The 57,671-nt window shown below is 72.1% G+C and carries 45 protein-coding genes, 1 tRNA gene and 2 pseudogenes (1 of these 48 running past the window's edge); 22 read left to right on the forward strand and 26 right to left on the reverse strand.

Annotated elements, in window-relative coordinates; translation table 11 throughout:
- Positions 1–407 precede the first annotated feature (407 nt).
- Positions 408–1,421 carry a cation diffusion facilitator family transporter gene (locus V2J85_RS24475; RefSeq protein WP_419836830.1) on the forward strand — a complete coding sequence of 338 codons (1,014 nt, stop codon included), beginning with the start codon at positions 408–410 and terminating at the stop codon, positions 1,419–1,421.
- Between the two features lie 151 nt (positions 1,422–1,572).
- Here V2J85_RS24475 and V2J85_RS24480 read toward each other — a convergent pair whose 3' ends face one another.
- Positions 1,573–3,366 carry a S9 family peptidase gene (locus V2J85_RS24480; RefSeq protein ID WP_261957512.1) on the reverse strand — a complete coding sequence of 598 codons (1,794 nt, stop codon included), beginning with the start codon at positions 3,364–3,366 and terminating at the stop codon, positions 1,573–1,575.
- A gap of 246 nt (positions 3,367–3,612) precedes the next feature.
- Between V2J85_RS24480 and V2J85_RS24485 the strand changes: the two genes are divergently transcribed.
- Both V2J85_RS24485 and V2J85_RS24490 read left to right on the forward strand, forming a co-directional pair.
- Entirely contained in the window at positions 3,613–4,446 is an 834-nt protein-coding gene (locus V2J85_RS24485) for a class I SAM-dependent methyltransferase (protein ID WP_330822735.1), read from the forward strand.
- A gap of 206 nt (positions 4,447–4,652) precedes the next feature.
- Positions 4,653–5,735, forward strand: coding sequence for a hypothetical protein (locus tag V2J85_RS24490; RefSeq protein WP_330822736.1), 1,083 nt, complete (start codon positions 4,653–4,655; stop codon positions 5,733–5,735).
- A gap of 106 nt (positions 5,736–5,841) precedes the next feature.
- Here the strand turns inward: V2J85_RS24490 and V2J85_RS24495 are convergent, their stop codons facing one another.
- The 3 genes from V2J85_RS24495 to V2J85_RS24505 all read right to left on the reverse strand — a co-directional run bounded on the left by V2J85_RS24495 (position 5,842) and on the right by V2J85_RS24505 (position 8,602).
- The gene (locus tag V2J85_RS24495; protein WP_330822737.1) at positions 5,842–7,134 is read right to left on the reverse strand and encodes a cytochrome P450 family protein; all 1,293 of its coding nucleotides are present in this window, start codon (positions 7,132–7,134) and stop codon (positions 5,842–5,844) included.
- 108 nt (positions 7,135–7,242) lie between these two features.
- Entirely contained in the window at positions 7,243–7,944 is a 702-nt protein-coding gene (locus V2J85_RS24500) for a TetR/AcrR family transcriptional regulator (RefSeq protein ID WP_261956512.1), read from the reverse strand.
- 208 nt (positions 7,945–8,152) lie between these two features.
- Positions 8,153–8,602, reverse strand: coding sequence for a DoxX family protein (locus tag V2J85_RS24505; protein WP_261957511.1), 450 nt, complete (start codon positions 8,600–8,602; stop codon positions 8,153–8,155).
- A gap of 264 nt (positions 8,603–8,866) precedes the next feature.
- On the opposite strand from V2J85_RS24505, the gene V2J85_RS24510 reads away from it, so the two are divergent.
- Entirely contained in the window at positions 8,867–10,084 is a 1,218-nt protein-coding gene (locus V2J85_RS24510; RefSeq protein WP_261956511.1) for an amidohydrolase family protein, read from the forward strand.
- Between the two features lie 102 nt (positions 10,085–10,186).
- Here V2J85_RS24510 and V2J85_RS24515 read toward each other — a convergent pair whose 3' ends face one another.
- The 5 genes from V2J85_RS24515 to V2J85_RS24535 form a co-directional block, all read right to left on the reverse strand.
- Positions 10,187–10,675, reverse strand: coding sequence for a hypothetical protein (locus tag V2J85_RS24515; RefSeq protein WP_261956510.1), 489 nt, complete (start codon positions 10,673–10,675; stop codon positions 10,187–10,189).
- A gap of 175 nt (positions 10,676–10,850) precedes the next feature.
- On the reverse strand, positions 10,851–11,612 hold the full coding sequence (locus V2J85_RS24520) for a glycosyltransferase family 2 protein (protein ID WP_261956509.1): 762 nt from the start codon (positions 11,610–11,612) through the stop codon (positions 10,851–10,853).
- A gap of 5 nt (positions 11,613–11,617) precedes the next feature.
- The gene (locus V2J85_RS24525) at positions 11,618–12,406 is read right to left on the reverse strand and encodes a GntR family transcriptional regulator (RefSeq protein WP_330822778.1); all 789 of its coding nucleotides are present in this window, start codon (positions 12,404–12,406) and stop codon (positions 11,618–11,620) included.
- 305 nt (positions 12,407–12,711) lie between these two features.
- Entirely contained in the window at positions 12,712–16,935 is a 4,224-nt protein-coding gene (locus V2J85_RS24530) for an nSTAND1 domain-containing NTPase (protein WP_330822738.1), read from the reverse strand.
- A 684-nt stretch (positions 16,936–17,619) separates the two neighbouring features.
- Entirely contained in the window at positions 17,620–19,995 is a 2,376-nt protein-coding gene (locus V2J85_RS24535) for an LAETG motif-containing sortase-dependent surface protein (protein WP_330822739.1), read from the reverse strand.
- Positions 19,996–20,184: 189 nt separating this feature from the next.
- On the opposite strand from V2J85_RS24535, the gene V2J85_RS24540 reads away from it, so the two are divergent.
- Positions 20,185–20,904: a DUF6333 family protein gene (locus V2J85_RS24540; protein ID WP_330822740.1), complete on the forward strand. Its 720-nt coding sequence runs from the start codon at positions 20,185–20,187 to the stop codon at positions 20,902–20,904.
- Between the two features lie 739 nt (positions 20,905–21,643).
- Here the strand turns inward: V2J85_RS24540 and V2J85_RS24545 are convergent.
- The 3 genes from V2J85_RS24545 to V2J85_RS24555 form a co-directional block, all read right to left on the reverse strand.
- Positions 21,644–21,717: transfer RNA gene (locus V2J85_RS24545), tRNA-Pro, on the reverse strand.
- A gap of 12 nt (positions 21,718–21,729) precedes the next feature.
- The gene (locus tag V2J85_RS24550) at positions 21,730–22,458 is read right to left on the reverse strand and encodes an integral membrane regulator (protein WP_330822741.1); all 729 of its coding nucleotides are present in this window, start codon (positions 22,456–22,458) and stop codon (positions 21,730–21,732) included.
- A gap of 307 nt (positions 22,459–22,765) precedes the next feature.
- On the reverse strand, positions 22,766–23,692 hold the full coding sequence (locus tag V2J85_RS24555) for a metallophosphoesterase (RefSeq protein ID WP_261956504.1): 927 nt from the start codon (positions 23,690–23,692) through the stop codon (positions 22,766–22,768).
- 217 nt (positions 23,693–23,909) lie between these two features.
- On the opposite strand from V2J85_RS24555, the gene V2J85_RS24560 reads away from it, so the two are divergent.
- Positions 23,910–24,374 (forward strand): GatB/YqeY domain-containing protein, encoded by a 465-nt coding sequence (locus tag V2J85_RS24560; protein ID WP_330822742.1) that lies wholly within the window; start codon positions 23,910–23,912, stop codon positions 24,372–24,374.
- Positions 24,375–24,631: 257 nt separating this feature from the next.
- Here the strand turns inward: V2J85_RS24560 and V2J85_RS24565 are convergent, their stop codons facing one another.
- Positions 24,632–26,827: a transglycosylase domain-containing protein gene (locus V2J85_RS24565; protein WP_261956502.1), complete on the reverse strand. Its 2,196-nt coding sequence runs from the start codon at positions 26,825–26,827 to the stop codon at positions 24,632–24,634.
- 640 nt (positions 26,828–27,467) lie between these two features.
- Here V2J85_RS24565 and V2J85_RS24570 point away from each other — a divergent pair.
- On the forward strand, positions 27,468–27,809 hold the full coding sequence (locus V2J85_RS24570) for a WhiB family transcriptional regulator (protein WP_030412585.1): 342 nt from the start codon (positions 27,468–27,470) through the stop codon (positions 27,807–27,809).
- A 146-nt stretch (positions 27,810–27,955) separates the two neighbouring features.
- Here V2J85_RS24570 and bagB read toward each other — a convergent pair whose 3' ends face one another.
- On the reverse strand, positions 27,956–29,296 hold the full coding sequence (gene bagB / locus V2J85_RS24575) for an ATPase BagB (protein WP_330822743.1): 1,341 nt from the start codon (positions 29,294–29,296) through the stop codon (positions 27,956–27,958).
- Positions 29,293–30,324: an ATPase BagA gene (gene bagA / locus V2J85_RS24580; RefSeq protein WP_261956500.1), complete on the reverse strand. Its 1,032-nt coding sequence runs from the start codon at positions 30,322–30,324 to the stop codon at positions 29,293–29,295. The genes bagB and bagA overlap by 4 nt, the downstream gene beginning before the upstream one ends.
- Positions 30,325–30,511: 187 nt before the next feature.
- Here bagA and V2J85_RS24585 point away from each other — a divergent pair, with 187 nt between their 5' ends.
- From V2J85_RS24585 to V2J85_RS24600, 4 genes and pseudogenes are all read left to right on the forward strand, one after another.
- Complete coding sequence (locus tag V2J85_RS24585) at positions 30,512–30,682, forward strand: Sp36 family protein (protein WP_261956499.1); 171 nt, start codon at positions 30,512–30,514, stop codon at positions 30,680–30,682.
- Positions 30,679–31,149: a RidA family protein gene (locus tag V2J85_RS24590; RefSeq protein WP_261956498.1), complete on the forward strand. Its 471-nt coding sequence runs from the start codon at positions 30,679–30,681 to the stop codon at positions 31,147–31,149. The genes V2J85_RS24585 and V2J85_RS24590 overlap by 4 nt, the downstream gene beginning before the upstream one ends.
- A gap of 203 nt (positions 31,150–31,352) precedes the next feature.
- Positions 31,353–32,276: pseudogene (locus V2J85_RS24595) on the forward strand (NUDIX hydrolase); the annotation flags it as partial.
- Positions 32,277–32,428: 152 nt separating this feature from the next.
- Positions 32,429–33,265: an MBL fold metallo-hydrolase gene (locus V2J85_RS24600; protein WP_261956496.1), complete on the forward strand. Its 837-nt coding sequence runs from the start codon at positions 32,429–32,431 to the stop codon at positions 33,263–33,265.
- Between the two features lie 49 nt (positions 33,266–33,314).
- On the opposite strand, the gene V2J85_RS24605 is transcribed toward V2J85_RS24600, so the two are convergent.
- Entirely contained in the window at positions 33,315–34,166 is an 852-nt protein-coding gene (locus V2J85_RS24605; RefSeq protein ID WP_261956495.1) for a nucleotidyltransferase domain-containing protein, read from the reverse strand.
- A 203-nt stretch (positions 34,167–34,369) separates the two neighbouring features.
- Positions 34,370–35,044 carry a Crp/Fnr family transcriptional regulator gene (locus tag V2J85_RS24610; RefSeq protein WP_006604164.1) on the reverse strand — a complete coding sequence of 225 codons (675 nt, stop codon included), beginning with the start codon at positions 35,042–35,044 and terminating at the stop codon, positions 34,370–34,372.
- Positions 35,045–35,357: 313 nt separating this feature from the next.
- On the opposite strand from V2J85_RS24610, the gene nth reads away from it, so the two are divergent.
- Genes nth through V2J85_RS24625 form a run of 3 tightly spaced genes read left to right on the forward strand, consistent with a single transcriptional unit; the run spans position 35,358 to position 38,568 of the window.
- The gene (gene nth / locus V2J85_RS24615) at positions 35,358–36,566 is read left to right on the forward strand and encodes an endonuclease III (protein WP_330822745.1); all 1,209 of its coding nucleotides are present in this window, start codon (positions 35,358–35,360) and stop codon (positions 36,564–36,566) included.
- A gap of 60 nt (positions 36,567–36,626) precedes the next feature.
- Positions 36,627–37,355 (forward strand): NUDIX hydrolase, encoded by a 729-nt coding sequence (locus V2J85_RS24620; RefSeq protein ID WP_330822746.1) that lies wholly within the window; start codon positions 36,627–36,629, stop codon positions 37,353–37,355.
- A gap of 13 nt (positions 37,356–37,368) precedes the next feature.
- On the forward strand, positions 37,369–38,568 hold the full coding sequence (locus V2J85_RS24625) for a MarP family serine protease (RefSeq protein WP_261956492.1): 1,200 nt from the start codon (positions 37,369–37,371) through the stop codon (positions 38,566–38,568).
- A gap of 149 nt (positions 38,569–38,717) precedes the next feature.
- On the opposite strand, the gene V2J85_RS24630 is transcribed toward V2J85_RS24625, so the two are convergent.
- The 7 genes from V2J85_RS24630 to V2J85_RS24660 form a co-directional block, all read right to left on the reverse strand.
- Positions 38,718–38,915 carry a hypothetical protein gene (locus V2J85_RS24630; protein ID WP_261956491.1) on the reverse strand — a complete coding sequence of 66 codons (198 nt, stop codon included), beginning with the start codon at positions 38,913–38,915 and terminating at the stop codon, positions 38,718–38,720.
- Positions 38,916–39,059: 144 nt separating this feature from the next.
- Positions 39,060–39,998: an alpha/beta fold hydrolase gene (locus V2J85_RS24635; RefSeq protein ID WP_261956490.1), complete on the reverse strand. Its 939-nt coding sequence runs from the start codon at positions 39,996–39,998 to the stop codon at positions 39,060–39,062.
- Positions 39,995–40,453: a phage holin family protein gene (locus V2J85_RS24640; protein WP_261956489.1), complete on the reverse strand. Its 459-nt coding sequence runs from the start codon at positions 40,451–40,453 to the stop codon at positions 39,995–39,997. The genes V2J85_RS24635 and V2J85_RS24640 overlap by 4 nt, the downstream gene beginning before the upstream one ends.
- Before the next feature lie 44 nt (positions 40,454–40,497).
- Positions 40,498–41,895 (reverse strand): Na+/H+ antiporter NhaA, encoded by a 1,398-nt coding sequence (gene nhaA, locus V2J85_RS24645; RefSeq protein ID WP_261956488.1) that lies wholly within the window; start codon positions 41,893–41,895, stop codon positions 40,498–40,500.
- 278 nt (positions 41,896–42,173) lie between these two features.
- Positions 42,174–44,138 (reverse strand): acetate--CoA ligase, encoded by a 1,965-nt coding sequence (gene acs, locus V2J85_RS24650; RefSeq protein WP_330822747.1) that lies wholly within the window; start codon positions 44,136–44,138, stop codon positions 42,174–42,176.
- Between the two features lie 149 nt (positions 44,139–44,287).
- A complete protein-coding gene (locus V2J85_RS24655; protein WP_330822748.1) occupies positions 44,288–46,615 on the reverse strand; it encodes a SulP family inorganic anion transporter in 2,328 nt (775 codons plus the stop codon).
- Positions 46,616–46,914: 299 nt separating this feature from the next.
- Entirely contained in the window at positions 46,915–47,901 is a 987-nt protein-coding gene (locus tag V2J85_RS24660; RefSeq protein ID WP_261956485.1) for an ATP-binding protein, read from the reverse strand.
- A 101-nt stretch (positions 47,902–48,002) separates the two neighbouring features.
- Between V2J85_RS24660 and V2J85_RS24665 the strand changes: the two genes are divergently transcribed.
- On the forward strand, positions 48,003–48,860 hold the full coding sequence (locus tag V2J85_RS24665) for a Fic family protein (protein WP_330822749.1): 858 nt from the start codon (positions 48,003–48,005) through the stop codon (positions 48,858–48,860).
- Between the two features lie 390 nt (positions 48,861–49,250).
- Here V2J85_RS24665 and V2J85_RS24670 read toward each other — a convergent pair whose 3' ends face one another.
- Positions 49,251–50,135, reverse strand: a complete 885-nt coding sequence (locus V2J85_RS24670) for an HAD family hydrolase (RefSeq protein ID WP_261956483.1) — start codon at positions 50,133–50,135, stop codon at positions 49,251–49,253.
- A gap of 524 nt (positions 50,136–50,659) precedes the next feature.
- On the opposite strand from V2J85_RS24670, the gene ssd reads away from it, so the two are divergent.
- The 7 genes and pseudogenes from ssd to V2J85_RS24705 all read left to right on the forward strand — a co-directional run.
- On the forward strand, positions 50,660–51,859 hold the full coding sequence (gene ssd, locus V2J85_RS24675; protein WP_330822750.1) for a septum site-determining protein Ssd: 1,200 nt from the start codon (positions 50,660–50,662) through the stop codon (positions 51,857–51,859).
- 14 nt (positions 51,860–51,873) lie between these two features.
- Entirely contained in the window at positions 51,874–53,022 is a 1,149-nt protein-coding gene (locus V2J85_RS24680; RefSeq protein ID WP_330822779.1) for a TadA family conjugal transfer-associated ATPase, read from the forward strand.
- Positions 53,019–54,095 carry a type II secretion system F family protein gene (locus V2J85_RS24685; RefSeq protein ID WP_330822751.1) on the forward strand — a complete coding sequence of 359 codons (1,077 nt, stop codon included), beginning with the start codon at positions 53,019–53,021 and terminating at the stop codon, positions 54,093–54,095. The genes V2J85_RS24680 and V2J85_RS24685 overlap by 4 nt, the downstream gene beginning before the upstream one ends.
- A gap of 356 nt (positions 54,096–54,451) precedes the next feature.
- Complete coding sequence (locus tag V2J85_RS24690; RefSeq protein ID WP_315975461.1) at positions 54,452–55,012, forward strand: type II secretion system F family protein; 561 nt, start codon at positions 54,452–54,454, stop codon at positions 55,010–55,012.
- Positions 55,013–55,267: 255 nt separating this feature from the next.
- Positions 55,268–55,459: a DUF4244 domain-containing protein gene (locus tag V2J85_RS24695; protein ID WP_261956479.1), complete on the forward strand. Its 192-nt coding sequence runs from the start codon at positions 55,268–55,270 to the stop codon at positions 55,457–55,459.
- Entirely contained in the window at positions 55,446–55,844 is a 399-nt protein-coding gene (locus V2J85_RS24700; RefSeq protein WP_330822752.1) for a TadE family type IV pilus minor pilin, read from the forward strand. Before V2J85_RS24695 ends, V2J85_RS24700 begins: the two co-directional genes overlap by 14 nt.
- Positions 55,819–56,091: pseudogene (locus V2J85_RS24705) on the forward strand (Rv3654c family TadE-like protein); the annotation flags it as partial. The gene V2J85_RS24700 and the pseudogene V2J85_RS24705, both read left to right, overlap by 26 nt.
- Positions 56,092–56,559: 468 nt before the next feature.
- Here V2J85_RS24705 and V2J85_RS24710 read toward each other — a convergent pair.
- Positions 56,560–57,671, reverse strand: the 3' end of a protein-coding gene (locus V2J85_RS24710; RefSeq protein WP_261956477.1) for a DEAD/DEAH box helicase. It continues 1,255 nt past the right edge of the window; the window shows 1,112 of its 2,367 coding nt (coding positions 1,256–2,367); its start codon lies beyond the right edge, outside the window — the gene reads right to left on this strand; the stop codon is at positions 56,560–56,562.

Consider the following 57,671-nt stretch of genomic DNA (forward strand, 5'->3'; position numbering starts at 1 on the left):
ACCTGGAACAGGTAACTGCAAGGCCGTCGCACCTGGTCGGAGGGTGTACGACCGTTGTAGCCGCAATGGAATCGGTGTGCCACGGTAGCCCCATGGCAGGCAACCGCACCCCCTCGCACCGCCCTGACCAAGCCCACCCGCACAGCCACGACCGCGCCGACCTGGCGCACCCCCGTGACGGCCATGGCGACAGCCCCGCCCACCCTGGTGACGGCCATGGCGACGGCCCCCACGGTCAGGGCCCCGGCCACTCCCACCCCGGCCACCACGGTCAGGGCCCCAGCCACTCCGATCCCGACCCCCACGGGCAGGGCCCCAGCCACTCCCACCCCGACCCCCACGGGCAGGGCGCCAGCCACTCCCATCCCGGTGCCCACGGCCACGCCCACGGCCACTCCCACCCCGGGCTGCCGGCGCAGGCCGGGCGTTGGGGGCGGGTGCGGCATCAGCTTGGTCATCTGCTCACCCCGCACAGCCACGAGGCCGCGGACAAGGTCGATGCCGCGATGGAGACCTCCCGGGAGGGCATGCGCACGCTGTGGCTCTCGCTCGGGATCCTCGGGGGGACCGGGCTGGTCCAGGCGGTCGTCGTCGCGATGTCGGGCTCGGTGGCACTGCTCGGTGACACCCTCCACAACGCCGCGGACGCCCTGACCGCTGTGCCGCTCGGCATCGCCTTCGTACTCGGCCGCCGTGCGGCGAACCGCCGCTACACCTACGGCTACGGACGCGCCGAGGACCTCGCCGGTATCGCCATCGTCCTCACCATCGCCGCCTCCTCTCTCCTGGCCGCTTACGAGGCCGTTGACCGCCTGCTGCATCCCCGTGACGTGACCCACCTGGGGGCGGTGGCCGTGGCCGCCGTCGTCGGGTTCCTCGGTAACGAGTGGGTGGCCCGCTACCGCATCCGCACCGGCCGCAAGATCGGTTCCGCGGCCCTGGTCGCCGACGGGCTGCACGCCCGCACCGACGGTTTCACCTCCCTCGCCGTCCTCCTCGGTGCCGGCGGCGCAGCTCTCGGCTGGCGCCTCGCCGACCCCCTCATCGGTCTGCTGATCACCGCCGCCATCCTCGTCGTCCTCCGCGACGCGGCCCGCGAGGTCTACCGGCGGCTGATGGACTCCGTCGACCCCGAGCTCCTCGACACCGCGGAGACCGCCCTGCGCACAGTGGCCGGGGTCCGTGACGTGGGCCAGGTCCGCATGCGCTGGATCGGTCACACGCTGCGTGCCGAGGCCGACATCGTCGTCGACGCCCAACTGACCGTGGTGCAGGCCCACGCGCTCGCCGTCGCCGCCGAGCACGCACTGATCCACGCCGTCCCCCGGCTCACCGCCGCGACCGTCCACACGGATCACACGACCGAGGGCACCGGGATCACCGACCCGCACGCCGCCCTCTCCCACCACGCGGCGGCCTGAGAGGGAGCCGCGTTACGGGGCCGCGTTACGGGATCGTGTTGCGGGGCCGCGTCCGCGAGGGCACTGCTCTGCTGTTCTCTTGCTCTCTCGCTCTCCTTCCGGGGCGGTCGCCCCTTTTCTTGCGTCCGTGCTTGTGCTGCCTTGCTGCTGGTCAGGCGTTCTGGTGCCTGGCGGCCAAGTAGCGCTGGGTGAAGTCGAGTTCCAGGCGGACCTGCTTGATGCGTTCCTCGACGACGAGGGAGCCGTGGCCCGCGTCGTAGCGGTAGACCTCGTGCGGGTGGCTGCGCTGTTCCAGGCGCTGGACGTAGTTCTCCACCTGCTGGATCGGGCAGCGCGGGTCGTTGACGCCGGCGGAGATGTAGACCGGGGCCCGCACCGCGTCCACGTAGGTCAGCGGGGACGAGGCCTCGAAGCGCTCCGGGACCTCCTCGGGGGTGCCGCCCAGGAGGGTGCGGTCCATGGCCTTGAGGGCTTCCATCTCGTCGTTGTAGGCGGTGACGTAGTCCGCCACCGGTACCGCCGCGAGGCCCAGTGCCCAGGCGTCCGGCTGGGTGCCGACCCCGAGCAGCGTGAGGTAGCCGCCCCAGGAGCCGCCGGCCAGGACCAGCTGCTCCGGGTCCGCCAGGCCGGAGCCGACCGCCCACTCGCGCACCGCGGCGATGTCTTCGAGCTCGATCAGCCCGACGCGGTGCTTGAGGGCGTCCGTCCAGGCGCGGCCGTAGCCCGTCGAGCCGCGGTAGTTGACGCGTACGACCGCGAAGCCGTGGTCGACCCACGCCGCCGGGGACGAGGCGAAGGCGTCGCTGTCGTGCCAGGTCGGGCCGCCGTGGATGTCGAACACCGTCGGGAAGGGGCCGTCACCCGCAGGCTGCTGCACCAGGGCGTGGATACGGCCGCCCGGGCCGTCCACCCAGACGTCCCGCACCGGCACCGACCCCGGCGCCTTCATACCGGGCGGGTCCAGCACGACGGCACCGCTCGTCGAGCGCACCTCCGGGGGCTGCGCGGCCGACGACCACAGGAACTCGACCGTTCCGTCCGGCCGTGCCGTCGCGCCCGAGACCGTCCCGGCCGGGGTCTCGACCCGGGTCAGCGCCGTGCCCGCCGGCTCCGCTCCGAGGTCGTACCGCCACAGCTCGCTGCGGGCCTGGTACTCGTGCTCCACGAGCAGTGCCGAGCCGTCCGGGTACCAGTCGGCGCCGACGTCTCCCGGGAGGTCGATCTCCAGGGCCGTCTCCTTGCCGGTCAGCGGGTCCCAGATCATCGGCTCCCAGCGGCCCCGGCGCTGGTGCCCGACCAGCAGCCGGGAGTCACCGTCCACCGGTGCGAAGCCCAGCACCGACAGGCCCAGCTCCTCGGTGCCGCCGTCGGTGTCGTCCAGCTCGGCGACCGTGGAGCCGTCGGGCCGGACGACGCGGATCGCGGAGTGCATCGCGTCGCCGTGCTCGGTGTGCTCGATGGCGATCAGTGAGCCGTCGTGCGAGAGATCGCCGACGCCCGCCGACTCGCGGTGCCGGTAGATCTCCACCGGGGACTGTCCCGGGCGTACGACGTGGATGGTCGAGCCGTCGTCGTCCGTGGAGCGGCCGACGATCGCGGTGCCGTCGCGGCCGATGGCCAGACCTCCCGGATAGGAGGGGGCGAGTCCGGGGGTGGCCGGCTCGTCCGGGCCGCCGGCGAACGGCTGCCGCATCCAGATGCCGAACTCGTCCCCGTCGGTGTCCGAGAACCACCACACCCATTCGCCGTCCGGCGAGAGCGTCCCGTCCGTCGTGCCGTTCGGCCGGTCCGTGGCCTGCCGCTGGGCGCCGGTCGCCCGGTCCCAGGTGTACAGCTCGAAGGTGCCGGTGGCGTTCGAGACGAACAGCGAGCGGTCCGGGGCGTCCTCGGCCCAGTCCGGCAGCCCGATCCGCGGGGCCCGGAAGCGCTTCTCCCAGTCGGGCATGTCCGTGATGTCCGTCTTCGGCGAGCCGGCCGGGTCAGGTGTCGACGCGCCCGGGCCCGTTATGGGGTCGGCCGAGTCCGTCAGCGTCCCGGAGGAGCGGGCGGAGCGGTCGGGGTCGGCCGAGGAAGGGGTCGGGTCGGGCGTGCGGTCGGGGCCTGCGGTCGTCTCGTCAGTCATGCGCCCATTCTGCGCCCGGCGCTCGAAATGCGTTGGCGAGGGCCACAACCCTGTGGATAACTTCGCGGTATGCGAAAACACACCGGCCCCGACGACTGGCGGGAGACCAATCGCGCGAGGTGGGACGAGCGGGTGGCCATCCACACCGCGAGCGATTTTTATGACCAGGAGCGCTTCCGCCGGGTCCGGGACGTGATCCGCGACTTCGAGACCGCGGAGGTCGGGGACGTCACCGGCCGGTCCCTGCTCCATCTCCAGTGCCACTTCGGGCAGGACACGCTTTCCTGGGCGCACCGCGGCGCCGCCCGCGTCGTCGGCCTGGACTTCTCCGAACCGGCCGTGGAGGCCGCCCGCGAGCTCGCCGCCGGACTCGGCTACGGCCCGGACCGTGCGGCCTTCGTCGCCGCCGACGTCTACGACGCCGCCGAAGCCGTCCCCGACGCCTCGTACGACATCGTCTACACCGGTATCGGTGCCCTGAACTGGCTCCCGGATCTGGAGCGCTGGGCCGACGCCGCCGCCTCGCTCGTCGCGCCCGGCGGCTTCCTCTACCTCGCCGAATTCCACCCGCTGGGCGACGCGCTCGACGACGAGACCGGCGCGCGGATCGTCCACGACTACTTCAATCAGGACGCCTGGGTCGACGAAGTGCCCGGTACCTACACGGACTTCGAGGCGCCGACGGTCAACAACCGCAGTGTCGAATGGCAGCATCCGCTGGGCGATGTCGTCTCCGCCGTCGCCGGCGCCGGTCTGCGCATCGACTTCCTGCACGAGCACGACATGACCATGTTCCAGCGGTTCGCCGCACTTCGGCGGGGCGACGACGGGTACTACCGCTTTCCCGGCGACCGTCCCCGTGTTCCCCTTATGTACTCGCTGCGGGCCAGTCGTCCTCGTTGAGGCGCGTTTCTCCGCGCCCATTGCCTCCGGGTCCCGGGGGCAATGCCGTTCGCCTGTACCGCCCCGGCTAGTGTGTCCGACCGGTCCCGGCCGGTCGGACGGCAACGACGGACACCGGCCGGCGCAGATCATCGCGGAAACAACGCAGAACAACGCAGAACATTGCAGAACAACGCGGAAACACCGCAGAACAACGGGGGATTGCCGTGCGGAAGCCGATACGTATCGCGGGTGCCGCGGGTCTCAGCGCGCTCATGCTGCTGGCCGTGGGATGTGGCGGGCCCGGTAACGGCAAGGCGGCGCCCGGGCCGTCGGAGGCCGTGACGCCCGCCAAGCCGCTGCCGATGAAGGCCACGCCCCGCCAGGCCACCTGGACCGACTCCGACGACAAGGCGCATCCGCTGCGGATCACCCCGACGCGGCTGGCCCGCGGCTCGGACTCCGACCTCTCGCACATCCGGCTGGACGACGACCTGAAGGGGAAGGTGCCGTACTACCTCACCTTCTCGTACACGAACACCGGCAAGAAGACGGTGAAGAACCTGTCCCCGGAGCGGAACTTCTCCGTCACCGGGGCGGACGGCCAGCCCGCCCAGCCGGTGTCGCTGTTCCAGTCCAACCCGTTGGCCACGAGCTCCGGACTGCCGCCCGAGTGCCGTGAGGGCGGCGCGTCGCAGCTGGCGGCCGGCGCCACCGCCGCGCTCTGCCAGATCTACATGCTCCCCAAGGGGCAGCCGCCGGCGACCGTCTCCTACAAGGACGACGGGGGAGACACCCTCATCTGGAAGGTGGGCGAGGGCGGTGCCGAAGGCGGTGCGTCCGACGGGATCCTGCCTGCGGGCAAGCCGGCCGACGGCGTCACGGAGGACACCGACAAGCGGCCCGTCTCGCTGCGGATCACCCCGAAGAGCGTGCGCGCCGGCTCCATCGCCGACCTGGGCCGTTTCGACCTGAACGCGGACCAGAAGAAGATGGTCCCGTACTACGTCACCATGCAGTACCGGAACAGCGGCAAGTACGACCTGCTGCCCAGCATGAGCGACGGGGTGACGCTGCAGACCGCGGCCGGACAGACCGTGCAGAAGATGGTGCTGATCGACATCGGCGGCCCCGGTGTCAGCCAGTGCCCCGAGGCCGTCCCCGACAAGATGGTGAAGCCGAACGGCGTGGTGACCGAGTGCTCCATCCACCTGCTGCCGAAGGGCGACGCGCCGACAGCGGTGATCTTCAACGGTGAGGGAGAGGGCTCGCACCAGGTCACCTGGCGCGCCTCGGTGGCCGGCAAGTAGCGCTCCGCACCGGAGAAGTGGCAAGGCGGCCGGCCGGTCGATGATCGGCCGGCCGCCCTGTCCCTCCAGGGCGAGGCTCCGCCGCCCCGCCCCGGAGCGCGGGTTCTCAGCTCAACCGCAGCGGCAGGGACACCAGCCGCCAACTGCCCGGGACCTGCGCGCGTTCCAGGCGTTCCGGTGGGACGGCGAGCGCGACGCCGGGGAAGCGTGCGAGCAGCTTCCCGAGAGCGACCTCGCCCTCCTGTTTGGCCAGCGTCGCTCCGAGGCAGTAATGCGGACCGTGGCCGAACCCCACGTGGTTCTCGGCGTGGCCCGCGGGATGGCGGGTCAGATCGAGGCGTTCCGGATCGGTGTAGTGGCGGGGATCGTGGTTCGCCGACACCAGGATGAGCTGCACGGCGTCGCCCTTGCGGATCAGGGTGCCGGCGAGCTCGACGTCCTCGGTGGCGTACCGCAGCTGCGTCATGTGCACCGGCCCGCACCACCGCATCAGCTCGTGGACGGCCCGCGGGAGCAGGTCCGGGTCGTCCCGGAGGAGGCGGAGTTGCCCGGGGTGGGTGAGCAGCGCCGCCGTGCCGTTGCCTATCAGGTGGGCGGTGGTCTCGTGACCGGCCAGGACGAGGGTGAGGACCATGGTCACCATCTCGACGTCGCTCAGCCGGCCGCCGTCGTCGTCATGGGTGCGGATCAGCTCGCTGAGCAGGTCGTCGGTGAGCGCGCCGCGGCGTTCCCGGATCAGCTCGTGGATGTGGTCGATCATCGCGGGGAACGAGACGCTGAGCCGCTCCGGTTGGAGGGAGACGAGGTCGGCACCCCATTGACGCCATTGCGGACGGTCGGCTTCCGGTATGCCGACCAGTTCGCAGATGACCGTGATGGGCAGCGGGTACGCGAAGTGCTGGATCAGGTCGACGACGCCGTCCTCGGCGTGCTCGGGGAGCCGGTCCAGCAGGGTGTCCGCTATCTCCGCCACGCGCGGCCGCAGGTTGGTGATCTTGCGTGCGGTGAACGCGCGGGAAACCAGGCGGCGGAGCCGGGTGTGGTCCGGGGCGTCGTTGTTGAGGATCGAACCGAGCAGGTAGACGCGCAGGTGCTCGGGGAAGCCGAGCATGTCCAACAGCCGCACCGTGGGTGAGTCCTCGGGCCTGGCGCCCAGGGAGGAGGCGACCGGGTTGTTCGCGAACCGCGGGTCGCGCAGGACCTGCCGGACCTCCTCGAAACGGGTCACGAACCACGCGGGCGAGTCGTCCATGAACCGGCCGCGGACGACCGGCCCCTGCTCGCGCAACGCCCCGTACCCGCCGTAGGGGTCGCTGATCAGCGCGGGATCCATCACCTGCGGCTCGCCCGGGTGTTTCCCGACGTGCGCGGTGAGCGGGGAGCGGGGTAATGCCGACATCTTTCGTTCTCCTCCGGTTGGGAGTGGGCGAGGCGGCCGAGGTCGGTCACCGGCCGCCGTCTCCGGCCGCCGCCGCGCCCGCGGCGGCGACGTACCCGCCGCTGGGTCTCAGCGACGTATCTGGCGGTCCATCTCGCGGGCGGACAGCTCCGCCAACTGCTCGTAGAGGGCGATGACTTCCGGTACGGCCGCGGTGGCGGCCCGGTGTGCGTGCTCGGGGGCGGTTTCGAGCGTGCTCCGGACCGTGTGGGCCAGGATCTCCGCACGCGTCCGAGGGGTGTCCGGAGCCCGCTCGTGGAGCAGCGTCTCGGCGGTGAAGAACCCGGTGGCGATCGCCATCAGCGCGTACTGCTGGTGGCGCACCTCCGTGTCGGTGCGCACCAGACCGTGTGCGCGCAAGACCTCGAGGTGGCGTCGCAGGGTCCGGTCGGCCTCGACGATCAGCTCCGCGAGCTCCTTCTTGGCGTGGTCGTTGAGCCGGCCGAGGACGTCGGAGTCGTCGGTGTACAGGGCGCGCAGCACGGGCTCGGCGAGGAAGTCCTGGAAGCGCCCGCGCATCATCCGGCTCGGCAGGACCTCCAGCGGATCGGCGCGGAGGCGTTCCACCTGCCGTTGCTGGCTGCGGGATTGCGCCTTCAGCATGACGGCGAGGAGCAGTGAATCCTTGGTCTTCCAGTGGAGGTAGACCGTTCCCTTGCCCACCTTGGCGCGCCGGGCGATCTCGTCGATCGTCACCCGTGCGTACCCCCAGGCGAGCAGCAACTCCCCGGCCACCTCCAGGATCCGCTCCCCGCGCTCCGCCCGCTCCATGGTTTCTTCCCCCTCCCCCGCCGGCACGCGGATTCTTCGGGCTCCGCGTCCGTCTCTGCGCCTGCCTCCGGGCTCTGACTCCGTGACCAGATACGAAATCTGGTCACGAAGGCCAGGCTAGGTACGGCGACGGGGAGGCCGGAAGGCGCTTTCCGGACAGGTGGGTGATGGTGGGGCGACTGGGCGGCTGGGCGGCGGAGCCGGGCCGCTACCGGAACAACCCCAAAGCCCCGTCGAGCGACCAGCTCTGCCAGCTCATGGCCAGGAGGCCGACGGCCGAGATCAGCGCCATCATGAGGTTCTGCCCCTGTTCCGCCCAGTCGTGGATCATCAGGATCAGGTAGATCAGATTGAGCACGGCGCCGGCGACCAGGGCTATCGGTGTGAGGAAGCCCGTGATCAGTCCGAGGCCGAGGGCCAGTTCGGCGTAGGCGACGAGGTACGCCATCAGGCGGGGGTGCGGCTTCACGAAGCGGTCGAAGCTTTTGCGGACGGCGGGCCAGCGGTGGTCGGCCGCGATGCCGGCCGCCCAGTCGATGCCGCCGCCGGCGAACCAGGTCTTCTTGTCCTTGTGGCGCCAGCTCTCCAGCCACCACAGCCCGAGGCCGATCCGCAGGACCGCGCACCACTCGGCGCCGCTGAGCCAGATCGTGTGCATGGTCGTGCCCATGTCGTCCCTCGATTCGTCCGCGGCGGAAGTGAGATCTGATGGAGCGTCAGGTAGCTGCGATGTCCGCAAGTTCAGCGGGTGGGGGCTCATCCCGCAAGGGGGGCGGCTCGGTCCGTAAGGGTCGGCGTTCCCGGGAGGGGGGAGTTGCCGGGCGCGCCTTGTCGTCGCGAGGGGGAGGTCATAGCCTCGGAACTGATGGGTCGTCAGATTCGGGCCCGTGGGGACTCACCGGCGGGCAGTTGGGGGTACAGCGTGATCAGCAACGAGAGCGGCACGGCGGAGCTTCCCGAGATCATCAGCGTGGACGATCACGTGATCGAGCCGGCGCACCTCTTCGAGACCTGGCTTCCGAAGAAGTACCAGGACAGGGGGCCGAAGCCGTTCACCGCCGGCATCGGTGAGCTGGAGTACGTGGGCGGGAAGTACCGGTTCACCACGGACCCGGACGGTCAGATCACGGACTGGTGGGAGTACGACGGGCAGATCTTCCCGTACAAGCGCATCATCGCGGCCGTGGGCTTCTCCCGGGACGAGATGACGCTGGACGGGATCACCCGGGAGCAGATGCGGCGCGGCTGCTGGGACCCCAAGGCGCGGCTCGCGGACATGGACCTCAACCACGTGGAGGCGTCGCTCTGCTTCCCGACGTTCCCGCGCTTCTGCGGCCAGACCTTCGCCGAGGCGCAGGACAAGGAGGTCGGGCTCGCCTGCGTCCGGGCGTACAACGACTGGATGGTGGAGGAGTGGTGCGGGGACAGCGGCGGCCGGCTGATCCCGCTGTGCCTCATCCCGTTGTGGGACATCGACCTGGCGGTCGCGGAGATCCGGCGCAACGCCGCCCGCGGGGTGCGGGCGGTGACCTTCAGCGAGATCCCCACGTACCTCGGGCTGCCGTCGATCCACTCCGGGTACTGGGACCCGTTCTTCGCGGCGTGCGAGGAGACCGGGACGGTGGTGAACATGCACATCGGGTCGTCGTCGCAGATGCCGGCGGCCTCACCGGACGCCCCGCCCGCGGTCCAGGCCGCGCTCTCCTTCAACAACGCGATGGCGTCGATGATGGACTTCCTGTTCAGCGGTGTGCTGGTGAAGTTCCCGCGGCTGAAACTCGCGTACAGCGAGGGCCAGATGGGCTGGATCCCGTACGCACTGGAGCGCGCCGACGACGTCTGGGAGGAGCACCGGGCCTGGGGCGGGGTGAAGGACCTGATCCCCGAGCCGCCGTCGTCGTACTACTACCGGCAGATCTTCTGCTGCTTCTTCCGGGACAGGCACGGGGTCGAGGCGATCGAGACCGTGGGGGTCGACAACGCGACGTTCGAGACGGACTACCCCCACGTCGACTCGACCTGGCCGCACACGAAGCAGGTGGCGGCCGAGCACATGGCGGGGCTGCCGGACGAGGTGACGTACAAGCTCCTGCGCGGGAATGCGATCCGGATGCTGGAGCTCCCCTTCGACCAGGGGTGAGGTGTTCCGGAGGGGGCGGTCCGGCACCGCGTCGTGACCCGGGCCCCGGGCCCGGATCCTCGCGGTGCCGGACAGTTTGCCGGACAGCCGGCGAGACGAGCCCTACGTCCAGCCGGCGGCCGTGGCGGCGGCGACGGCGTCGGCCTCGGCGGCCTCCGCCTCGGCGTTCAGCGGGTCACTGGCACCCAGGCCGTCCCGCCCGGCGGCCCTTCCGGCGGCCAGGGACGCCTTGAGGGCGGCGTCGTACGCGGCGTCGCAGAGCTGGTTGACGCCGTGGGAGCGGGCAATCTGGGCGGCGAGGACGGCGGCCGCGGCGGCGTTGCGTGCGTGCCGGGCGTCCGCGGCGGGGTCCGGGCCGCCCGCGGCCAACGCGGCGACCGCGTCGGCGGACAGCCGGAGCGCGTTGGCGGCCTTCGCGGAGGCCGCCGCCGGCACGGCCACCACGGCATCCGGGGCGGCCGCGAAACCGGCGAAGCGGCAGGCGGCGGCCGTACGGGCGGAGGCGCTGCGGGCGCGTGCGGTGTGCCTGGCCCTGAGGGCGTCCTGCGAGGTGCTTCTCTGTCGTTGCTCGTCTCCACCGGGCTCGGTCATGGCGGTCTCCTTGCCTGCATCGGCTGTCGTCGCCGGCCGCGGACACGGCGTCCGTCGGGGCCGGCCAACGGGTGCCGCGCAGGGTGGCACGCCGGGCACCAACAGGCCAGAGGCACGACACCGGAACCCCTCGATCGCTCGCGCCCGCTGGCCATCGGCCCTCAGCCATCACCCCTCAGCCATCGGCCCTCGGATAACGCCAGTTGAGGTGCGCGAGCTCGCGTGCCCGGGCCTCGGCGACCGCCATCCGCGCACGGCGCTCCGCGCTGTCCGTGTGGGACGGCTGGCTGGTCGCCTGGCCGGGCCACTTGCGGTAGAGGAGGCCGACCTCCGAGGAGAACCAGCCGCGGGCGGTGGCGTTCAGGGCGAGCAGCAGGCCGGTGTCCTCCGAGGCGGGGAGGGCCATCCAGCCGCCGAGGGCGAGGAGCAGGTCGCGGCGGACGCAGAGGGACGCCGGGTGGACCTGGGCGCGGAAGTCGTTCGCCTTCCAGAAGTCGAGGACGGCGCCGCGCTCGATCGGGCCCGCCTCGGGGTCGCCGGGGAAACCGGCCGTCGAACCGTCGGGCAGCAGGTCGAGGGTCCGGGACGTCGCCCAGCCGATGCTGCGGTCGCCCTCCAGGGCGGCCAGGTCGCGGGCGAGCGTGCCGGGCGTCAGCTGGTCGTCGGCGTCCAGGACCTTGATGTACTCGCCCTCGGCATGGGCCAGGGCGATGGTGCGGGCGACACCGGGGCCACCGGCCCGCCCCTGGCGGAAGGTCACCCGCGCGTCGTCGGGCACGTACGGGGCGACCTCGTCGGTGTAACCGTCCTCCTGGACGACCCAGTGCCACTCCCACCCTTGGGGGAGGTCCTGCTCGCGGAGGGACTTGTAGGCCTCGGGGAGGAAAGGGGCCGAGGGGGCGTGGACGGCCGTGACGATGATGACGCGCCGGCGCACGGCACTCACCACCTTTCGAGGGGAGTGGTGAACAGCATTTCCGTGCGGTCGCCGGGCAGGACGACGTGCGAGACGTCGACGATCCGGTCCCGGGTGTCGATCGAGGTCTTGCGGAGCACGAGCACCGAGGTCCCGGGCGGGAGCTCCAGCTCCTCCGCCTCCTCGGGCGTCGGCGGGCGGGCGGTGACGCGTTCCTCGATGCGGTCGACCTCGATGCCGACGGTGGAGAGCTGGGCCTGCGAGCCGCCCGGCCAGGGTTCGTTGGCCGCGTCGAGCAGGGCCGGGTTCCCCGCGATCAGATCGCGGACGAGGTAGGACGTCACCAGGCTGAAGGGGGCGCTCTCGGCCGCGCAGCGCGTCCGGTAGGAGCGTGCGAGGAGCGGGGTGCCCTCGGGGAGGCCGAACGCCGCCGCGAGGTCCTCGTCCGCGGTGGTCTCGCGGTACGCGGCGTGGAAGATCAGGTCGTCGACGTCCAGGCCGGTCTCGCGCTCGGTGGCGCCGGTCCGGGCCCGCTCCTCCAGGGACCGGCGGGCGCGGTTCTTCTCCCACTGGTGGCGAAGATTGGTGCGCACGGTCGCGGTGCGGGGGCGCCGGACGAAGTTGCCGCGCCCGTGCTGCTTCTCGATCAGGCCCTCGTCCCGCAGGACCCGGAGCGCGTCCCGGACGGTCGGCACGCTGCGTCCGAACTCCTCGGCGAGCTTCGCCTCGGCCGGGAGGCGGTCCCCGGGCTTGAGCTGACCTGCGCGGATGGACTGCCGAAGCTGGTCGGCGATCCGCTCGTACGCCACTGCCATCGCCTTCACCGTCCCGTCGCTCGGCGCCTCGGCCAGCGGGGTGATCAACCGGCTGACCGGCCGGACGACACCAGGTTACGACTCATAAAGAGGTGTTGACGAGTTGGCGGGCGAGCCGGGACCGGCAGACGTGCGCGGCACCTGAACCGGGAGCGGCAGACATGGAAGCGCCCGATCGCTGGCGACGGGGGATGCACCAGCGATCGGGCTGCGGCCAAGAGTAGCAAGGCTGTCAGCACGACGGGAGTCAACTGCTTAAACAGGACCCGGAGTTGTGATCGGAGTCACGTCGTCCCAGGTCGTCGTCATGTGCCGCACGGCGGCTCGTACGAGAGATGGGGCAGGTACTCGCGCCACTTCTCCGGCGTCAGGACGCCCCGCGTGGTGGAGCAGATGCGGCGGATCGCCGGATCGGGGTCCAGGCTCCACAGCCGGACGGTGCCGGCGCCGCTCGACACCGCGAGCAGGTGGCTCTTGGGGCTGAACGACAGGAAATTGCCGGTCTTGGCATTGGGGCTGGCCGCCTGGCCGATGGCCGTGGCCCGGGACGGGACCGTGACGTTCCAGAAGCGGACCGAGTTGTCGTCGCCGCCGCTCGCCAGGGTCCGGCCGTCCGGGTTGAACGTCAGCGAGACGACCGCTTCGGTGTGGCCGGTGAGCGGCGGGCCCAGCGGCGTCGCCCGGCGGGGGGCGGTGACGTTCCACAGCCGGACCGTGTCGTCGTCGCCGCCGCTGGCCAGCGTGTGGCCGTCCGGACTGTAGGCGAGCGCGTTGACGGGACCGAGGTGCCCTCGGAGCGGGGCGCCGGCCGGGGCGGCATGGCGCGGGTCGGACACGTCCCACAGCCGGATGGTGCCGTCCGCGCTGCCGCTGGCGAGCGTACGGCCGTCCGGGCTGAAGAGGAGGGAGTTGATGAAGCCCCTGTGGCCGGTGAGCGGGGTGCCGAGCGGAACCACGTGGGACGGGTCGCCGACGTTCCACAACTGGACGGTGCGGTCGTCGTAGGCGGTGGCCATGGTGCGGCCGTCGGGGCTGTAGGCCAGGGAGTCGGGGCCCGCGAAGCGGGTGTGCAGGGTGAGGGGCGGCCCGGCCGGGACCGGGTGGGCCGGGTCGGCGACGTTCCACAGGTACACCGACCGGTGCCCGGTCCGTACGACGAGGGTGCGGCCGTCGGGGGAGAACGCCATCGAACGGTGGTAGCCGTCCGCGCGCATGAACGGCCCGCTCAGGGGCACGGGCCGGCCGGGGGTGTGCACGTTCCACAGCCGGACCCGTCCGTCGAGCGCGGCCGTGGCGAGCACCCGCCCGTCCGGACGGAACGTCCCGTTCCGGCCGATCATGTCCGACGCCGGTATCGACCACAGGCGGACCTTGCTGTCGCCGCTGCCGGTGGCGAGGGTCCGGCCGTCGGGACTGAAGCCGAGGGCGTACATCTCGCCGCTGCCGCCCGCGAGGGGCTCGCCGACCTGCGACGGGTACGCCGGATCGCTGACGTTCCACAGGCTCGCCGTGCTGTCCGCGCTGGCGGCGGCGAGCATCCCGCCGCCGGGGCTGAAGGCCACCGACCAGATGGGACCGGTGTGGCCGGTGAGCGGCGAGCCGATCGCCTTGGCGCGCTCGGGGTCGGACACGTCCCACAGCCGGATGGTGCCGTCCGCGCTGCCGCTGGCGAGGGTGCGGCCGTCGGGGCCGAAGGCCACGGAGTGGACCAGGTCCGTGTGGCCGGTGAGCACCCTGTCGACCGGCCGGGGGTGGCGCCGGTCGGACACCCTCCACAGCCGGATGGTCTCGTCGTCGCTGCCCGCCGCGAGCATCCGTCCGTCGGGGCTGAACGCGACGGAGCGTACGGCGGCGGTGTGGCCGGTCAGCGTGGCGAGCGCCTTCGGGCGGCGCGGGTCGGCCACGTTCCACAGGCGGACGGTGCGGTCCTCGCCGACGGAGGCCAGGGTGCGTCCGTCCGGGCTGAAGGCGACCAGGTAGATCGTGCCCTGGTGGCCGGCCAGCGGCGCGCCGAGCCGGGACGGGTGGCCGGGGTCGGTCACGTCCCACAGCCGGATCACGCCGTCGTCGCCGGCGCTGACGAGGGTGTGCCCGTCCGGACCGAAGACCGCGCTGCTCACCCAACTCTTGTGGCCGGTCAGGGGCTTGCCGAGCGGCTCGGGGCGGCCCCGGTCGCGCACGTCCCACAGCCGGACGGTGCGGTCGTAGCCGGCGGTGGCCAGGGTTCGCCCGTCGGGGCTGAACGAGGTGAGGTAGACGGCGCCGGTGTGGCCCCGGAGCGGGGTGGCCAGCGGGGCGTTCACGATGGAGAGCAGCCGGTTGTTCGCGCCCTCGTCGTGGGGACGCAGGTGGTGCGCCACCAGGTCGAGTTGGGCCGACAGGGACGGGTCCGTGTACTGGGCGCGATCGGCTTCGGTGAGCACCTGCTGGAACACCGAGTCGTCCCGCTGCTGCCACGCCACCACCGCCGAACCGAGCGCCAGCATCGCCATGACGACCACGGCCGCCACCGCACCACGGCTGAGCCACACCGTGCGCCGGCGCAGCCGGACCGAGGCGGCCAGGAACTCCACCGCGCTGCGGGTCAGAAAGGTGTCGCCGGCGGATTGCGCCCAGTTGCGGGCCTGCTCCAGCCGGGAACCCCGGTAGAGGAGGGAGGTGTCGCGGTCCGAGCCCTCCCAGGCCCGGCCGTCCTCCTCCAGGCGCTGGCGCAGCAGATTGCCGTTCCGGTCCTCGTCGATCCAGTCGCGCAGCCGCGGCCAGGCGTGCAGCAGCGCCTCATGGGTGATCTCCACGGCCTCCGCGTCGAGCGTCACCAGCCGGGCGTGCACCAGCGCTTCGAGCGATTCCTCCGTTTTGTGGGGATCCGTTGACTCGTCCGCCAGTTGGCGCCGCGTCCCCCGCCTACGGGTGGCCTGGGTGTCCTCGCCCAGCCGGACCAGCCTGAGGAGGAGCAGTCGCGCGGCCGTGCGTGCCGTCGGGTCGAGGCCGGACCAGGCCCGCTCGGCGGTCGCCGCCACCGCTCCCTGGATGCCGCCGGCCGCGCGGTAGCCGGCCAGTGTCAGCCGGCCCGCCTTCCGGCGCTGCCAGGTGGCGAGCAGGGCGTGCGAGAGCAGCGGCAGGACACCCGCGTCGTGCGCCCCGCCGGGACCGTCGGCGCTCACCTCCCGGACGATCAGTTCCGCCAGCCCCGGTTCGAGTTCCAGCCCCACGGCCTTGGCGGGCCCGGTCACCGCCTCCCGCAGCTCCGCGCTGGTCAGCGGCCCGAGCACCATGTGCCGGTGCTGCAACGCATCGGCCAGTTCGGGATATCCAAGACATTTCTCGTAGAAGTCGGCGCGTATGCCGATGATGACGAGCGCGGGTGCCGGGTCGTCCGGGCATGGGGGTCCCCCCTGTTCGAGCGGAGTCGAGAACGTGGGGGAGGGCGTGCACGCGGCGTGGAGGAGCTGGATGAACGTCCGCCTGGCCACCTCGTCGGAGCAGAGGGTGAACGCCTCCTCGAACTGGTCCACGATCACCACCGGCCGAGCAGCTCCCGACGCCCCGCGCCGCGCCCAGGCCGACACGGCCTCCCGCACGGCGTGCGCGAAACGGGGGGTGCCGGGTTCCGGCGGGGTGCCGGGCTTGGTGCCGGCGTCCGTCGGGGGGCCAGGGTGCGTGGGAGTACGGGGATCCGCCGGGGTGCCGGGATGCGTGGGAGTACGGGGATCCGCCGGGGTGCCGGGCTCCGTCGCCGGGGGCTCCGTCGCCGGGGGCTCTGTTGCCGTGGGTTCCGTCGCCGTGGGCTTCGGCGCGGTGGGCTCCGTCGCGGTGGAGACGACGCCGGCGAGCTCGGGAATCCGGCGGAGCAGCTCCCCGACCGGATCGCCGCCCGGCACGAGCTGCAGCACCTCCCGCGCCGCACCGCCCGTGCCGTCCCCCACGCCGCCGCTCCGCAACGCGGGCACCAACCCGGCGTTCAGCAGCGACGACTTTCCGGCCCCCGAGGCGCCCACGAGCATCACGAGACCGCCCGTCCGCTCCGCCGCGCGGAGCTGGGTGACGAGGGCCTCCGTGCTCCGCTGTCGGCCGAAGAACCACCGGACGTCCTCCGGACGGTACGAGGCCAGGCCGCGGTACGGGCACACACCGGGTACGGGCGCGGCCTCGTCCGGCGCGCGTTCCTCCTCCTGCGCGGACGCCGCGGCGCGGTCGCCGACCGCCCGCTCCCACAGCCGCTGCCACTGCGCCAGGTCGTACAGGCCCGTCGACACCGGCACCGGCCGCGAGCGCCGGGCCTGGGGGATCAGAACCTGCAGCACCGCTGCGAGGGCGGCGAACTGCGCGGGCACGTTCTTGGCCCGCCGCCAGTCGCTGATCCGCTGCACGGAGACCCGCACCGGCCGCCCTCGCTCGTCGACCCGCTGCAGTCGGACGACCGCCTCGGCGACCTTCTTGAGGGGAGGGTTGCCGGCCTCCTTGTACAGCAACGCGAGACGCTCGGCGAAGACTGAGCGCGCCCCTGAGTCGGAACTCAAGGCCTCCACTCCTTACTTCCCCCGCAGCTGGACATCCGGACCGGAAAACTCACCTTAGCTGGCTGACCTGTGGTTAAGCCCTCGGCCCGACTCCGGAACCTCCTCGCCGGGACCCACGACTGGCAGTATCCCGAACCAGCGGCGCAGCACCCGGGCCTTGCCCGGCCAGGCAAGGCCAGGCCAGTCCACGCACCCAGTATCCGGAGCACCCGAAGCACTCGGAGTTCCGGACCACCACCGGGACCGGTCGGAGTTCTCGCAACACCGGAGTCCGCGGAGTTCCCGGAGCACCGGGAGTTCCCGGAGCAACAACTCCTGACGCCTGTTCCCGGCCACCGCCCTCCGGAATCACCAGCCGGCGGGGACGGCCGGTGCCGGCGGCCGGACGCTCGGCACGAGGACCTGAGGAGCCGGCTCGGCCCGGCCCGGACTGCCGCCGCGTCGACCAGGGTCCGGCCCTTCCCGGATCCGCGCCGGTACGGGGGGCGCGGATCACGCCGCCCGCGCTGTTCGGCACCGGTCCCCACGAGGGGAGGGACCGGCGCCGAATGGCGCGGCGTTGCTTTTGCGGGAGTTCGCGGGGCGGGAGCGTTGGGTGAGCGTGGCGTGGAGCACCTCCGGGCGCCGGGCACGGAACGGTCCCGCACCCAGAGGATGCGGGACCGTGGTGCTGCTTCCAGGCGTGGCGCCGGGTCAGCTCTCGGGCGCTGCCTTCCGGCGGCGCATCCACCACATCAGCCCGCCACCGGCAGCGACCAGGGCCGCGGCCGTACCGGCGATGAGGCCGACAGGGGTGTCGGATCCGGTGTGAGCGAGGTCACCGCCCGGGCCGTTCGTCGGCGGCCGGCTTGCCCCGCCGTCACCGGTGGGCGGGGTGCTCGTGCCCGGGTCCGGCGTGTGGGTGGCCGGAGGGGTCGACGGTTCGCCCGGCTTGCCGGTGTGGGTAGGCGTGGGGGTGGGTGTGGGTTTGTCCCCGCTGCCGTCTCCGGTGGCCTTCGCCGCGGTGTTCCCGCCGAGGAACAGGGTGTCCTGGTTCTCGGCGTCGTCGGTCATGGTGTGCACGGACGTCTGCGTGGTGCGCGGAAGGTTCCGGTGCTGGGCCTGAAAACGCAGGCGGGTGATGTTGCGCTTGGGAGACTTGGAGAAGTCGACACCACCCACGATGTAGATCTGCGTGGTGCCGCCGGTGGGGACCTCGTAGCGGAACTCACCCTCCTTGAAGATCTTCACGTACCGGTTGAAGACCCCCTCGCGCGTCCACTTCTGGTTCGGCGCCCGCAGCGGCCACTTCGCCACGTCTCCGGAGTTGATGATCTTGCGGTAGTCGGTGGGCGCCTTGGCGTCCTGCCGGCGGATCCACTCCGCCGCCACCCGGGAGGTGTAGACGCGGCGCAGGTCCGCGTACTGGGGGGCGGTGTTGATGGTCTTCTCGACCGCGGGCACGATCATGCGGTCGATGACGGCCTGGGCCCGCTTGATCGTGGCCTGGTCCGGGTCGCAGATCGGCTCGCCGGGGCCCTGGGTGACGGTTTTCTGCGCGGTGGACTTCAGGCCGAGCGGTGCGTCGAGGATGTAGATGCCGCCGTCCTGCTCGCGGACCTTGGCGGGCTTGGGCTCGATCCAGTTGCGCAGGCCCGGCATGCACGGCTTGCCGTTCTCCTTGGGCAGGGCCGCCCAGTACCGCTTCCCCAGGTCCGTCTTGGGGTCCATGGCCTTGTAGAAGTCGTGCTTCATCTGAAGGTCGGCTTCCAGCAGCACGCGACCGGCGTCGGTCTTGCCGAACTTGCTGTCCATGATCTTGTCCGGCTGGTCCGGGTTGAGGTTGACCCAGAACTTCTCCGGGGTCAGGGCCAGCCAGGTGAAGAACGCGTCGGAGATGAGCTGGGCCTTGGCCTTGCCGCCGTAGCCGGGGTTGGTCTCCTCGTCGGCCTTCTTGGCGGAGAAGGAATAGTCCATGCCCTGTCCCTTGACGGGCTTTCCGACGTACTTCAACTCCAGCGTGGTGAAGTCCACACCGCCCGGTCCGCGGACCCGCTGACCGGAGTTACCGAGTCGACGGCCCCGCTCGAACTGCTCCTTGGCCTCCTTGGGCGTGGGAACGGACCGGTTGATCTGGTCGTTGCCGCCACCACGGGACCCGGTGAATTTGCCCGGGTTGGGGTTCATGTACGGGTCGTAGTTGCTGAACCGACCGGGCTTGTAGCGGGCGTGGTAAGTGGATCGGTGCTCGTAGCGGATGATGCGGGGCCGGCCGTCGGGCCCGTTGCCGAACTCCTTGGACAGCTTGTCGTACATCTTGCGGGTCTCGTCGGTCTGTTCCTGCCCGAAGATCGGCCGCAGGCGTACCTTCGGGTCCGCCCTGAGGACGGCCTGGTCCTTGGGGCGTTGGCCCCCCGTGTGGTTGCCGCCGGACTTGATCTCGACCCGGTCGCCGGTCTTGTAGTTGACGGCGTCGTACCGGCGGTAGCGCTTGTTGCCGTCCTTGTCGGTGTACTGGACGTTCTCTTCGCAGTACCAGTCCGGCCCGGTCAGCCCGAGGTCCTGTACGACCTTCTTGTGGAAGGCGCGTCCGCGGCCGCCGCGGGCAGCCATCTCCAGATAGGACTCGTTGAGCCAATTGTGGAAGCTGCCGAACTTGTTCTTGCCGCCGGCGTCGTCCAGGAACCGCTTGTAGGAGGCCCAGACCTTGCGCGGGTCGCCTTCCTTGTAGCCCTCCGGCCCGTGTTCGAGGGCATTGAGGAACTTCTGCTGTTCGGCAGGTGTGTCACCTGGCAGGATCACGCCGTCCATGGCCTGGCGCTGGGAGTCGAAGAAGTACTCGTCCCACTCGCTCGAGGGGCGTACCGGCTTGTTCCAGGGGATCTTGTCGATCGGAGTGGGAGGAACGTGCTGGAGGCCGAACATGTCCTCGCACAGTTCCTGCTTCTTCTCCGTCGGCGGCTTCGGTGCCGCGTCCGCGGTGCCCTGAAGGGACGGCAGCCCGGTTAAGGACAGGATGCCGGCACAGGCCAGCGCGATCGCCGTGCGTCCCAGGGCACGCTGACGACGCGGCCGTATCGGATGGGTCACGTGGTTCTCCGTAGGGAGCCCAGAGGTGGGTCTCTGAGTGCGCGGCGTCAGGGGCCCCCGTGGTCGTTGACGCCGCCAAGCCCGCCCACCCTAGGTGACCAACTCACGTATTCCGCAAGGGGATTCGGCGCACCGTCCTGAACTCGCCACCGTGGCCCGGATGTCGGTGGCGGCGGTTACGGTGGCGTGATGAGTGACACCGATTTCTGGAGCTGCCCGCCCGACTCCGGGGTCTGGGGGTCCGGGGACCACACCATCACCCTCGTCCTGCCCCCCTTCTCCGGCCCTGGACCGGTATTCGCCGCGCATGACCCGGTGCGGGCGCAGGAGTTCGCGGAAGCGTTCGGGACCGTCGACGAGGTCCTTGAAGAGGTGCAGTCGGCATCGGCTGCGGAACCGATGGCTCTGGAGACGCGGAAGGACCTGGATTTCATCAGGGTCGGCTGCTGGGGCAATGTGCTCGCGATATCGGATCCGTCCCTGGCGGACAACGGCAATGCGCACCCGGTGCTGGGCCAGGTCACGGCTCTTCGTGACCGGTTTCCGGGGGCTCGGATCGTCGGGTCGGCGCATGTCGACTGCGGGGAGACCCACTCCGAGGACGTCATCGTCGTGCCCGGCGTTCCGTTGCTGCATTCCGAAGGGTGGCCCGGTGAGGAGCCGTGGACGCTCATTGGTGACCTGCAAGCCGTCCTGGACGCCCTCGGCATCACTCCCGAGGTGTTGGAGGAAGAGGATGTCGAGCTGTCAGGCGATCCCCGCTACAGCGACTGGGAGGGGCTGGCGCGCCTCGCGTTGGGACCGTACGACCCCTGGGGCCGTGCGGATCTCCTCACGTCGGTGTTCCGGGTCCGGCACACCGAGTCCGCGACGGCCCTGATGGAAGAGATCTGGCTCCCTGACGTGTGAGGGGACCGCCCCTCTCGGGCACCGTGCGGCTTCGAGCGGGCAGGCGTGTGCGCGTCGGGGCCGCAGTCCTCTGCCGAGGAGGGTGGGAGATACCCGCAGGAGTCCCGGTGCATCAGCTCGGGCGGCATGCGGACGGTACGCGGAGGCCGGTCGGTCCTTGAGACGGGACAGGAGGAGCCGGCCAGCCTCGGCTCCCATGTCGTGGCAGGGCTGGGCGACGGTGGTCAGGCGGGGGTGAAGAGGTCTGCCCACTTGCGTCGTCGAAGGCGATGAGGGCGATGCCGGTGGGGACGGTCTTGCCTCGTTCGGGCAGGGCCCGCAGGGCACCGATGGGCATGTGGTTGTTGCCGATGTCACCGGATGCTGCCCCCTCCAAGCCGCCGAGGACACCCTGTGCTCCCGCGCTTCCAGCTGCCGCCACGTAGTCGCCTTGGCGGTTGCACGCTTTCGCCTATGAGTATCTAGCCGGGGAAGCGCGTCTCCATCCGGCTCGCATGCCCTTCTCGTACCGCGACAGGGCTCCTTGGGTGACCTCAGCAGACGCTGCCAAGCGATCAACAAGGCCGAGGGGGCGAACCCCGCGGAATGGACGCGCTGCGTGAGCTGCGCCACAGCTTCGTCTCGCCGTGGACGGCACCTTCAAGTCGAACCCGGGGCGCTGGTCACCCAGTTAGTCACGCACAACGCAGGAGAGGCACCTACCAAAACTGGTAGGTGCCTCTGACCTGTGTTCCTTCAGTCGGGGTGGCGGGATTTGAACCCACGACCTCTTCGTCCCGAACGAAGCGCGCTGCCAAGCTGCGCTACACCCCGAAGCAACGAGCTCTACTTTAGCGGACCGATCCCCGTAGGCGAAATCCGGTTCCTGGAGAGCCGTGGGGAGGGCCTGACCTGGTCGATCGCGATGGTGATCACGGGGAGGAGGCAGCTCGCCAGGGCGAGGGTGAGGGTGGTGGTGAGGCTGCCGGGGCGGGTGCCGGCCGGGGTGGGGAGGGCGAGGGTGGTGGCGAGGTAGAGGAGGGGGTACGCCGGCCACTGCCAGGCGTGGCGGGGGCGGAAGCCGCGGGGCGTGGTGAGCAGGAGCCAGTCGGCGAGGGCGGCGAGCGGGGTGAGCGTGGTGAGGAGGACGGGGGAGAGGGAGGGGGCGGGCGTGCCGGGGGTGGGGCTCGGGAGGGTGACGACGGTGGTGGAGGTGGCGGGGAGGGCGTGGTGGAGGACGGCGGCGAGGGTGAGGAAGGAGAGGACGGCGCCGGTGAGGCCGGGGCTCAGGGGGCGGCGGCCGGTCCAGGCGCGGTGGGCCGAGGCGGCGGAGACCAGGGCGGCGGCGAGGTTGGCCTGTGCGGTGAAGGAGGCGAGCAGGCGGGTGGGGCCGGGGGTGGCGACGGCCGCCAGGACCAGGCCGGTCAGGGCGGCCGCGGTGATCAGGAGGCGGTAGACGGCGGCCAGCGGGTGGCGGGTCGCGGGGGCGACGGCCGCGGCGGGAGTCCGGGCGGCGGCGCCGGCCGGACCGGTGGCGTGGCGCGTGGACTGCGAGGTCCGGTTGGGGTCGGACATTCCTCCACGTTAGGGGGAGGGGCTCGCAAGGAGGAGGGGGCCCTTCGGCCGGTTTGGCGCACTGGGAGGGAAGCACTCCGGATGGTTCGCCCTGGGGGAGCACTCCGGATGGGTCCCGCTGGAGGGAGCACTCCGGATGGGTCTCGCTGGAGAGGTCCCTGGGCGGTTCCTCCTGGAGGGAGGCGGGCGGTTTCCTCATCGGGAGGGGACGGGGCGGTTCACCCCGTCCCCTCCCGGTGGTCCGTCCGTCCGTACGGCGGCCCGCCGGCGGTCAGTCGGGGAAGCCGCAGCGGATCAGCCGTACGCCTCAGTCGCGGGCGGTGAGGGTGAGGAGGGTTGCTTCCGGGGGGCAGGCGAAGCGGACCGGGGTGTAGCGGTTGGTGCCGCAGCCGGCGGAGACGTGGAGGTAGGAGGTGCGGCCGGCGGCGGTGTGGGTGGAGAGGCCCTTGACCCGGTCGGTGTCGATGTCGCAGTTGGTGACGAGCGCCCCGTAGAAGGGGATGCAGAGCTGGCCGCCGTGGGTGTGGCCGGCCAGGATCAGCGGGTAGCCGTCGGCGGCGAAGGCGTCCAGGGAGCGCAGGTACGGGGCGTGGACGACGGCGAGGGAGAGATCGGCGCCGGATTCGGGGCCGCCGGCCACCTCGGCGTACCGGTCGCGCTTGATGTGCGGGTCGTCCAGGCCGGTGAGGGCGATCTCGACGCCCTCCAGCTTGAGGCGGCCGCGGGTGTTGGACAGGCCCACCCAGCCGGCCGCGTCGAAGGCGTCGCGCAGTTCTTCCCACGGGTTGTGGACGGCGCCCACGACGGGGGCGTTGCCGTTGAGGCCGTGGCGGCCCTGGACCCGCTCGATCAGGTAGCGGGCCGGGTTGCGGAGCTTGGGGCCGTAGTAGTCGTTCGAGCCGAAGACGTAGGCACCGGGGAACTCCATCAGCGGGCCGAGCGCGTCCAGGGTCTCCGGGACGCCCTCGGTGTCGGAGAGGTTGTCACCCGTGTTGATGACGAAGTCGGGGCGGAGCCCGGCCAGCGACTGCAGCCAGCGCTGCTTCTTGCGCTGGCCGCTGACCATGTGGATGTCCGACACCTGAAGGACGCGCAACGGGCGCATACCGCGCGGCAGTACGGGGACCGTGACCCGCCTCAGGCGGAAGGAGCGGACTTCGTAGCCGGCGGCGTAGGCGAGGCCGGCCGCGCCGACTGCGGTCAGGGTCAGGGGTACTCCGTATCGCGCGCGCATGGTTCCCATCGTTGCAGAGTGGCGAGGGGTCGGTACACCGGGAGGGACGGGCGGGGCGCGGACGGGTGTCGGCGCGGGAGGTGCCGACGCGGGCGGGCGCCGGTGCGTAGGGGTGGGGGCCCGGCAGGCCGGCGGGGCCCGGCAGCGGTCGTGGGCTCGCGGCGGGCGCGGGGAAAAGGCGCGGCGGTTGTCGGTGGGTGGGGGCATACTCGACGGCATGACCACGCTCAAGTCCAAGCTGCAGCACGACCTCACCGAAGCGATCAAGGCGCGCGACGAGCTGCGTTCCTCCACCCTCCGTCTCACGCTGACCGCGATCCAGAAGGAAGAGGTCGCGGGCACGGAGGCGCGCGAGCTGTCCGACGGCGAGGTCGAGAAGATCATCGCGCGGGAGGCGAAGAAGCGCCGGGAGGCCGCGGAGGCGTTCGACCAGGGCGGCCGGAGCGAGTCGGCCGCGCGGGAGCGCGCCGAGGGCGAGCTGCTCGCCGACTACCTCCCCAAGCAGCTGACCGACGAGGAGCTGGAGTCGCTGGTCGCGGCGGCGGTGGCGGAGGCCAAGGGCAGCGGCGCCGAGGGGCCGAAGGCGATGGGCGCGGTCATGAAGATCGTCAATCCGAAGGTGGCCGGGCGCGCCGAGGGCGGCCGGGTGGCCGGAATGGTGAAGAAGCTGCTGGCCGGCTGAGCGCCGCCGGAGACCTGGCCGCCTGAGCGTCCGCGGAGACGGAAGTCCTGGCCGGCCGAGCCGGCCGGACGGAGGCTCTTGCCCGTAGGCCATCGGGACGGAGGCCCTCACCGCAGGCGTACGGACGGTGGTCCTCGCGCGGCGTACGGGCGGAAGTCCTGGACGCCCGCGGTGGAGGACGAGGGGCCGCCCCAGCCGGTGCTGGGGCGGCCCCTCGCGTGTCTTTCGGGCTCAGGAGGCGGGCGCCAACCGGGCCGTCACCACCCGCCGTTGCCGCCGCCCAGGATGTCGGGCCAGCCGGGGAGGTGCCAGCCGCCGCCGGGCTTGTTGTCGCCGCCGTGGCCGCGGCCTGGCTTGTGCTTGCCGCCCTTGTCGTCGCCCGCCTTGCCCTTGTCCTTGTCGGGGTCGCCGATCGGGACGGTCGGCAGGGCCGGCGCGGGCCGGCCGGCCAGGGCGCCGGTCATCGCGTCGCGCCAGATGGGGCCGGGGGTGTCGGCGCCGTAGACCTTGTCGTGGGGGACGCCGCCGATGGTGATGTTGTACATCTTGCGCTGGTGCTGGGGGTCGCCCACCCAGACGGCGCCGGCCGCGTTCGGGGTGTAGCCGACGAACCAGGCGGCGTAGCGGCTGTCGGTGGTGCCGGTCTTGCCCGCGCTGTCGCGGCCGCTGAGACCGGCCTCCTTGCCGGTGCCGTCCTCGACGACGCCCTTGAGGAGGGTGTTGATCGTGTCCGCGGTCTTCTTGGACATCGCCGTACGGCAGCTGGTCTGCGGGACCTTCAGGGACCGGCCGCGGGCGTCGGTGATGGACTCGATGGCGACCGGGGAGCAGTACTCGCCGCCGTTGGCGAAGGCGGCGTAACCGGCTGCCATGGTCAGCGGAGACATTTCCTGCACACCGAGCGTCATCGACGGAACTTGCTGCAAGGGCTTGCCGTCGGCCCGCTCGATGCCCATCTTCTGCGCCATCTTGACCGCGGGGCAGATGCCGATGTCGCTGATCAGCTGCACGAAGTAGGTGTTGACCGACTTCGCGGTCGCCTCCTTCATGGCGTACGGGCCGACCTCCTTCCGGTTCTCGTTCTGCGTCGTCTCGCCGCTCCCGCGCCACTCGCCGTCACAGGTCTGCACCGGGCTCGGGTACGGCATCCGGTACGGCGAGGGGTACTCCTGCTCGGGGTTGGTGCCCTGCTCCAGGGCGGCCGCCGCGATCACCGGCTTGAAGGTCGAACCGGGCTGGTAGCCGGCGCCGCCGCCCATGTTGTGGTCGACCGAGAGGTTGATCATGGTCTGGTTCCCGCGGAAGCCGTACGGCCGCGACTGGCCCATGCCGAGGATCTTGCCGGTGCCCGGCTCCACGATGGTCGCGGCGGTGGCGACCTGGTCGTCCTCGTAGACGTGCTTGGCGATGGAGGCCTGGATCGACTTCTGGGTCTGCCGGTCGAGGGTGGTGCGGATGGTCAGGCCGCCCTGGTCCCAGCGCTTCAGACGGGCCTTGCGGGTCTTGCCGAAGGTTCTGTCGCCGAGAAAGGCCTTGCGGATGTAGTCGCAGAAGAAGCCGGCGCCGTCGGTGGCGGTGATGCAGCCGTTCTTGGGCCGGCTGATGGCCAGTTTGATCGGCTTCTTGGCGGCCGCGTCGGCCTGCTCCTGGGTGATGTCCTTCAGATCGGCCATCCGCTGCAGCACGGTGTTGCGCCGCCGGGTGGCCTCCTGCGGGTCGTTGACCGGGTCGTAGCGGCTCGGCGACTGGACGATGCCGGCCAGCAGCGCCGACTCCTCCAGGCTCAGATCCTTCGCGTGCTTGCTGAAGTACCGCTGGGCGGCCGCCTCGACGCCGTACGCCTGCTCGCCGAAGAAGGTGATGTTGAGGTAGTTCTGCAGGATCTTGCGCTTGCCGAGCTCCTTCTCGATCTGGATCGCGTACTTGAGCTCCTTGACCTTGCGGCCGATCGTCTGCTGGGTGGCCTGCGCGACCTTGTCCGGGTCGTCGCCGGCCTCCTCGACGAACACGTTCTTCACGTACTGCTGGGTCAGCGTCGACGCGCCCTGGGAGACGCCGCCGGACTGGGCGTTCTTGTTGAGCGCCCGCAGGATGCCCTTCACGTCGATGGCGCCGTGCTGGTAGAACCGGGCGTCCTCGATGGCGACGATCGCCTGCTGGATGTACGGCGACATGTTCTTGAGGCTCACGACCGTGCGGTCGCGGGAGTAGACCTTGGCGATCTCGCCGCCGTCCGCGTCCAGGATGGTGGTCCGCTGGCTGAGCGGTGGCGTCTTGAGGTTCGCCGGGATCTCGTCGAAGCCCTCGACCGAACCCTTGGCGGCGAGGCCCAGCGCCCCGGCCGCCGGCAGCGCGAGACCGGCGAGCACCGCTCCGGCCAGGACGCTGACACCGAGGAACCTGGCGGTCCGCTGCGTCGTGGACAGACCCCCGCCATCGCGCTTCTTAGCCATGGGAGGCAGCCTAATCCGTTGCCACATACGTGCGGACGGAGCGGGGGGTCCGGGGCCGTTCGTACACCGGGTGGTGACCTCCGGGCGGCGCGGCCGTGACCTCGACGACCTCGGCGGCGACCCGCTCGGGTTTTCCGCCCCGGGCCGTGCGTGACCTCGGGGGCATCCCGAGTCGATCTCCGTATCCGGCCGGATCCGATCTCCGTGCTCGGCCGGATGTGATCCCTCGATGGCCGTACGGGTGCGGTCGCGTCGCACGTGAGGTGCCGAGGTTCCCATTCGCCGGACAGGGGCGCACCTGTTCGCTTAGCCTGTACTCAGTTGCCACAGCCGAATGGTTACGCCTCAGTTCGTCAACCCCTACCTCTCGCGGACCGAGCCCCCACGCGTCCGCGTGTGCCCCCAGAAACCCCGTGTCAGGGCGGCGAACTGTCCCGCCTTGTGCGCTATGTGACGTATGCCGCACGGTCACTCCGTTGGGTGATCTGCCGCGTACGCATAGTCCGTTCGGGCCATTCAAGATTGGGCCCGAAGGGGGTGTTGCGCCCTGTCCGCCCGCCGTAACGTCCTCAACTGGCAACGGTGAATATGCCGTTTGCCGCCGTGGGGGAGCCTCGATTCGGGAGAGGACGGCGCCAGCATGAGCTGGGTAACCGACTGGAGTGCACAGGCAGCCTGCCGCACTACCGATCCGGACGAACTGTTCGTTCAGGGTGCGGCGCAGAATCGCGCCAAGGCGGTGTGCACCGGATGTCCGGTGCGTACGGAATGCCTGGCCGACGCCCTGGACAATCGGGTGGAATTCGGCGTGTGGGGCGGGATGACCGAGCGGGAGCGGAGGGCGCTGCTGCGTCGCCGCCCGACCGTGACGTCATGGCGTCGCCTCTTGGAGACGGCGCGCACGGAATACGAGCGCAGCACCGGCATTCTGCCGATGGACTGTGAGGACGAGACCTTCGACGAGTACGCCGCGGTCGGATAGCCGGACGGCCGGGATTGCACCGGCCGGCGGAACAGGGCCGGTTGGGCGCTGGGCCCGGGTGTGCCCGGTGTTTCCGGCGCGTGCGTCGGCGGTGGTTCGGGCGGCGGTTCAGTCGTCGGTTCGGCCGGCGGTCTTGGGTCGTCGGATCAGTCGTCGGTGTCGGGGTCCGTTGTGGTGCCGTCCAGCGCCAGGCGGTCGCCGATGGCGCGCAGGCCCGCGAGGTCGTGGACGTCGCCGGGCAGCGCGGCGACCTCCGTCACCGGGACCTCGGGATGGAGTGCGGTGAAGCGGTCCCGGGTGCGTCGTTCGCGCGCGAGGACCTGCATACGTTCCGCGTGCAGACGGAGGAGCCCGGCGGCCAGTTGAGCCGCCGAGGCGGAGGTGGGTGCTGCTACCGGGTCCGCCGCGGCGGGGGAGAGGCCGCCAGCGGTACCGGAGGCATCCTTCCCGCCGTCGAGATCCACAATGCCGGTTGGTTCAAGATTATTTTCGGTGTGGACGTCACCGGTGCCGTCCTCCTCCGTGAGGCCCTCGCCGAGGGTCTCCGCGGCGGCCAGGGCCCGCTCGGCGCTGAGTTGGGCGGCGCCGCTGCCGTGCACGCGGTTGAGCACCAGGCCGGCCAGCGGCATCTGCTCGGCGGCCAGCCGCTCGACGAAGTACGCCGCCTCACGCAGCGCGTCCCGCTCCGGCGCGGCGACCACGAGGAACGCCGTGCCGGGGGCCTGCAGCAGGCGGTACGTGGCGTCGGCGCGGGTGCGGAAACCGCCGAACATGGTGTCCATGGCGGCGACGAACGTCTGGACGTCGCGCAGGAGTTGACCGCCCATGAGCTTGCTGAGCGTGCCGGTCATCATCGACATGCCGACATTCAGGAACTTCATGCCGGCCCGGCCGCCGACCTTCGCGGGCGCCATCAGGACCCGGATGAACTTGCCGTCCAGGAAGGAGCCGAGGCGCTTGGGCGCGTCCAGGAAGTCCAGCGCGGAGCGGCTCGGGGGCGTGTCGACGACGATCAGGTCCCATTCGTCGCTCGCGCGGAGCTGGCCCAGCTTCTCCATGGCCATGTACTCCTGCGTGCCCGCGAAGCCGGCCGACAGGGACTGGTAGAAGGGGTTCTCCAGGATCGCGCGGGCCCGGTCGGCGTCCGCATGGCCCTCGACGATCTCGTCGAAGGTGCGCTTCATGTCCAGCATCATCGCGTGCAGTTCGCCGCCGGCGGCCTCGTCCACACCCTTGACCCGGCGGGGGACGTTGTCGAGCTCGGAGATGCCCATCGACTGCGCCAGCCGCCGGGCCGGGTCGATGGTCAGCACCACGACCTTGCGGCCGCGCTCGGCGGCGCGCACGCCCAGGGCAGCGGCGGTGGTGGTCTTGCCGACGCCGCCGGAACCGCAGCACACGACGATGCGGGTGCGCGGGTCGTCGAGCAGCGCGTCGACCTCCAGCCGCGGGGCCGAGGCGTCCAGCGTCGTGTCGTCGGAGGTCATATGGGCCCCTGTTTCCGCAGGTCTCTGGCCAGTTGGTACAGCCCGGCGAGGTCCACTCCCTCGGGGAGCAGCTCCAACTCGTAGGTGGGCAGGCCGATCGCGGTCAGCTCGGCGTACTCGGCGCGCTCCAGCTCGACCCGCTCGGCGTGCTCGCGGGCCTGCTCCAGCAGGGGGTCGATCAGCCGGTCGGCCAGCCCGCCGCGGCGGGCTCCGCCCAGCCCGGCCTGCGAGAGCGCCTTGGCGACGCCGGCACGCGCCCCGCGGGCCGCGAGGAGGTCGAGATCGCCGTTGTCCAGCAGCGCGGGACGGGTCATGTTGATGACGATGCCGCCGACGGGGAGGCCGGCGGCGCGCAGCTCGGCGACGCCGTCCGCGGTCTCCTGGACGGGCATCTCCTCCAGGAGCGTCACCAGATGGACCGCGGTCTCCGGCGACTTCAGGACCCGCATCACGGCCTGCGCCTGATTGTGGATCGGGCCGATCTTCGCGAGACCGGCCACCTCGTCGTTGACGTTCAGGAAGCGGGTGATGCGGCCGGTCGGCGGGGCGTCCATCACCACCGCGTCGTAGACGAACCTGCCCTGCTTGTCCTTGCGGCGGACCGCCTCGCACGCCTTGCCGGTCAGCAGGACGTCCCGCAGGCCCGGGGCGATGGTCGTGGCGAAGTCGATCGCGCCGAGCTTCTTCAGGGCCCGGCCCGCGCTGCCGAGCTTGTAGAACATCTGGAGGTAGTCCAGAAGGGCGCGTTCGGCATCGATGGCCAGGGCGTGGACCTCGCCCGCCCGTCTCCCGCCACCACCCCGAACGGAATCGCTGCGCGATGCACCCTCTGATGCGGGGCCCACCGCGATCTTGCGTTCCTCGTAGGGAAGCGCTTCGGTCTCGAACAGCTGGGCAATGCCCTGCCGGCCCTCGACCTCGACCAGGAGGGTACGGCGCCCCTCGGTGGCCAGGGCGAGGGCGAGGGCAGCGGCGACCGTGGTCTTGCCGGTGCCGCCCTTGCCGCTGACGACATGGAGCCTGCTCACGCAAAGGAGCCTAACCAGTCCGCGTCGCGGCTACGCACGGGATACGCCTGGGAAGACCCGGAGATCCGTCCGTGCCGGACCCGGAGCCGGGTCAGGGATGTCCCGTAGGGGACGGGCCGGCCCGGGCCCGGGCGGCCCGCGGTGGACGGCGTCCGCCGCCGCACCGGACAGGCATTACGCTCGGCCCATGACCAAGTGGGAATACTCGACCGTGCCGCTGCTGGTGCACGCGACGAAGCAGATTCTGGACACCTGGGGCGAGGACGGCTGGGAACTGGTCCAGGTCGTGCCGGGCCCGAACAACCCCGAGCAGTTGGTGGCCTACATGAAGCGGGAGAAGCAGGAGTACAAGGCGTGAGCGCGGCGGAGGACAAGATCGCGGAGCTCGGCCTGAAGCTGCCGGACGTCGTGCCCCCGCTGGCCGTCTACCAGCCCGCGGTGCGCTCCGGCTCGTACGTCTTCAGCTCCGGCCAGCTGCCCATGGTGGGCGGCGCGCTGCCGGCGACCGGCAAGGTGGGCGCCGAGGTCAGCCCGGAGCAGGCCCAGCAGCTCGCCGCGACCTGTGCGCTCAACGCGCTGGCCGCCGTGAAGTCCGTCATCGGCGACCTGGACAAGATCCGGCGCGTGGTGAAGGTCGTCGGCTTCGTGGCCTCCGCGCCGGACTTCACCGGCCAGCCGGGCGTCCTCAACGGCGCCAGCGAGCTGCTCGGCGAGATCCTCGGCGACAAGGGCGTGCACGCCCGCTCCGCGGTGGGTGTGGCGGTGCTGCCGCTCGACGCGCCGGTCGAGGTCGAGATCCAGGTCGAGGTCGACGACGAGGCGTAGGCGTTGCCGGTTCCGGCCGCCGGGACGGGTCTTCGTGCGGGCCGTACGGTCCGCACGGCCTTCCCGGCGGCCATCCCGGCGCCCGCGGGACGCGCGCGCCTCGTAGGAGCGCGCGCCCGCCGGCCCGCCGGAGCGGCCGCCGGCTGCGGCCCGGCGGAAAAGGACCCCTCGAACATCCGCGCGTGAGCGCATAGCATCCGGCCATGTCGTCCACGACGAATGGCCAGTGGTACCCACCGGAGTGGCCGGGCCGCATCCGGGCGCTCGCGAACGGCGAGCTCACCCCTGCCGAGCCCCGCCGGGCCGCGACCGTCCTGCTGCTGCGTGACACCGGGACCGGCGGCCCCGCCGTCCACATGCTGCGCAGACGCACCTCCATGGCCTTCGCCGGGGGCGCGTACGCCTATCCGGGTGGTGCGGTCGATCCCCGTGACGAACGCCCGGTGGCCTGGGCCGGCCCGCCGCGCGCCCAGTGGGCGGTCCGTATGGGTGTCGATCCGGCCACCGCGCAGGCCATCGTCTGCGCGGCGGTACGGGAGACGTTCGAGGAGGCGGGCGTGCTGCTCGCCGGGGAATCGGCGGACACGGTCGTCGCGGACACCACGGGCGAGGACTGGGAGGCCGACCGGGCCGCCCTGGTGGCGCACGAGCTGTCCTTCGCCGACTTCCTGAGCCGCCGCGGCCTGGTCCTGCGCTCCGACCTGCTGGCCGCCTGGGCGCGCTGGATCACCCCGGAGTTCGAGCCCCGGCGCTACGACACGTGGTTCTTCGTCGCCGCGCTGCCCGAGGGCCAGCACACGCTGCCCCAGGGGCTGCCGGTGGGACCCGGGGGGAACGCCGTCGCGGCCGGTGAGGCGGACCTCGCGTTGTGGACCCGGCCGGGGGAGGCGGCCGCCGGGTACGACCGCGGCGAGCTGCTGATGATGCCGCCGACGATCGCCACGCTGCGCGCGCTGGAGCCGTACGCCACCGTCGCGGACGCGCTGGCCGCCGCGGAGGCGCAGGACCTGACGCCCGTATTGGCGCGGGCGCGCCTGGTGGGCGGCGAGATCGTACTGAGCTGGCCGGGCCACGACGAGTTCACCAAGCACATCGCGCCGGGGGGCGGTGCCGGGGACGGTGCCGCTGAGGGCGGTTCCGCCAGGGGCGGTTCCGTCGCGCACGGGGCCACGGAGGCGGGCGGCGATTCCGACGGCCCCTCAGGGGACCGGCGGGCCACCGGCGTCCCAGGAACCACCGGCACGCCCGGAGTCACCGGCACCTCGGGAGGGACCCCCACATGACCGAAGCAGCCGCTCTGCCGGGGCAGCCCCGGGGCGGAGTGATCTCCGGGCCCGCCACCACGCGGGCGCACTGCGTGCTGGCGCCCAACCCGTCGGCGATGACCCTGGACGGCACCAACACCTGGATAGTCGCCGAGCCGGACTCCGACCTGGCCGTCGTCATCGATCCCGGGCCGCTCGACGAGGGCCACCTCCAGGCCGTCGTCGACATCGCCGAACGGGCCGGCAAGCGCGTCGCGCTGACCCTGCTGACCCACGGGCACCCGGACCACGCCGACGGCGCCGCCCGGTTCGCCGAGCTGACCCGGTCGCCCGTCAGGGCGCTGGATCCGGCGCTGCGCCTCGGCGGGGAAGGGCTCGCCGCGGGGGACGTCATCACCACGGGCGGTCTCGAACTGCGGGTGGTGTCCACCCCGGGGCACACCGCCGATTCGCTGTCCTTCCATCTCCCGGCCGACCGCGCCGTCCTGACCGGTGACACGGTCCTGGGGCGCGGCACCACCGTGGTGGCCCACCCCGACGGGCGGCTGGGCGACTATCTCGACTCGCTGCGCCGACTGCGCTCCCTCACGGTGGACGACGGGGTGGCCACGGTCCTGCCGGGCCACGGGCCGGTGCTGAACGACGCCCAGGGGGCGGTGGAGTTCTACCTGGCGCACCGTGCGAACCGGCTCGCCCAGGTGGAGACCGCGGTCGAGGCCGGCCACCGGACCCCGGCCGAGGTCGTCGCCAATGTGTACGCCGATGTCGACCGCTCCCTCTGGCCGGCCGCCGAACTGTCGGTGCGGGCACAGCTGGAGTACCTCGGGGAGCACGGGCTGATCGAGGAGTGACACCGTCGGGGCCGGATGCCCCGGCACGGCGCCTGCCCGCGCCGGTGTCCTACGGGCGGGGAGCCTTCGCCCCGTGGACGGCGAGGTATTCGCCCGCCAGCCAGGGGGCCGGGCCGGAGAGCAGCTCGTCCAGCAGGTGGGGATACGCGGCGGGCGTGCGGGCGGCGCGGGCCGCTGCGCGCATCTGGTCGGCGTGCGCCGGGTAGTAGCGGCCGAAGACCTCCGCGGACTCGGCCAGGTCGCTGGTCCAGCCGCCCCAGCGGGGCATGACCAGTGTGAACCCGGTGCGTACGAGCCGCCGCGTCACACCCCGGGTGAGCCGGGTGCGCGCGGCCTCCGTAGTGGCCGCCGCGGCCTTCGTGCGCAGTCCGGGGAGGTCGCGGAAGAGATCCCCGTTGGTCTCCCGGGCGAGGAGCGAGGTGGGGCGGTAACGGGGCAGCCGGTCGGCGAGGTCCGGACCGTCGAGCGGGGTGCACAGACAGGCCACGAACCAGCCCAGGTCGTGCCGCTCGAGGTCGCTCAGCAGCCGGTCGGCGCCGAACAGCAGCAGTCCCGCGCCGTCGACCTCCCGGAACGCGGTGTCCAGCGCCTCCTCGACGGCGCGGGCGGCGGCGTGGTCGTCGTCGGTGGGCTCGTCCCGTAGGGCGAGCAGGGCGTCCAGATCGGAGACGCCGGGGACGGCGGTGCCACGGGGGATGCTGCCGAAGAGGTAGCTGCTGTGCAGGCGGTCGCCGAAGTGGCCGGCAATACGGGAGCGCAGGGCCGCCACCACCGGTGCGAACACCGGGGACACCCGCTCCAGCGAGCCCTCCCGTACGAAGCAGCCGTCGTGGTCCAGGCCCCTGCCGGCGCCGGGGCCGGTGCCGTTGCGCGTGCTGTCGTGGGTCCCGTCGGGCGTCATGGCGCCACTATGGCGAGGGAGCGCGGCGGGGACGACCGTATTTCGCGGGGTGGGGGTGCGGGGCCCGGGCCAACCACGACGAAGAGGCCGCCCACAACGGACCGCTCACAACGGACCGCCCACAAGGGGCCGCCCGTCAGGGTCCGCCCACTACGGCGAAGGGCCCCGCCGGAGCAGGGCCCTTCGCCGTAGTGGCAGGTGTGTCAGCGCGAGCGCTTGGCGAGCCGCTCGACGTCCAGCAGGATCACGGCGCGCGCCTCCAGGCGCAGCCAGCCGCGGCCCGCGAAGTCCGCCAGGGCCTTGTTGACCGTCTCACGGGAGGCGCCCACCAGCTGGGCCAGCTCCTCCTGGGTCAGGTCGTGCACGACATGGATGCCTTCTTCGGACTGCACGCCGAAGCGGCGCGACAGGTCGAGCAGCGCGCGCGCCACGCGGCCCGGCACGTCCGAGAAGACCAGGTCGGACATCTGGTCGTTGGTCTTGCGCAGTCGGCGGGCGACCGCACGCAGCAGGGCCGTGGCCACCTCGGGGCGGGCGTTCAGCCAGGGCTGGAGGTCGCCGTGTCCCAGGCCGAGGAGCTTGACCTCGGTGAGGGCGGACGCGGTGGCCGTACGCGGGCCCGGGTCGAACAGCGAGAGCTCACCGATCAGCTCTCCGGGACCGAGGACGGCGAGCATGTTCTCCCGGCCGTCGGGGGAGGTGCGGTGCAGCTTCACCTTGCCCTCGGTGACCACGTACAGGCGGTCGCCGGGGTCCCCTTCGTGGAACAGGGCGTCGCCGCGGGCGAGCGTGACCTCTCCCATCGAGGCGCGCAGCTCGGCCGCCTGCTCGTCATCGAGCGCCGCGAAGAGCGGTGCGCGCCGCAGAACGTCGTCCACGAGATCTCTCCTTGTCGACATGCTCCGGGGGACTGTGGTCCCCATCATGCCGGAATGCAAAACAGTGCGATCAATCACAAGTTTGCCGGACCGGTGGCCAGAGCCATAAGGCAGGGGGCCGATTGGAGTCAGGGATCACGGTGATCGAGCCGGATGTCAGTGGCTGGCCTTAGTCTGGCCGAGTGTCCAATACGCCGGTGAGAGCAGAGGACTGGGGGCCGGACGAGTGAGCGCGGGAGATGATTCCGCTGTGGGCGAACAGGCGTCCGGCGGAGCTTCCGAACCGGATAAAAGTAACAAATCGCCCTCCGGGGTGAGCTCGACCCGGAAGCCGGCCCTCCGGAAATCCGGCGCGTCGCGGTCCGCGGCGCAGGACACGAACGAGGCGGGCCCGGCCTCGGTACGTACCGCCTCGGCAGGGAAGAAGGCCGCCGTGAACGAAACCCCCGAGAAGCCGGTGGCCGCGAAGAAGGCCGTCACCAAGAAGGCGACGGCCAAGAAGGCCGCCACCAAGAAGACCGCCACCACGAAGGCGGCGGACCGGACCGCGCCCGCGAGGAAGGCGGCCACCAAGAAGACCGCGGCCAAGAAGACGGCTGCGAAGAAGGCCGTGGCGAAGAAGGCCGTGGCCAAGAAGACGGCTGCGAAGAAGGCCGTGGCGAAGAAGGCCGTGGCCAAGAAGACCACGGCGAAGAAGGCCGCCGCCAAGAAGACCGCTCCCGCCAAGAAGGCCCCCGCGCGCAAGGCCGAGTCGCGCGCGGCCATGGTGCGCCGGGCCCACCAGATCAACGACGGACTCGCCGAGCTGTATCCGTACGCGCACCCCGAGCTGGACTTCAGCAACCCCTTCGAGCTGCTGGTCGCCACGGTCCTGTCCGCCCAGACCACCGACCTGAGGGTCAACCAGACCACTCCGAGGCTGTTCGCGGTCTGCCCGACGCCCGAGGACATGGCCGCCATGCCCCCGGAGGAGCTGGAGGAGCTGATCCGCCCGACCGGCTTCTTCCGGGCCAAGAGCAAGGCCCTGCTCGGTCTGTCCGCCGCGCTGCGCGACCGCTTCGGCGGTGAGGTGCCGGGCCGCCTGGAGGATCTGGTCACGCTCCCCGGGGTCGGCCGCAAGACCGCCAATGTGGTGCTCGGCAACGCCTTCGGCGTCCCGGGGATCACCGTCGACACGCACTTCGGCCGTCTTGCCCGCCGCTTCGGCTGGACCACCGAGGAGGACGCGGTCAAGGTCGAGGCGGACGTCGCGGCGATCTTCCCCGAGAGCGAGTGGACGATGCTCTCGCACCGCGTCGTCTTCCACGGCCGCCGGGTGTGCCACTCCCGCAAGCCCGCCTGCGGCGCCTGCGCCATCGCCCCGCTGTGCCCCTCGTACGGCGAGGGCGAGACGGACCCGGAGAAGGCCAGGAAGCTGCTGAAGTACGAGCTGGGCGGCCAGCCGGGCCAGCGCCTGAAGCCGCCACCGGACTACCCGGGGAAGCCGGCGCCTCCGCTGGCGCCCCCGGCGGCCGCTTCATGACGGCAGCCACGACGCCCCCTCGGGGGACCGATGATCCACGCCAGGCCTGAGGGGGCGCGTATGAGGAGTGCACGGGAGCAGCAGTACGGCGAGGAGACGGGCGCCAGCGCGGCGGCTCCCGGCGGGGAGGTCACGGTCTCGGCCGACGGCCTGCCCGAGTGGCTGGAACCGGTGGCCCGCGCGGCCGCCACGGTCGAGCCGCACCAGCTCAGCCGCTTCCTGCCGCCCGAGGACGGCGGCCGGCAGTCCGCGGTGCTGATCCTCTTCGGCCACGGTCCGCGCGGCCCCGAGCTGCTCCTGATGGAGCGGGCCGGCACCCTGCGCTCCCATGCGGGCCAGCCCTCCTTCCCCGGTGGCGCCCTCGACCCGGAGGACGGAGATCCGGACGGCGCCGGTCCGGTGCGGGCGGCGCTGCGCGAGGCCCAGGAGGAGACCGGTCTGGATCCGTCCGGAGTGCAGGTCTTCGGCGTGCTGCCGCGGCTGTACATCCCCGTCAGCCACTTCGTGGTGACCCCGGTCCTGGGCTGGTGGCGGCGGCCGAGCCCGGTCGGCCCGGTGGACGAGGCGGAGACCGCCCGGGTGTTCACGGTCCCCGTGGCCGATCTCACGGATCCCGCCCATCGTGTGACAACGCGCCACCCCAGTGGTCACGTCGGTCCGGCCTTCCTCGTCGAGAACGCCCTGGTCTGGGGCTTTACGGCCGGAGTGATCGACCGGATCCTGTACTACGCGGGGTGGGAGATTCCGTGGGACCGTGACAAGCAGGTCCCGCTCGACTGGCGCTCGTGAGACGGTGTCCGGCGTGAACGTCCTGGACATTCTGCTGCTGGTCGCGGCCGTGTGGTTCGCGATCGTCGGCTACCGGCAAGGTTTTGTCGTCGGCATCCTTTCCGTGATCGGCTTCCTCGGAGGCGGCCTGATCGCGGTCTATGTGCTGCCCTTGATCTGGAACGAGGTCACCGGCGACGCCACGCCCGGTACCTTCGCGGCCATCGCGGCGGTCGCCATCGTGATCGTGTGTGCGTCCGTGGGCCAGGCGCTCACCACCCACCTGGGCAACAAGCTCCGCCGCCACATCACCTGGTCACCGGCGAGAGCGCTGGACGCGACCGGCGGCGCGCTGGTCAACGTCGTCGCGATGCTGCTGGTGGCCTGGCTGATCGGCTCGGCGCTGGCCGGGACGTCCCTGCCCACGCTCGGCAAGGAGGTCCGTAACTCCAAGGTGCTGCTCGGGGTGTCCCGGGTGATGCCGCCGCAGGCCAGCACCTGGTTCGCGGACTTCTCCTCGGTGCTCGCGCAGAACGGCTTCCCGCAGGTCTTCACGCCGTTCTCCAACGAACCGATCCACAACGTGCCGGCGCCCGATCCCCAGCTGGCCACCAGCCCGGTGGCCGCGCAGGCCAGGCGCAGCATCGTCAAGGTCGTCGGCACCGCCCCGAGCTGCGGGAAGGTCCTCGAAGGCAGCGGTTTCGTATTCGGCCGGCACCGGGTGATGACCAACGCCCACGTGGTCGGCGGGGTGAACGAGCCGACCGTCCAGGTGGGCGGCGAGGGCCGGACGTACGACGCCAAGGTCGTGCTCTTCGACTGGCGGCGCGACATCGCCGTCCTGGACGTGCCCTCCCTGGACGCCCCGGTGCTGCACTTCGCCAAGGCGGACGCGAGCAGCGGCAGGAGCGCCATCGTGGCCGGCTTCCCGGAGAACGGCGGCTACGACGTCCGCGCGGCCCGCATCCGCAGCCGCATCCAGGCGAACGGCCCGGACATCTACCACCGCGGCACGGTCGGCCGCGACGTCTACTCGCTCTACGCCACGGTCCGGCAGGGCAACTCCGGCGGTCCGCTGCTCACCCCGAACGGCGACGTCTACGGCGTCGTCTTCGCGAAGTCGCTGGACGACTCGCGCACCGGCTACGCACTGACCGCCGACGAGATCCGCCAGGACATCGTCAAGGGGCGTACGGCCGAGCGGCAGGTCGACAGCCAGGGCTGCGCGATCTGAGCGGCCGGAGCGCCGTCACGGGGCCTCGGCGGGGCGTACGGCACCGGCAGGGGGCCGCACGAACCGCATGGGGCCTCCGGCGCGCCGACGGGTTGTAGGGCACCGTCCGGACGGGAGCCGTCCGGACGGTGCCGACGCGGCGGGTGCGGTCAGGTGCGGGGATGGCGCAGGCGCGCGCTCATCCAGCGCGCCCGGCGGCGCAGGATGCGCGGAATGCCCATCGGATGCGCCGGATCGGGGGACGCGCCGGACCTGAGGTCCGGAGTGCCCCTGTCCTGAGTGCTCACTGCAGCGGCACTGCTGCGGCGGTTGCGTGCCACGTCACGGTAGTCGTGCGTCCAGCCCATACCCTCGACTCTGCCCGTGGCCCAAGGTCCGTAACCGCCTCGGGGACGGCCAATTGGCCTATGCGCCGGGCAAGTCGCCCTTCGCCATACGAACGTTCGAGCGCCGGGTGGGCGCGCTCCGCCGAGCGGTACGCGCCGTCCCGGTCAGCGGTCCGGTTCCGGGTCCTTCAGCCAGTTGATCAGCTCGGTGGAGAACGCCACCGGGTCCTCCTCGTGCGGGAAGTGCCCGAGGCCGTCGAACAGCCGCCAGCGGTAGGGGGCTTCGACGTACTCGCCGGAACCGGCCGCGCTGCGGGTGCGCATCACCGGGTCCAGCGACCCGTGCAGATGCAGGGTCGGGACCCGGACCGGCAGCTTCATCCGGCGGTTGAACTGGATGCCGTCGGGGCGCGCCAGCGACCGCACCATCCAGCGGTACGGCTCGATCGAGCAGTGCGCGGTCGACGGGATGCTCATCGCCCGCCGGTAGACCTCGACCGCCTCGTCGTCGGGGAGTTGGGGGCCGGACCAGTCCCGGATCATCCGGCCGACCAGCGCCGCGTCGTCCGCGGTCAGTTGCCGCTCCGGCAGCCAGGGCCGCTGGAAGCTCCAGATGTGCGAACTCCGGGCGCTCTGCCGGACGTCGGCGAGCATCGCCGCGCGCCAGCGCCGCGGGTGCGGCATCGAGGCCACCGCGAGCCGGCGCACCAGCTTGGGCCGCATCACCGCCGCGGTCCAGGCGAGATAGCCGCCGAGGTCGTGCCCGACGAGTGCGGCGTCCGGTTCGCCCAGGGACCGTATGACGCCGGTGACGTCCAGAGCGAGGTTCGCCGGGTCGTAGCCGCGCGGCGTGCGGTCGCTGCCGCCGACGCCGCGCAGGTCCATCGCGACCGCGCGGAAGCCCGCGTCGGCGAGCGCCGGGAGCTGCTGCCGCCAGGTCCACCAGAACTGCGGGAAGCCGTGCAGCAGGAGCACCAGCGGGCCGTCGCCCATCTCGGCGATGTGGAAGCGCGCGCCGTTCGCCGCGACGTCGCGGTGCGTCACCTCTCTGTCGCCGGGGACGTCCAGGCGGACGACCGAGGCGGTGCTGTCAGGGGCTGTCATACCGATGAGCGTGTCACAGACTCCAGGACCGGATGGTCCTTGGTCTCGATGCGCGGGTGCGGCTTGGCGTTCTGCAGCACGGCCGCGGTCTCCCGGGCGGAGTTGATCGACCTCTCCGGCTTCTTGATCTTCTTGATCTTGGCCATGGCGATGAGGGCCAGCAGACCGGCGAGGACCAGGAAGGCGCCGCCCACGATCAGGAAGGACCAGGCGAGCCCCAGGCCGAGGTTGTGGATGCCGTACGCCGCCGCGAAGCTGAGCACCGGCAGCGCGAACAGCGCCAGCGCGCCGGCCACGACGAACGCCGCGCTGCCGATGCCGGCCCGCTTGGCGTCCTGCCGCAGCTCCGCCTTGGCCAGCGCGATCTCGTCGTGCACCAGTGCGGACATCTCGGCGGTGGCCGAGGCCACCAGCTGTCCGAGGCTGCGGTCCGCGCCTGTGTCGGCTGCGCTCATCGCCGTCTCCCTCATCTCGTCAACCGGATGCAAAGCCTCTCAGATCATGCCGGACCATCGTCTCCGGCGTGCGTGCCGGAGGCCACTTCGGCAAGCCGCCGGTGTTCGGCGGCCTTTGCCTCATGGATCGCGGCCATCCGAAGGTGATATTCCGGTTTGTCGAGCTCGTAGACGTCGGGGATGCCGTCCTGGTCCTCGTCCCGCTCCTCGTCCTCCGTCAGCTTCTTGTACTTCGCGTTGCGGATCTTGAGCAGGATGCCCGCGAAGACGGCCGCGAGCAGCGAGCCGACCAGCACCGATGCCTTGATCTCGGCGGTCAGTGCGGCATCGCCGGCGAAGGCGAGCTCGCCGATCAGCAGGGAGACGGTGAAGCCGATCCCGGCCAGGGAGGCGAGTGCGAAGACGTCCGGCCACTTGAGGTCGGGGTTCAGCTCGGCCCGGGTGAAGCGGGCGGTGAACCACGTACCGCCGAAGATGCCCAGTGCCTTGCCCACTATCAGGCCGAGGACGACACCGAGCGTCTCCGGGCGGGTGAAGACCTCGTGGAGGGCGCCGCCGGAGAGCGACACCCCCGCGGAGAACAGGGCGAACAGCGGCACCGCCAGCCCGGCCGACAGCGGGCGGACCAGGTGCTCGATGTGCTCGCCGGGGGACCGGGTCTCGCCGTCGCGGCGGTGGCAGCGCAGCATCAGGCCCATGGCGACGCCCGCGATGGTGGCGTGCACCCCGCTGTTCTCCATCAGCGCCCAGATGACCACGCCGAGGGGTACGTAGACGTACCAGCCGCGGACGCCCTTGCGCAGCAGCAGGTAGAAGACCGCCAGGCCGACGGCGGCGAAGCCGAGTGCCAGGAAGTTGATCGTCGAGGTGAAGAAGACCGCGATGATCAGGATCGCGAAGAGGTCGTCGACGACGGCGAGGGTGAGCAGGAAGGCGCGCAGCGCGGAGGGCAGCGAGGTGCCGATCACGGCGAGGACGGCGAGCGCGAAGGCGATGTCGGTGGCGGTGGGGACGGCCCAGCCCTGCAGGGAGCCGCCGCCGAGGACGGTCACGGTGACGTAGACGAGCGCGGGGGTCACCATGCCGCAGAGGGCGGCGATGACCGGGAGCGCGGCGGCCTTGGGGTCGCGCAGTTCGCCGGCGACCAGTTCGCGCTTGAGCTCGATGCCGGCGACGAAGAAGAAGAGGGCCAGCAGGCCGTTGGCGGACCAGTGCTGGAGGGAGAGGTCGAGGCCGAGGGAGGCCGGGCCGAGGTGGAAGTCGCGGACCGCCTCGTAGCTTCCGCTGAGGGTGTTCGCCCAGATCAGCGCGGCCACGGAGGCGACGAGGAGGAGGACCCCGCCGACGGTCTCGGCGCGCAGCGCCTCGGCGACGAAATTCCGCTCGGGCAGGGACATCCGCCCGAGGAATATGGAACGGCGGTTGCTCGTGGGCGCGCTCACGCGGTGACCTCCGGCCTTCGGCAGCTGTGTACGGCTGTGTCAGTTGCCGACCAGACTTCCCGGCGCACCCAGAGTTTCTTAGCGCGTCATTGACGCGGTTCCCACTGTACCGGGCGGGTGCGAGGGAGTACTCGGTGGCCTCACTTTACGGGCAATTCGGGCGGGCGGCCGCCGGTGCGGAGGACCGAGTGCCGGGGGCGGCGGGTGCGGGTGTGCCGTACGCGTGAGGGGGCACCGGACCGCTTCCGGCCCGGTGCCCCCTCCGCGAGCGGTCCGGCTCAGTCCTCGGAGGCCGCGCTCGGCAGCTTCGCCTGGATCAGGTCCATGACCGAGGAGTCGGTGAGCGTCGAGACGTCCCCGAGGTCGCGGTTCTCGGCGACGTCACGCAGCAGCCGCCGCATGATCTTGCCGGAGCGGGTCTTGGGCAGCTCCGCCACCGGCAGGATCCGCTTGGGCTTGGCGATCGGGCCGAGCTGCTGGGCGACATGGGCGCGCAGCTCCTCGACCAGTCCCTCGTCCTCCGCCGCGCTGCCGCGCAGGATGACGAAGGCGCAGATGGCCTGGGTGGTCTGCGGGTCGGTGGCGCCGACGACCGCGGCCTCGGCCACCTTCGGGTGCGAGACCAGCGCGGACTCGACCTCGGTGGTGGAGATGTTGTGGCCGGAGACCAGCATCACGTCGTCGACCCGGCCGAGCAGCCAGATGTCGCCGTCCTCGTCCTTCTTCGCGCCGTCGCCGGCGAAGTACTTGCCCTCGAAGCGGGACCAGTACGTGTCGAGGTAGCGCTGGTCGTCGCCCCAGATCGTGCGCAGCATCGACGGCCACGGCTCGGTCAGGACGAGGTAGCCACCGGCGCCGTCGGGGACCTCGTTGGCGTCGTCGTCCACGACGGTCGCCGAGATGCCGGGCAGCGGCAGCTGTGCGGAGCCGGGCTTGGTGGCCGTGACGCCCGGCAGCGGGCTGAGCATCATCGCGCCGGTCTCGGTCTGCCACCAGGTGTCGACGATCGGTGCCGAGTCCGCGCCGATGTGCTTGCGGTACCAGATCCACGCCTCGGGGTTGATCGGCTCGCCGACCGAACCCAGAACGCGCAGCGACGACAGGTCGAACTTCGCCGGGATGTCGTCGCCCCACTTCATGCAGGCCCGGATCGCGGTCGGCGCGGTGTAGAGGATCGTCACGCCGTACTTCTGGACGATCTCCCACCAGCGGCCCTGGTGCGGGGTGTCCGGGGTGCCCTCGTAGAGCACCTCGGTCGCGCCGTTGGCGAGCGGGCCGTAGACGATGTACGAGTGGCCCGTCACCCAGCCGACGTCGGCGGTGCACCAGTAGACGTCGGTCTCCGGCTTCAGGTCGAAGACGGCGTGGTGGGTGTACGACACCTGGGTGAGGTAGCCGCCGGTGGTGTGCAGGATGCCCTTGGGCTTACCCGTCGTCCCGGAGGTGTAGAGGATGAACAGCGGGTGCTCGGCGTCGAACGCCTCGGGGGTGTGCGTCTCGCTCTGCCGGTCGACGATGTCGTGCCACCACACGTCGCGGCCCTCGTGCCAGGCGATGTCCTCCTGGCCCGTACGGCGCACCACGAGCACGCTGCGGACGTTCTCCGTGCCGGGCCTGGTCAGGGCCTCGTCGACGGCCGGCTTGAGGGCGGACGGCTTGCCGCGGCGGTAGCCGCCGTCGGCGGTGATCACCACGCGGGCGTCGGCGTCGTTGATCCGGGTCGCCAGCGCGTCCGCGGAGAAGCCGCCGAAGACGACCGAATGCGGCGCGCCCAGGCGGGCGCAGGCCAGCATGGCGACGACCGTCTCCGGGATCATCGGCAGGTAGATGGCGACCCGGTCGCCGGCCCGCACGCCCAGCTCGGTGAGGGCGTGGGCGGCCTTGGAGACCTCGCGCTGCAGCTCGGCGTAGGTCAGGGAGCGGCTGTCGCCCGGCTCGCCCTCGAAGTGAATGGCGACCCGGTCACCCAGGCCGTTCTCCACATGGCGGTCGACGCAGTTGTAGGCGACGTTCAGCTTGCCGTCGGCGAACCACTTCGCGAAGGGCGGGTTGGACCAGTCGAGGGTCTGGGTGGGCTCGGTCTCCCAGGACAGGCGACGGGCCTGCTCGGCCCAGAAGCCCAGCCGGTCCGCCGCGCCCTGTTCGTACGCGGCAGCCGTGACGTTGGCGTGCGCGGCCAGCTCGGCGGGTGGTGCGAACCGCCGTTCCTCTTTGAGCAGGTTGGCCAGGCTTTCGTTGCTCACGACTTCTCCCAATCACAGGGGTGTCCGATGTGTCCCAGGCCATAGCTCATCAGCCCGCACCGGCCCCTGACAAGGGCTGTGGACAAAAAATGGTGTAGACCTGTTGACGGCCAGTCGATTCCGTGCTGACGAGTGGGCTGCCGCGCAGGTCAGGCCCTGACCGGGGACGCCTCGCCGCGGACCGCGCGGAACCGCCCGGTGGCCTCGTCGAGCACATACGCCTGGGCCTCGCCGACATGGAAGTACATCCCGTGCAGGGTGAGTGCTCCCTCCGCCACCCGGCGCGCCACGCAGGCGTGCGCCCTGAGGTGGTCGAGCTGCTGCCGGACGTTGACGAGCGCCAGCCGCTCCTGATCGTCGCTCACCGGACGGCCGCACAGCGCGACTTCGCCCCGGCCCAGCCGCCCGATGCGCTGCATCCGGGCCAGGCTCGGCAGGCCGTGCCGCAGCCAGCGGGAGAGCGGGGTCGGATCGCCGTCCTCGGGAGCCGCGGCATTCAGCAGGGCTCCCATGGCGCCGCATCCGGAATGCCCGCACACCGTGATCGAGCCGACCTGCAGGACCTCGACCGCGTACTCGATCGCCGCGCCCACGGAGTCGCACGAGGCGTCCGAGCCGGGCGGGGGCATCAGATTGCCGACGTTGCGCACGGTGAACAGGTCGCCCGGGCCGCTGGCAGTGATCATGCTCGTGACCAGCCGGGAGTCGGCGCAGGTCAGGAACAGCTGGGTGGGCCGTTGGCCCTCGCGCGCCAGCCGCGCCAGCTCCTCGCGCACCAGCGGGGCCGTATGGCGCTGGAACGCGCTGATCCCGCCCAGCAGTTGGCTGCCGCTCTCCGGGGCCGGGTCCTGGTCCGGGTCGGGCCGGGTGCACTCGTGGTGGCGCCACGGCGTCCACGGCCGGCAGGAGTGCGGGTCGGCCGACTCGGCGACCGGCCGGGCCGAGCGGCCACCGAGGGTCACCCAGCCGCCGTGCGCCCGATGGGCCGCCGACCAGGACTGCAGCGCCTCGTAGGCGGCGTGGTCCATGAAGGAGCCGCGGAGTTCGATGACGACATCGGTGTGGGCCGGGACCAGCGCCAGCGCCCGGGTCAGCCGCGGCACCGCCAGGAACGTCAACTGGCCGCTGATGCGCACCCGGTAGCCCTCGCCCTCCTTCGTGACGGTGACGCGCGTGTGGGTCAGCCGGCGCAGTGCGAGGAAGGCCGCGACGGCGATGCCGGTCAGCACGCCCTGGAGGACGCCGAGCAGGACCACACCGCCCAACGTGGCGGCGTAGACCGGGAATTCGCGGTGCCGCTGTACGTGCCGGATGTGCGCGAAGCTCACCATCCGTACGCCGACCACCATCACCAGGGCGGCCAGTGCGGCGAGCGGGATGAGCTCCAGGGCGGCCGCCGTCAGGCCGGCGCACAGCAGCACCCACACGCCGTGCAGCACGGTGGCGCGGCGGGTGGCGGCGCCGGCCCGTACGTTGGCCGAGCCGCGGATCGCGCCGCCGGAGACGGGCAGGCCGCCCAGCAGGCCGGAGACGGTGTTGGCCGCTCCCTGGGCGGCGAGTTCGCGGTTGAGCCGGAGGCCGCCGGCGGGGGCCTCGGACCGCTCGGCGGCGAGCCGGTCCACGGCCACGGCGGACAGCAGCGACTCCATACTGGCGACGAAGGTGACGGTCAGCACCGCGGCGGCCAGGGCCGGGACGGACGCCTCCGGCAGCGTCGGGAGCGCGGGCACCTGCCAGGACGGCAGCGCCACGCGCGGCACCGCCGATCCCGCGCCGACCGCCGTGGCGGCGGCCACCGCGACCAGCGGCGCCGGCAGCGCCCGGGCCCACCGTCCGGCGCGGCCCGGCAGCCGCCCCCAGCCGGCGAGTACGGCCACGGTGACGGCGCCGATCAGCAGCGCGGTGGTGTGCGGATGCACCAGCTGGCCGGGGAGGGCGGCGATGTTGTCGAGCGCCGAACTGTCGGGCCGGCCGCCGAGCACCACATGGAGCTGCCCGATGGCGATGGTGGCGCCGATGCCGGCCAGCATGCCGTGCACGATCGCCGGGCTGACGGCCAGCGTGGCCCGGGCCACCCGCAGGGCGCCCAGGGCGAGTTGGGTCAGGCCGGCCAGGACCGTGATGGCGCAGGTGGCCCGCCAGCCGTAGCGCTGGACGAGGTCGGTGGTGACCACCAGGAGGCCGGTGGCGGCGCCGCTCACCTGGAGGGGCGCGCCGCCGAGCAGACCGGCGACGATGCCGCCGACGACCGCGGCGATCAGTCCGGCCTGGAGCGGGGCCCCGGTGGCCAGCGCGACGCCGAGCGACAGCGGGACGGCGAGCAGGAACACGACGGCCGAGGCGGAGAGGTCCCGGAGCCAGGCGGCCCGGCCGGCCCGCTTCGTCCGGGGTTCGGCGGGCTGGGGGCCGGGCTCGGGAGGGATGTCTGCTCGGTGGGAGCGGGGCGGCTGCGGCGGCGACTTCTCGATCTGCGACATTCCCGTCTCCTCCGGGGCGACGCGGTCGCGCGGGGCGCGATCGTGGGCGGCGGTGTACTGCGGCGGGTCGCGAGCCGGCCGGTGGGCGTCGTGGTGGGTGACGGTCCGGTGACTCTCAAGCGGCGGTAAGCGAAGCGTAATGACGTGTAAAGGTCCGGAGAAGGCTTTGCGGGCATTCGCCCCAATTCACCCCTCTATCGGGTGAAGATCCTGGCTCCGGCGTTGCCGCGGTGGGTAAACGGGGCGGCCGGCCCGGTGGGCCCGGCGCGAGCCGTGCGACGACTCGCGCCGTACGGCGATCAGGCCGGCTGCGGGGCGGCCGTCCCCTCGGAGAGGACGAACGCCGGGTCGACCTGGGCCGCGAGATCGACGCCCGTCTTGGCGTTGCCCCAGCTCTCCGCGTTCTTCAGGTGGAAGTGCACCATCTGGCGCGTGTAGCGCTCCCAGTCGCGGCGCCCGTAGGAGGCGTCGGCCGCGTCGTGCAGCGTCTCCAGGGCGCGGCGGTTGGCCTGCTCCAGATAGGTGAAGCGGGTCGGGCGGCCCTTCTCCATGGCGCGCACCCATTCCGACTGGCCGACCGTCACCAGCAGGTCGTCGCCCGCCGCGTCGCGCAGGAAAGCCAGGTCGTCCGGACTCTGCACCTTGTTGCCCACCACCTTGAGGGGGACCCCGAAATCCCGGGCGTACTCCTTGTACTGGCGGTAGACCGCGACGCCCTTACGGGTCGGCTCGGCGACCAGGAAGGTCATGTCGAAGCGGGTGAACATCCCGGAGGCGAAGGAGTCGGAACCGGCCGTCATGTCGACCACGACGTACTCCTCGCGGCCGTCAACGAGGTGGTTCAGGCACAGTTCGACGGCGCCGACCTTGGAGTGGTAACAGGCCACGCCGAGGTCCGACTCGGTGAACGGCCCGGTCGCCATCAGCCGGACCGGGGCGCCGTCCAGTTCCACCGTGCGCGCGCACGCGTCGTAAACCGGATTGTCCTCGCAGACCCGCAGGAGGCGCGACCCCTCACCGGGCGGGGTCGTCTTGATCATGGCCTCGGCGGACGGGATCCGGGGGTTGCTGCCGCGCAAGTAGTCCTTGAGCAGCGGGAGATGGGCGCCCATCGCGGGAAGCGCGGCGGCCTCCGCCTCGTCGAGGCCGAGGGCGGCGCCCAGATGCTGGTTGATGTCGGCGTCCACGGCGATCACGGGGACCCGGGCCGCGGCGAGATGGCGGATGAACAGGGAGGAGAGGGTGGTCTTGCCGCTGCCGCCCTTGCCTACGAAAGCGATCTTCATGTTCACGAAGGGTAATCCGGCTGTTCCGCTGAGTGAGAGCTCTGCGTGAAGAAGACCACTCCTTCGAGGGGTTCGGGCCGACGGTGCGTAGGGTCGTACCCATGGCTGGCAACTCCCCGGGGACCACCCCCGCACCCCCGAAGGCGAGCGATGATCCGCTCGCGACCCTGGCCTCGCTCCCGGGGGTCACCGACTCCGTGGACTCCGTACGCAAGGGCGTCGACCGGGTCTACGGGCACCGGATCATGCGGCGTCGCAGCAACGAGGTCAGTTCCGAGGCGGCGCTGCGCGGAGCGCGCGGTTCCGCGGCCCTGTCGGGCGCCGACTGGGCGCTCGAAGAGGTCAGGCGCCGGACCGACTTCGGCGTCGAGGGTGAGTCGCGGACGGTCGGCGCGGCCCTGCGGCTGACCGCCGAGGCCGGCCAGCTGCTGAGCGTGTGGCGGCAGTCGCCCCTGCGGGTGCTGGCGCGGCTCCACCTCGTGGCGGCCGGCAAGGAGGCGGCGGACGACACGGTGGGGCGGCCCCGGCTCGCCGCGGAGCCGGTGGACGAGCCGCTCATCGAGCTGCCGCTGCCGGACGCCGACGAGGTGGCCGGGCGGCTGGACGGCCTGTCGCGGCTGCTGCTGGCCGGCACGGAGGCGCCGGCCCTGGTGCTCGCCGCGGTGGTGCACGGCGAACTGCTGGCGCTGCGGCCGTTCGCCTCGCACAACGGGCTGGTCGCGCGGGCCGCGGAGCGGATCGTGCTGATCGGCAGCGGACTGGACCCCAAGGCGATCTGCCCCGCCGAGGTGGGGCACGCGGAACTGGGCCGGGCGGCCTACGTGGCGGCCCTGGAGGGCTATGTCTCGGGCACCCCGGAGGGTGTCGCCGGATGGATCGCCCACTGCGGACGCGCGGTGGAGCTCGGCGTACGGGAGAGCACGGCGGTCTGTGAGGCCCTCCAGCGCGGCGCGGCATGAGCGGCGGAGGCGCGGTATCCGGCCGGTGAGGGCGGCGGTATCCGACCCGGTAGCCGGAATTCCGGAACGCATTGCCTGATTTGGCCCGAACACAGGGTTGCGGCGGTACCAATCGGTGGTACCGCCGCTGGCATGTCTGCCCGGTTACCAGTGCGTGCTCGAATATTGCCCATCAGGTCGGAATCTTCGTCCGGTTACCTGGTGCGGCTGGCCCGTAATCGACGGGTCGGCGTCGCGTGGGTGCCCAGCATTCATGCATCGGTCCGTGGGCCACTTTGCTGCGTTAAAGGTGTTCCTCTCGGATGTCCTTGGTCTCGCGGGCCGTTAAGTCCTTTGTACTCCTCGTGCCGGGCAAGCGGAACCCCGGGCCGCAGATCTTTACGTTTGGCTTCAAACGCGGTCGATACGGGCGGCGCGGCCGGTCCGGCCAATACGAGCCAGGCGCGGCTCAGCGGTTTTCCGCCGGCTCGCGTACCAGACCAGGGTGGCGGTGGCGGCCGCCGCGCTCACCGCGGCCATGGCGGCGAGCGCCGGCCGGGACGGCATGGACAGCACCGGCAGCCGCTGCTTGAGCGGGACCGGGCGGTTGAAGGAGAGGATCGGCCAGCCCCGGGCGACGGCCTCGCGACGCAGTGCGCGGTCCGGATTGACCGCGCACGGATGCCCCACGGCCGACAGCATCGGGACGTCGGTTGCCGAATCGCTGTACGCATAACAGCGTTCCAGGTCATAGCCCTCCGACTCGGCGAGCTCCCGGACGGCCTCCGCCTTGGTGGGGCCGTAGGCGTAATACTCCACCTCTCCGGTGAATCGGCCGTCCTCGCCGACGACCATACGGGTGGCCACGACCCGGTCGGCACCGAGAAGTTCCCCGATCGGTTCGACGACCTCGGCACCCGAGGTGGAGACAATGACGACATCGCGCCCGGCGGCGTGATGTTCCTCGATGAGTGAGGCCGCCTCGTCGTAAATGATCGGGTCGATCAGATCGTGCAGTGTCTCGGCGACGATCTCCCGCACCTGGGACACGTCCCAGCCGCGGCACAAGGAGGAGAGATATTCCCGCATCCGCTCCATCTGATCGTGGTCGGCACCGCCCGCGAGGAACACGAACTGGGCATACGCAGTGCGCAGTACGGCCCGCCGATTGATCAGGCCGCCTTGGTAGAACGACTTGCTGAAGGTCAGCGTGCTCGACTTAGCAATGACGGTCTTGTCCAAGTCGAAGAACGCGGCAGTACGGGGCGTCGAGTGAGGCACGGAGTGGTTTTCCACGGGGTGAGCATAGGCGGCCCACCATTCGGCGTAAGGTCTGGCGCGTGGGTTTGCCTGAGAAGGCTCTCGGGTACACCATGGAAGTCACGGATCGTTCGCGACCGTGCTAACCCGGTCCGGCTCCTCCCCCCCCGAGTCGGCCGTGGGGACGACCCCCGCTCTCCCCCCCGGCGGGGGTCGTCGCATGTCCGGGGGCCTTTTTCGCCGTGAGGCACCGATCCGCCCGCCTTTGCGCCCGCTCGGGGCCTGCCTTCACGACGCCTCCCTCCCCTTACGCACCGTAGTCAACTTGCTGCTCTGAGGAAGGCCCCGACGGGTCGCTCCCTCGTGCCCCCGGAGCGCCTCGCGGGGCCCTCTTGTGTCACGGAAGTGGCCGCCGGTCGCTGGAATAGGTGACGGGGATATTCACAGGCGCGGAGTTGTCCACAGATTTGGACCAAGATCCACTCGGATTTCCCGATCCCTGCATCGTAAAAGTCCGCGAGTTCGCGGAGTGCGAGTCGCGTAGCGATAGGGGACGGGACATGGCTGGAACCACGCGATCGGAAGGGCCGGCCCGGGCCGGCGAAGAGTGGGGCGGCCCGCTGATCATCACCGAGGACGAACGGCTCCTCGACGATCTGCTGCGGCTGTGTGCCGCGGCCGGCGCGCTGCCCGAAGTGGCGCACGGCCTGCCGGCCCGCAAAGGGGGCTGGGAAGCGGCACCCCTGGTCGTCGTCGGGGCCGACTGCGCGGGCCGGTTACGCGGTGCCGGACGCCGCCCGGGCGTGATCCTCGCGGCGCGCGGCACCGACGACCAGGAGACCTGGCGGCGGGCCGTCGCCCTGGGCGCCGAGCGGGTCCTCGGCCTTCCCGACGGGGAGCGCTGGCTGGTCGACCGGATCGCCGACGCGGTCGAGGGCGACGGGCCGCCGGCCCTCACGGTCGGCGTCATCGGCGGCCGCGGGGGCGCCGGGGCGAGCACCCTGGCCGCCGCGCTGGCCGTCACCGCCGCGCGGACCGGGCGGCGCACGATGCTCGTCGACGGCGATCCGCTGGGCGGTGGGCTGGACGTCCTGCTGGGCGGGGAGAAGGAGAAGGGGCTGCGCTGGCCGGCCTTCGCCGAGTCGCGCGGCCGGGTGGCCTGCGGCGCCCTTGAGGAGTCCCTGCCCCGGCTGCACTCCCTACGGGTCCTCAGCTGGGACCGCGGCATCGAGGTCGCCATTCCGCCGCCGGCCATGCGTGCGGTCGTCTCCGCGGCGCGCCGGCGCGGCGGGGTCGTGGTGGTGGACCTGCCGCGCCGCGCCGACGAGGCGACGGCGGAGGCGCTGTCCCAGGTGGACGTCGGGCTGCTGCTGGTTCCCACGGAGCTGCGGGCGGTGGCGGCGGCCCAACGGGTGGCCGCCGGGGTGCAGCCCCTGCTCGGCGATCTGCGGCTGGTGGCGCGCGGAACCCCCGACCGCCATGGACACGGCCTGCCCCCGGCCGAGATCGCCCGCCTCATGGATCTTCCGCTGGCCGGTGAACTCCCGTGGGAACTGGGCCTGTTCGCAGACCTGGCGCGCGGTCTGCCGCCGGGCTCCCAGGCGCGCGGTCCGCTCGCGCGCTTCTGCGGGGAGTTCTGGTCCCGGGCGACGGCGGGCCGGGACGGCGGCGCGCTTCCGGGAGCGGACCGGAAGGGGGCGCCCGGCGGCGCGGATCCGGCGGCCGCGGGCCCGGACGGAACGGACGGAGGCCGGCCGTGAAAGATGGTGAGGGCCTGCTGGAGGCGGTGCGGCGACGGCTCGCCGAATCCGGGGCGGAGCCGACCCCGGCCCGGGTGGCGGTGGCGCTGCGCGAGGAGGGGCGGCTGCTGGGGGACACCGAAGTGCTGGGCGTGGTGGGGGCGTTGCGCTCCGAGATGGTGGGCAGCGGACCACTGGAGCCGCTGCTGGCCGCGCCCGACGTGACGGACGTCCTGGTCACCGCGCCGGACGAGGTGTGGGTGGACCGCGGCGGCGGCCTGGAGCGCACGGACGTCCGCTTCCGGGACGGCGCGGAGATCCGCCGGCTGGCCCAGCGGCTGGCGGCGGTGGCCGGCCGGCGGCTGGACGACGCCCGGCCCTGGGTGGACGCCCGGCTGCCGGACGGCACCCGGCTGCACGCCGTCCTGCCCCCGGTGGCGGTCGGCGGGACCTGCCTGTCCTTACGGGTGCTGCGGCCCAGGGCCTTCGCGCTCGCGGAGTTGGTGGCGGCCGGGACGGTCCCGCCCGGCGGCGATCGGCTGCTCCGGGCGGTGCTGGCGGCCCGGCTGTCTTTCCTGATCAGCGGCGGCACGGGCTCCGGAAAGACCACGCTTCTCAGCACGCTGCTCGGTCTGGTCGGCCCGGCCGAGCGGATCGTCCTGGCCGAGGACTCGGCAGAGCTGCGCCCCGACCACCCCCATGTGGTGCGGCTGGAGACCCGGCCCGCCAATCAGGAGGGCGCGGGTCGGGTGACGCTGCGGGACCTCGTACGCCAGGCGCTGCGGATGCGGCCCGACCGGCTGGTGGTGGGCGAGGTGCGGGGTGCGGAGGTCACGGACCTGCTGGCGGCCCTCAACACGGGCCATGAGGGCGGTTCCGGCACGGTCCATGCCAACGCCGCCTGCGACGTCCCCGCGCGCCTGGAGGCTCTCGGCTCGACCGCGGGCCTGGATCGGGCCGCGCTGCACAGCCAGTTGGCGGCCGCGCTCTCCGTCGTCCTCCACCTGGTGCGCGACCGGACCGGCCGCCGCCGGATCGCCGAGGTCCACGTCCTCGAACGCGATCGCGACGGCTGTGTGGTGACCGTCCCGGCGGCCGCCTGGAGCCCGGACGGCTTCCAACGGGCCCCCGGCTGGGACCGGTTGAGCCGCCTGTGCGAGCGCGGCGGGGGCGAGTGGTCATGAACGGCGCCGGGGTGGTGCTGGTGGGCGCGGTGGTCTGTGCGGTGGCCGCGGCCCGGCTGGCGGCCGGGAGGCGGGAGGACGTACGGCGGCGGGCCCGGGCGGTCCTCGGCGGCGATGCGGGCGATCGCACTGCCCAGGGGTGGTCCCGGTGGCTGAGGGGGGAGGTGCGGACGTGGTGCGCGGGGCAGCTGACCGAGGGCGAACGGCGATGGCGCCTCGGGCGCCGGACCGACATCGGACGGGAAGTGTGGTGTCTGCCGGCCGGACTGGCGCTGGGCGTGCTGGGCGGTTCCGTGCTGCCGGTGCTCGCGGCACCGGTGGCCGGCCACCTCGTCCGGCGGTGGCTCGCCGGCCGTCGGGCGGAACGGGCCCGCGAGCGGCGGACCACCGAGGTGATCGGGCTGTGCACGGCGGTGGCGGGGGAGCTGCGGGCCGGCCGGCAGCCGGCCCAGGCGCTGTACGCCGCGGGGGCACCACCGGCGCTGGGCCCGGCGGTCCGGTCGGCGACCGCGGCCGCGCGCTACGGCGGGGACGTGCCCCGCGCGCTACGGGCCGCGGCGCGGCAGCCCGGGGCCGAGGGGCTCACCGCCGTGGCGGCGTGCTGGCAGGTGGCGGTCGAGGGCGGTGCGGGCCTGGCCTCCGGCCTGGAGCGGATCGCGGCCGGACTCCGCGCCCGCCGGGAGCTGCGCGAGGAGCTGCGGGCCCAGTTGGCCGGGCCCCGGACGACCGCACTGATGCTCGCGCTGCTCCCGGTGGGCGGCCTCCTGATGGGCGCCGCATTGGGCGCCGACCCCCTGGGGGTGCTGCTGCACTCCCCGGCCGGCTGGGGCTGCCTGGTGCTCGGTGGGCTCCTGGAGTGGGGCGGGGTGGCGTGGACGGCCCGGATCGTCGCGGAAGCGGAAGGCAGGGGCGGCACGAGCGGCATGGGCGGCATGGAGGGCGTGCGAGGCGCGCCAGAGGCGGACTGCGCGGAAGGCGCGGAGGGCGCGGAACGCACGGAAGGCGTGGAAGGCGCGGAAGTGCCGCACGAGGGCGCGGGCGTACGGAACCTGCGCAGAAGGGACAAGTGGTGAGCGCAGTGGTGGGTGCGGGGATCCGCGTCGCAGACGTTGTCCACAGGGTGGGGATGACGGTGGGCGTCGCGGTGGCTGTCGCGGCGGTGGTGCTGCGCGCGATGGCGACGGGGTGCGGCATGGGGGTGCTGGACGAGGTGCGCCGGCGCCGGGCCGTACGGAGACGGGTGGCGGCCGTCCTGGGCCACGGGCCGGACGGGGACGGCCGCCGTGGGGGCGATGACGGGGCCGGCGGGTCGAGCCGGCTCCCGGTGCGCGGACGGCGCGCAGGTCGCCCTCGTGCGAAGGCCCGGGACCGTCCAGCGGGACCCGGTGGGCCGGCGAGATGGGCCGGGCCCCTGGGAGCGGCGGTCTTCGTGACCCTCCTCATCGGAGGGGCGGCCGGAGTCCTGGCGGGACTCGTCGCGGGTTTCGTGGCGCACCGCAGACTGGCGCGCCACCAGGAGGCGCAGGCCGCACGGTCGGCGGCCGAGGAGGTGCACCGGCAACTGGCGCCGGCCGGCGATCTGTTGGCCGCCTGCCTGGCGGCGGGAGCCGGCCCACGGGAAGCCGCCGAAGCGGTCGGCCGGTCCCTCGACGGGCCGGTGGCCGAACGGCTGCGGCACGTCGCGGCGGAGTTGCGACTGGGCGGCGAACCCGCTGTCGTATGGCGGCGGTTGGCCGCACTGCCCGGCGCCGGGGAACTCGCCCGCTGTATGGAGCGCGCCGGAATATCCGGTGTGCCGGCGGTGGAATCCGCGTCCCGGATCGCCGCTGCTCTGCGCGCCGAACGGGACAGAGCCGCGGCCGCGCGGGCCCGACGGGCCGGCGTGCTGGTCACTCTCCCGCTGGCCGGGTGCTTTCTCCCGGCGTTCCTCCTGCTCGGGGTGGCACCGGTGCTCATCGGACTGGCGGACGGCCTGCTGGGGCGCAACTGACAGCGAGGGCTGACTACGAGAGCTGACGGCGGGGCCTGAGAGCGAGGCCTGACCCGAAGCGGCGACGCGAGACGACGTCGCCAGCCAACGCCAACGCCAACGACCCAACAACGACAACAACAACAACGACTCAACCAACGACCACAGCCAAACAACGACAACGAGAACGACAACGACCCAGACAAACGACCCAGAGAAACGACCCAGACAACGACGACGAACCGGTCGGGAGGCGGCCGGGGAACGGGGGTTGGCATGTTCCGGCGATGGAGGAAGCGGCTGCGCGGGAGGGCTGCCGACGACCGCGGGATGGCGACGGCCGAGTACGCGATCGTCACGCTCGCGGCGTGTGCGCTGGCCGTGGTGTTCTACCGGCTCATCACGAGCGGCACCGTGCGTGCGGCGCTGCGGTCATTGATCGAGCAGGCGCTCCATGCGCCGTCGTAACGGTGGAAGGACGCTCCGCGGGGCCCGCGCGGCCCCGCGGAGGGCGCGCGACGCCGGCTCCGTGACCGCGGAGACGGCTCTGGTGCTGCCGGTGCTGGTGGTGGTCGTGGCGGTCCTCATCTGGGGGCTGATGGCTGCCTGCGCCCGCATCGAGTGCGTGGACGCGGCGCGGGCCGGGGCCCGGGCGGCGGCGCGGTCGGAACCGCGGGCGGCGGTGCTGGCGGCCGCGCGGCGCGTGGCGCCCCGGGGCGCGCGGGTGGCGCTGGCCCGGGAGGGCGATCTGGTGCGGGTGCGGGTCGAGGCCGCACTGCCCGGTGTCGGGGAGCTGACGGTACGCGTCGGAGGGGAGGCGGTGGCTCTTGCGGAGGAAACGGTGGGGCGATGAGGGCTCGGCGACGGTCTGCACGGTCTTCGCCGCCGCGGCACTGTGCGCGGTCTTCCTGGCCCTGATGGGACTGGGCCAGGCCGTCACGGCGCGCCACCGGGCGGGAGGCGCCGCCGACCTGGCCGCCCTGGCCGCGGCGGATCGCGCCGTACGGGGCCCGGCCGCTGCCTGCGCGGCCGCTGGCCGGGTGGCGGCTGCGCAGCACACACGGCTGGTGCGCTGCGCGGTCTCCGGCCCGATCGCGGACGTCTCGGTGGAAGCAGGCAGCGGTCCCTTCACCGCCCAGTCACGGGCCCGCGCCGGCCCGACGGCCCAAGGGACGCCCACTGCCCGTACAGCGGCGCCAGGGCCCCCTGCCCATACAGCGGCTCAAGGGACGCCCACTGCCCGTACAGCGGCGCCAGGGCCCCCTGCCCGCACAGTGGCCCAAGGGACGCCCCCTGCCCGTACAGCGGTGCATGGGACATCCGCCGTCCGTACGGAGGCGCAGCGGAGTTCCGTTGCCCGTACGGAGGCGCAAGGGCTTTCCGTTGCCCGCCAGGTGGCACACGGGGCTCCCGCCGCCGGTCGTACGGCAGCGGAAGGGACACTCACTGCTCGCCCGGGCGCGCGTGGGGCAGCCGTCGTTCGTGCGGCGGCTGCGCAGGGAGGCCCCGCCAGCCACCGGACAGTACGAGGGACGGCCCTTGCCCGCCCACCGCCCCCGGCGCGTGCGTCAGACGGCGGTCTTCGGGGCCCCGCGGAGGAGTTCGCCCAGGAGGCGGATGGCGCCGCGTTTGTGGAGGGGGTCGTTGCCGTTGCCGCATTTGGGGGACTGGATGCAGGACGGGCAGCCGGCCTCGCACTCGCAGGAGGCGATGGCGCTGCGGGTGGCGGTGAGCCAGTCGGCGGCCGTGTGGAAGGCGCGTTCGGCGAAGCCCGCGCCGCCCGGATGGCCGTCGTAGACGAACACGGTCGGCAGCAGGGTGTCCGGGTGCAGCGGGACGGAGACCCCGCCGATGTCCCAGCGGTCGCAGGTGGCGAAGAGCGGCAGCATGCCGATGGAGGCGTGCTCCGCGGCGTGCAGCGCGCCGCCGAGCTGCCGGGGGCCGACGCGGGCGGCGTCGAGCTGGTCCTCGGTGACCGTCCACCACACCGCGCGGGTGCGCAGCGTGCGCGGCGGCAGATCGAGCTTGGTCTCGCCCAGGACCTCGCCGGTGATGAGCTTGCGGCGCAGGTAGGACACGACCTGGTTGGTGACCTCCACGGAGCCGAAGCACAGCCGGGCGTCCCCCCAGGGGACCTCGGTGTCGGTCTCCAGGATGGAGATGGCCGTGGTGTCGCGGGCCGTCGTGGAGTACGGCGGGCTGGCCTCCTCGACGAGCGCGACGTCGTCGTCCAGGTCGAGCCGGCGCACGACGTACGTACGGCCCTGATGGAGGTGGACCGCCCCGTCGTGCACAGTGGTGTGCGCCGCGGCGGCGTCCACGGTCCCCAGCAGCCGCCCGGTGCCGGTCTCCACGACCTGCACCGGCGCACCGCCCTGGCCGCGGATGTCGGTGAGGTCGGCGGCCCGTTCGCGGCGCGTCCAGTGCCAGGCGGTGGCGCGCCGCCGCAGCAGGGCCGCGGCCTCCAGCTGCGGCATCAGCCCTTCGGCCGCGGGCCCGAAGAGCGGGAAGTCGGCCTCGGTGAGCGGGAGTTCGGCGGCGGCGGCGCACAGGTGCGGGGCGAGCACGTAGGGGTTGTCGGGGTCGAGGACGGTCGACTCGACCGGCTGGTCGAAGAGCGCCTCCGGGTGGTGGACGAGATAGGTGTCCAGCGGGTCGTCGCGGGCCACGAGCACCGCCA

Source organism: Streptomyces bugieae (assembly GCF_036352915.1).
Taxonomy (GTDB): domain Bacteria; phylum Actinomycetota; class Actinomycetes; order Streptomycetales; family Streptomycetaceae; genus Streptomyces; species Streptomyces endophytica.

Excerpts from the sequence above, each read along its gene's own strand:
- V2J85_RS24480 (WP_261957512.1), bottom strand. The coding sequence starts at position 3,366 with ATGCCCGACTGGGAGAAGCGCTTCCGGGCCCCGCGGATCGGGCTGCCG.
- V2J85_RS24485 (WP_330822735.1), top strand. The coding sequence starts at position 3,613 with ATGCGAAAACACACCGGCCCCGACGACTGGCGGGAGACCAATCGCGCG.
- V2J85_RS24495 (WP_330822737.1), bottom strand. The coding sequence starts at position 7,134 with ATGTCGGCATTACCCCGCTCCCCGCTCACCGCGCACGTCGGGAAACAC.
- V2J85_RS24500 (WP_261956512.1), bottom strand. The coding sequence starts at position 7,944 with ATGGAGCGGGCGGAGCGCGGGGAGCGGATCCTGGAGGTGGCCGGGGAG.
- V2J85_RS24505 (WP_261957511.1), bottom strand. The coding sequence starts at position 8,602 with ATGCACACGATCTGGCTCAGCGGCGCCGAGTGGTGCGCGGTCCTGCGG.
- V2J85_RS24515 (WP_261956510.1), bottom strand. The coding sequence starts at position 10,675 with ATGACCGAGCCCGGTGGAGACGAGCAACGACAGAGAAGCACCTCGCAG.
- V2J85_RS24525 (WP_330822778.1), bottom strand. The coding sequence starts at position 12,406 with ATGGCAGTGGCGTACGAGCGGATCGCCGACCAGCTTCGGCAGTCCATC.
- V2J85_RS24540 (WP_330822740.1), top strand. The coding sequence starts at position 20,185 with ATGAGTGACACCGATTTCTGGAGCTGCCCGCCCGACTCCGGGGTCTGG.
- V2J85_RS24550 (WP_330822741.1), bottom strand. The coding sequence starts at position 22,458 with ATGTCCGACCCCAACCGGACCTCGCAGTCCACGCGCCACGCCACCGGT.
- V2J85_RS24555 (WP_261956504.1), bottom strand. The coding sequence starts at position 23,692 with ATGCGCGCGCGATACGGAGTACCCCTGACCCTGACCGCAGTCGGCGCG.
- V2J85_RS24560 (WP_330822742.1), top strand. The coding sequence starts at position 23,910 with ATGACCACGCTCAAGTCCAAGCTGCAGCACGACCTCACCGAAGCGATC.
- V2J85_RS24565 (WP_261956502.1), bottom strand. The coding sequence starts at position 26,827 with ATGGCTAAGAAGCGCGATGGCGGGGGTCTGTCCACGACGCAGCGGACC.
- V2J85_RS24570 (WP_030412585.1), top strand. The coding sequence starts at position 27,468 with ATGAGCTGGGTAACCGACTGGAGTGCACAGGCAGCCTGCCGCACTACC.
- bagB (WP_330822743.1), bottom strand. The coding sequence starts at position 29,296 with ATGACCTCCGACGACACGACGCTGGACGCCTCGGCCCCGCGGCTGGAG.
- V2J85_RS24585 (WP_261956499.1), top strand. The coding sequence starts at position 30,512 with ATGACCAAGTGGGAATACTCGACCGTGCCGCTGCTGGTGCACGCGACG.
- V2J85_RS24600 (WP_261956496.1), top strand. The coding sequence starts at position 32,429 with ATGACCGAAGCAGCCGCTCTGCCGGGGCAGCCCCGGGGCGGAGTGATC.
- V2J85_RS24605 (WP_261956495.1), bottom strand. The coding sequence starts at position 34,166 with ATGACGCCCGACGGGACCCACGACAGCACGCGCAACGGCACCGGCCCC.
- V2J85_RS24620 (WP_330822746.1), top strand. The coding sequence starts at position 36,627 with ATGAGGAGTGCACGGGAGCAGCAGTACGGCGAGGAGACGGGCGCCAGC.
- V2J85_RS24630 (WP_261956491.1), bottom strand. The coding sequence starts at position 38,915 with ATGGGCTGGACGCACGACTACCGTGACGTGGCACGCAACCGCCGCAGC.
- V2J85_RS24635 (WP_261956490.1), bottom strand. The coding sequence starts at position 39,998 with ATGACAGCCCCTGACAGCACCGCCTCGGTCGTCCGCCTGGACGTCCCC.
- V2J85_RS24640 (WP_261956489.1), bottom strand. The coding sequence starts at position 40,453 with ATGAGCGCAGCCGACACAGGCGCGGACCGCAGCCTCGGACAGCTGGTG.
- V2J85_RS24655 (WP_330822748.1), bottom strand. The coding sequence starts at position 46,615 with ATGTCGCAGATCGAGAAGTCGCCGCCGCAGCCGCCCCGCTCCCACCGA.
- V2J85_RS24660 (WP_261956485.1), bottom strand. The coding sequence starts at position 47,901 with ATGAAGATCGCTTTCGTAGGCAAGGGCGGCAGCGGCAAGACCACCCTC.
- V2J85_RS24665 (WP_330822749.1), top strand. The coding sequence starts at position 48,003 with ATGGCTGGCAACTCCCCGGGGACCACCCCCGCACCCCCGAAGGCGAGC.
- ssd (WP_330822750.1), top strand. The coding sequence starts at position 50,660 with ATGGCTGGAACCACGCGATCGGAAGGGCCGGCCCGGGCCGGCGAAGAG.
- V2J85_RS24685 (WP_330822751.1), top strand. The coding sequence starts at position 53,019 with ATGAACGGCGCCGGGGTGGTGCTGGTGGGCGCGGTGGTCTGTGCGGTG.
- V2J85_RS24695 (WP_261956479.1), top strand. The coding sequence starts at position 55,268 with ATGTTCCGGCGATGGAGGAAGCGGCTGCGCGGGAGGGCTGCCGACGAC.
- V2J85_RS24700 (WP_330822752.1), top strand. The coding sequence starts at position 55,446 with ATGCGCCGTCGTAACGGTGGAAGGACGCTCCGCGGGGCCCGCGCGGCC.